53 protein-coding genes, 2 tRNA genes and 1 riboswitch (1 of these 56 cut by a window edge) are annotated in these 57,671 nt (G+C 44.7%); of the genes, 33 read left to right on the top strand and 22 right to left on the bottom strand.

Translation table 11 applies throughout. The annotated features are described in order from the left end of the window. Positions 1 to 103: 103 nt before the first annotated feature. Positions 104 to 1,303 carry an FprA family A-type flavoprotein gene (locus tag HMPREF0868_RS04895; RefSeq protein WP_012993598.1) on the top strand — a complete coding sequence of 400 codons (1,200 nt, stop codon included), beginning with the start codon at positions 104 to 106 and terminating at the stop codon, positions 1,301 to 1,303. Between the two features lie 271 nt (positions 1,304 to 1,574). Here HMPREF0868_RS04895 and HMPREF0868_RS04890 read toward each other — a convergent pair whose 3' ends face one another. The 10 genes from HMPREF0868_RS04890 to HMPREF0868_RS04845 all read right to left on the bottom strand — a co-directional run bounded on the left by HMPREF0868_RS04890 (position 1,575) and on the right by HMPREF0868_RS04845 (position 7,569). Then, positions 1,575 to 2,138 carry a DUF4364 family protein gene (locus HMPREF0868_RS04890; protein WP_012993597.1) on the bottom strand — a complete coding sequence of 188 codons (564 nt, stop codon included), beginning with the start codon at positions 2,136 to 2,138 and terminating at the stop codon, positions 1,575 to 1,577. A 93-nt stretch (positions 2,139 to 2,231) separates the two neighbouring features. Beyond that, on the bottom strand, positions 2,232 to 2,648 hold the full coding sequence (gene mscL, locus HMPREF0868_RS04885; protein ID WP_012993596.1) for a large-conductance mechanosensitive channel protein MscL: 417 nt from the start codon (positions 2,646 to 2,648) through the stop codon (positions 2,232 to 2,234). A 13-nt stretch (positions 2,649 to 2,661) separates the two neighbouring features. Then, positions 2,662 to 3,168, bottom strand: a complete 507-nt coding sequence (gene tadA / locus HMPREF0868_RS04880; protein WP_420805354.1) for a tRNA adenosine(34) deaminase TadA — start codon at positions 3,166 to 3,168, stop codon at positions 2,662 to 2,664. A 5-nt stretch (positions 3,169 to 3,173) separates the two neighbouring features. Beyond that, complete coding sequence (locus HMPREF0868_RS04875) at positions 3,174 to 3,617, bottom strand: DUF3842 family protein (protein ID WP_012993594.1); 444 nt, start codon at positions 3,615 to 3,617, stop codon at positions 3,174 to 3,176. Positions 3,618 to 3,734: 117 nt separating this feature from the next. Further along, the gene (locus tag HMPREF0868_RS04870; RefSeq protein WP_012993593.1) at positions 3,735 to 4,010 is read right to left on the bottom strand and encodes an HU family DNA-binding protein; all 276 of its coding nucleotides are present in this window, start codon (positions 4,008 to 4,010) and stop codon (positions 3,735 to 3,737) included. A 110-nt stretch (positions 4,011 to 4,120) separates the two neighbouring features. Next, positions 4,121 to 4,194 (bottom strand) — tRNA-Gly (locus HMPREF0868_RS04865). Positions 4,195 to 4,254: 60 nt separating this feature from the next. Further along, positions 4,255 to 5,652 (bottom strand): M18 family aminopeptidase, encoded by a 1,398-nt coding sequence (locus HMPREF0868_RS04860; protein WP_012993592.1) that lies wholly within the window; start codon positions 5,650 to 5,652, stop codon positions 4,255 to 4,257. Positions 5,653 to 5,781: 129 nt separating this feature from the next. Next, positions 5,782 to 6,261 carry a hypothetical protein gene (locus tag HMPREF0868_RS04855; RefSeq protein ID WP_012993591.1) on the bottom strand — a complete coding sequence of 160 codons (480 nt, stop codon included), beginning with the start codon at positions 6,259 to 6,261 and terminating at the stop codon, positions 5,782 to 5,784. 171 nt (positions 6,262 to 6,432) lie between these two features. After that, on the bottom strand, positions 6,433 to 7,275 hold the full coding sequence (gene mutM / locus HMPREF0868_RS04850) for a bifunctional DNA-formamidopyrimidine glycosylase/DNA-(apurinic or apyrimidinic site) lyase (protein ID WP_012993590.1): 843 nt from the start codon (positions 7,273 to 7,275) through the stop codon (positions 6,433 to 6,435). Positions 7,276 to 7,323: 48 nt separating this feature from the next. Continuing rightward, complete coding sequence (locus tag HMPREF0868_RS04845; RefSeq protein ID WP_034574250.1) at positions 7,324 to 7,569, bottom strand: helix-turn-helix domain-containing protein; 246 nt, start codon at positions 7,567 to 7,569, stop codon at positions 7,324 to 7,326. Positions 7,570 to 8,290: 721 nt separating this feature from the next. On the opposite strand from HMPREF0868_RS04845, the gene HMPREF0868_RS04840 reads away from it, so the two are divergent. From HMPREF0868_RS04840 to upp, 3 genes are all read left to right on the top strand, one after another. Further along, positions 8,291 to 9,583: a THUMP domain-containing class I SAM-dependent RNA methyltransferase gene (locus HMPREF0868_RS04840; protein ID WP_012993587.1), complete on the top strand. Its 1,293-nt coding sequence runs from the start codon at positions 8,291 to 8,293 to the stop codon at positions 9,581 to 9,583. Continuing rightward, complete coding sequence (locus HMPREF0868_RS04835) at positions 9,583 to 10,323, top strand: nucleotidyltransferase family protein (RefSeq protein ID WP_012993586.1); 741 nt, start codon at positions 9,583 to 9,585, stop codon at positions 10,321 to 10,323. The genes HMPREF0868_RS04840 and HMPREF0868_RS04835 overlap by 1 nt, the downstream gene beginning before the upstream one ends. A gap of 233 nt (positions 10,324 to 10,556) precedes the next feature. After that, the gene (upp, locus tag HMPREF0868_RS04830; protein ID WP_012993585.1) at positions 10,557 to 11,186 is read left to right on the top strand and encodes a uracil phosphoribosyltransferase; all 630 of its coding nucleotides are present in this window, start codon (positions 10,557 to 10,559) and stop codon (positions 11,184 to 11,186) included. Between the two features lie 152 nt (positions 11,187 to 11,338). On the opposite strand, the gene HMPREF0868_RS04825 is transcribed toward upp, so the two are convergent. Together HMPREF0868_RS04825 and HMPREF0868_RS04820 are read right to left on the bottom strand one after the other, a co-directional pair. Then, positions 11,339 to 12,826, bottom strand: coding sequence for a DUF6382 domain-containing protein (locus HMPREF0868_RS04825; RefSeq protein ID WP_012993584.1), 1,488 nt, complete (start codon positions 12,824 to 12,826; stop codon positions 11,339 to 11,341). 1 nt (position 12,827) lies between these two features. Continuing rightward, entirely contained in the window at positions 12,828 to 13,256 is a 429-nt protein-coding gene (locus HMPREF0868_RS04820) for a Flp1 family type IVb pilin (RefSeq protein WP_041705687.1), read from the bottom strand. A 314-nt stretch (positions 13,257 to 13,570) separates the two neighbouring features. Here HMPREF0868_RS04820 and HMPREF0868_RS04815 point away from each other — a divergent pair, with 314 nt between their 5' ends. The 5 genes from HMPREF0868_RS04815 to pyrE all read left to right on the top strand — a co-directional run bounded on the left by HMPREF0868_RS04815 (position 13,571) and on the right by pyrE (position 18,216). Further along, positions 13,571 to 14,896, top strand: coding sequence for a dihydroorotase (locus tag HMPREF0868_RS04815; protein WP_012993580.1), 1,326 nt, complete (start codon positions 13,571 to 13,573; stop codon positions 14,894 to 14,896). 42 nt (positions 14,897 to 14,938) lie between these two features. Next, positions 14,939 to 15,769 (top strand): dihydroorotate dehydrogenase electron transfer subunit, encoded by an 831-nt coding sequence (locus HMPREF0868_RS04810; protein WP_012993579.1) that lies wholly within the window; start codon positions 14,939 to 14,941, stop codon positions 15,767 to 15,769. Continuing rightward, positions 15,759 to 16,709: a dihydroorotate dehydrogenase gene (locus HMPREF0868_RS04805; RefSeq protein WP_012993578.1), complete on the top strand. Its 951-nt coding sequence runs from the start codon at positions 15,759 to 15,761 to the stop codon at positions 16,707 to 16,709. The genes HMPREF0868_RS04810 and HMPREF0868_RS04805 overlap by 11 nt, the downstream gene beginning before the upstream one ends. 62 nt (positions 16,710 to 16,771) lie before the next feature. Continuing rightward, positions 16,772 to 17,461, top strand: coding sequence for an orotidine-5'-phosphate decarboxylase (gene pyrF, locus HMPREF0868_RS04800; protein ID WP_012993577.1), 690 nt, complete (start codon positions 16,772 to 16,774; stop codon positions 17,459 to 17,461). A 122-nt stretch (positions 17,462 to 17,583) separates the two neighbouring features. After that, on the top strand, positions 17,584 to 18,216 hold the full coding sequence (gene pyrE, locus HMPREF0868_RS04795; protein ID WP_012993576.1) for an orotate phosphoribosyltransferase: 633 nt from the start codon (positions 17,584 to 17,586) through the stop codon (positions 18,214 to 18,216). A 109-nt stretch (positions 18,217 to 18,325) separates the two neighbouring features. On the opposite strand, the gene HMPREF0868_RS04790 is transcribed toward pyrE, so the two are convergent. The 4 genes from HMPREF0868_RS04790 to HMPREF0868_RS04775 all read right to left on the bottom strand — a co-directional run bounded on the left by HMPREF0868_RS04790 (position 18,326) and on the right by HMPREF0868_RS04775 (position 22,986). Next, positions 18,326 to 19,711 (bottom strand): MATE family efflux transporter, encoded by a 1,386-nt coding sequence (locus HMPREF0868_RS04790; RefSeq protein WP_012993575.1) that lies wholly within the window; start codon positions 19,709 to 19,711, stop codon positions 18,326 to 18,328. A 279-nt stretch (positions 19,712 to 19,990) separates the two neighbouring features. After that, positions 19,991 to 20,728, bottom strand: a complete 738-nt coding sequence (locus HMPREF0868_RS04785; RefSeq protein WP_012993574.1) for an IspD/TarI family cytidylyltransferase — start codon at positions 20,726 to 20,728, stop codon at positions 19,991 to 19,993. 12 nt (positions 20,729 to 20,740) lie between these two features. Next, on the bottom strand, positions 20,741 to 22,192 hold the full coding sequence (radA, locus tag HMPREF0868_RS04780) for a DNA repair protein RadA (protein ID WP_012993573.1): 1,452 nt from the start codon (positions 22,190 to 22,192) through the stop codon (positions 20,741 to 20,743). A gap of 38 nt (positions 22,193 to 22,230) precedes the next feature. Continuing rightward, positions 22,231 to 22,986 (bottom strand): exodeoxyribonuclease III, encoded by a 756-nt coding sequence (locus HMPREF0868_RS04775; protein WP_012993572.1) that lies wholly within the window; start codon positions 22,984 to 22,986, stop codon positions 22,231 to 22,233. A gap of 286 nt (positions 22,987 to 23,272) precedes the next feature. Between HMPREF0868_RS04775 and HMPREF0868_RS04770 the strand changes: the two genes are divergently transcribed. The 9 genes from HMPREF0868_RS04770 (at position 23,273) to HMPREF0868_RS04730 (ending at position 33,263) form a co-directional block, all read left to right on the top strand. After that, a complete protein-coding gene (locus tag HMPREF0868_RS04770; RefSeq protein ID WP_012993571.1) occupies positions 23,273 to 24,013 on the top strand; it encodes an RsmE family RNA methyltransferase in 741 nt (246 codons plus the stop codon). Between the two features lie 46 nt (positions 24,014 to 24,059). Next, positions 24,060 to 25,319: a histidine--tRNA ligase gene (gene hisS / locus HMPREF0868_RS04765; protein WP_012993570.1), complete on the top strand. Its 1,260-nt coding sequence runs from the start codon at positions 24,060 to 24,062 to the stop codon at positions 25,317 to 25,319. An 83-nt stretch (positions 25,320 to 25,402) separates the two neighbouring features. Further along, positions 25,403 to 27,199 carry an aspartate--tRNA ligase gene (aspS, locus tag HMPREF0868_RS04760; protein WP_012993569.1) on the top strand — a complete coding sequence of 599 codons (1,797 nt, stop codon included), beginning with the start codon at positions 25,403 to 25,405 and terminating at the stop codon, positions 27,197 to 27,199. After that, the gene (lepB, locus tag HMPREF0868_RS07960; protein WP_012993568.1) at positions 27,196 to 28,491 is read left to right on the top strand and encodes a signal peptidase I; all 1,296 of its coding nucleotides are present in this window, start codon (positions 27,196 to 27,198) and stop codon (positions 28,489 to 28,491) included. The genes aspS and lepB (HMPREF0868_RS07960) overlap by 4 nt, the downstream gene beginning before the upstream one ends. Positions 28,492 to 28,656: 165 nt before the next feature. Then, on the top strand, positions 28,657 to 29,301 hold the full coding sequence (gene lepB / locus HMPREF0868_RS04750; RefSeq protein ID WP_012993567.1) for a signal peptidase I: 645 nt from the start codon (positions 28,657 to 28,659) through the stop codon (positions 29,299 to 29,301). Next, positions 29,298 to 31,109 carry a translation elongation factor 4 gene (lepA, locus tag HMPREF0868_RS04745; RefSeq protein WP_012993566.1) on the top strand — a complete coding sequence of 604 codons (1,812 nt, stop codon included), beginning with the start codon at positions 29,298 to 29,300 and terminating at the stop codon, positions 31,107 to 31,109. The genes lepB (HMPREF0868_RS04750) and lepA overlap by 4 nt, the downstream gene beginning before the upstream one ends. Continuing rightward, a complete protein-coding gene (locus HMPREF0868_RS04740; protein WP_012993565.1) occupies positions 31,109 to 31,747 on the top strand; it encodes a class I SAM-dependent methyltransferase in 639 nt (212 codons plus the stop codon). The genes lepA and HMPREF0868_RS04740 overlap by 1 nt, the downstream gene beginning before the upstream one ends. Then, complete coding sequence (locus HMPREF0868_RS04735) at positions 31,740 to 32,627, top strand: P-loop NTPase (RefSeq protein ID WP_012993564.1); 888 nt, start codon at positions 31,740 to 31,742, stop codon at positions 32,625 to 32,627. Before HMPREF0868_RS04740 ends, HMPREF0868_RS04735 begins: the two co-directional genes overlap by 8 nt. Then, a complete protein-coding gene (locus tag HMPREF0868_RS04730; protein ID WP_012993563.1) occupies positions 32,628 to 33,263 on the top strand; it encodes a 2-C-methyl-D-erythritol 2,4-cyclodiphosphate synthase in 636 nt (211 codons plus the stop codon). 31 nt (positions 33,264 to 33,294) lie between these two features. Here the strand turns inward: HMPREF0868_RS04730 and HMPREF0868_RS04725 are convergent, their stop codons facing one another. The 3 genes from HMPREF0868_RS04725 to HMPREF0868_RS04715 form a co-directional block, all read right to left on the bottom strand. Next, positions 33,295 to 34,932, bottom strand: coding sequence for a hypothetical protein (locus HMPREF0868_RS04725; protein ID WP_012993562.1), 1,638 nt, complete (start codon positions 34,930 to 34,932; stop codon positions 33,295 to 33,297). A gap of 74 nt (positions 34,933 to 35,006) precedes the next feature. After that, a complete protein-coding gene (locus HMPREF0868_RS04720) occupies positions 35,007 to 36,164 on the bottom strand; it encodes a TadA family conjugal transfer-associated ATPase (RefSeq protein WP_012993561.1) in 1,158 nt (385 codons plus the stop codon). 23 nt (positions 36,165 to 36,187) lie between these two features. Beyond that, positions 36,188 to 37,327 carry a hypothetical protein gene (locus HMPREF0868_RS04715; RefSeq protein ID WP_012993560.1) on the bottom strand — a complete coding sequence of 380 codons (1,140 nt, stop codon included), beginning with the start codon at positions 37,325 to 37,327 and terminating at the stop codon, positions 36,188 to 36,190. 270 nt (positions 37,328 to 37,597) lie between these two features. Between HMPREF0868_RS04715 and thiS the strand changes: the two genes are divergently transcribed. From thiS to HMPREF0868_RS07955, 6 genes are all read left to right on the top strand, one after another. Continuing rightward, the gene (thiS, locus tag HMPREF0868_RS04710) at positions 37,598 to 37,792 is read left to right on the top strand and encodes a sulfur carrier protein ThiS (RefSeq protein ID WP_034574231.1); all 195 of its coding nucleotides are present in this window, start codon (positions 37,598 to 37,600) and stop codon (positions 37,790 to 37,792) included. After that, complete coding sequence (thiF, locus tag HMPREF0868_RS04705) at positions 37,761 to 38,378, top strand: sulfur carrier protein ThiS adenylyltransferase ThiF (protein ID WP_197028496.1); 618 nt, start codon at positions 37,761 to 37,763, stop codon at positions 38,376 to 38,378. Before thiS ends, thiF begins: the two co-directional genes overlap by 32 nt. Before the next feature lie 21 nt (positions 38,379 to 38,399). Further along, positions 38,400 to 39,161, top strand: coding sequence for a thiazole synthase (locus tag HMPREF0868_RS04700; protein ID WP_012993557.1), 762 nt, complete (start codon positions 38,400 to 38,402; stop codon positions 39,159 to 39,161). Between the two features lie 10 nt (positions 39,162 to 39,171). Then, positions 39,172 to 40,332: a 2-iminoacetate synthase ThiH gene (gene thiH, locus HMPREF0868_RS04695; RefSeq protein ID WP_012993556.1), complete on the top strand. Its 1,161-nt coding sequence runs from the start codon at positions 39,172 to 39,174 to the stop codon at positions 40,330 to 40,332. Between the two features lie 142 nt (positions 40,333 to 40,474). After that, positions 40,475 to 40,577: riboswitch (SAM riboswitch) on the top strand. Between the two features lie 53 nt (positions 40,578 to 40,630). Beyond that, a complete protein-coding gene (gene metK / locus HMPREF0868_RS04690) occupies positions 40,631 to 41,836 on the top strand; it encodes a methionine adenosyltransferase (RefSeq protein WP_012993555.1) in 1,206 nt (401 codons plus the stop codon). A 185-nt stretch (positions 41,837 to 42,021) separates the two neighbouring features. Beyond that, positions 42,022 to 42,882, top strand: a complete 861-nt coding sequence (locus HMPREF0868_RS07955) for a ComF family protein (RefSeq protein WP_012993554.1) — start codon at positions 42,022 to 42,024, stop codon at positions 42,880 to 42,882. A 48-nt stretch (positions 42,883 to 42,930) separates the two neighbouring features. Here HMPREF0868_RS07955 and pdxR read toward each other — a convergent pair whose 3' ends face one another. After that, the gene (pdxR, locus tag HMPREF0868_RS04680; protein WP_049779003.1) at positions 42,931 to 44,337 is read right to left on the bottom strand and encodes a MocR-like pyridoxine biosynthesis transcription factor PdxR; all 1,407 of its coding nucleotides are present in this window, start codon (positions 44,335 to 44,337) and stop codon (positions 42,931 to 42,933) included. 602 nt (positions 44,338 to 44,939) lie between these two features. On the opposite strand from pdxR, the gene cysS reads away from it, so the two are divergent. From cysS to HMPREF0868_RS04660, 4 genes are all read left to right on the top strand, one after another. Beyond that, positions 44,940 to 46,361, top strand: coding sequence for a cysteine--tRNA ligase (gene cysS, locus HMPREF0868_RS04675; protein WP_012993552.1), 1,422 nt, complete (start codon positions 44,940 to 44,942; stop codon positions 46,359 to 46,361). Next, positions 46,354 to 46,857 carry a Mini-ribonuclease 3 gene (locus tag HMPREF0868_RS04670; RefSeq protein WP_012993551.1) on the top strand — a complete coding sequence of 168 codons (504 nt, stop codon included), beginning with the start codon at positions 46,354 to 46,356 and terminating at the stop codon, positions 46,855 to 46,857. The genes cysS and HMPREF0868_RS04670 overlap by 8 nt, the downstream gene beginning before the upstream one ends. Next, positions 46,832 to 47,842: a 23S rRNA (guanosine(2251)-2'-O)-methyltransferase RlmB gene (gene rlmB, locus HMPREF0868_RS04665; protein WP_242821307.1), complete on the top strand. Its 1,011-nt coding sequence runs from the start codon at positions 46,832 to 46,834 to the stop codon at positions 47,840 to 47,842. Before HMPREF0868_RS04670 ends, rlmB begins: the two co-directional genes overlap by 26 nt. Before the next feature lie 160 nt (positions 47,843 to 48,002). Further along, a complete protein-coding gene (locus HMPREF0868_RS04660; protein ID WP_012993549.1) occupies positions 48,003 to 50,732 on the top strand; it encodes a leucine-rich repeat domain-containing protein in 2,730 nt (909 codons plus the stop codon). A gap of 227 nt (positions 50,733 to 50,959) precedes the next feature. On the opposite strand, the gene HMPREF0868_RS04655 is transcribed toward HMPREF0868_RS04660, so the two are convergent. Continuing rightward, a tRNA-Arg gene (locus HMPREF0868_RS04655) sits at positions 50,960 to 51,036 on the bottom strand. Between the two features lie 51 nt (positions 51,037 to 51,087). Next, a complete protein-coding gene (locus HMPREF0868_RS04650; RefSeq protein ID WP_012993548.1) occupies positions 51,088 to 52,416 on the bottom strand; it encodes a hypothetical protein in 1,329 nt (442 codons plus the stop codon). A gap of 161 nt (positions 52,417 to 52,577) precedes the next feature. Between HMPREF0868_RS04650 and HMPREF0868_RS04645 the strand changes: the two genes are divergently transcribed. The 5 genes from HMPREF0868_RS04645 to HMPREF0868_RS04625 all read left to right on the top strand — a co-directional run. Further along, positions 52,578 to 53,981 (top strand): AI-2E family transporter, encoded by a 1,404-nt coding sequence (locus HMPREF0868_RS04645; RefSeq protein WP_012993547.1) that lies wholly within the window; start codon positions 52,578 to 52,580, stop codon positions 53,979 to 53,981. A 370-nt stretch (positions 53,982 to 54,351) separates the two neighbouring features. Beyond that, positions 54,352 to 55,683: a 2-hydroxycarboxylate transporter family protein gene (locus tag HMPREF0868_RS04640; RefSeq protein WP_012993546.1), complete on the top strand. Its 1,332-nt coding sequence runs from the start codon at positions 54,352 to 54,354 to the stop codon at positions 55,681 to 55,683. Between the two features lie 187 nt (positions 55,684 to 55,870). Further along, the gene (locus HMPREF0868_RS04635; protein WP_012993545.1) at positions 55,871 to 57,055 is read left to right on the top strand and encodes an NAD(P)-dependent malic enzyme; all 1,185 of its coding nucleotides are present in this window, start codon (positions 55,871 to 55,873) and stop codon (positions 57,053 to 57,055) included. Between the two features lie 121 nt (positions 57,056 to 57,176). Next, positions 57,177 to 57,656, top strand: coding sequence for an NUDIX hydrolase (locus HMPREF0868_RS04630; protein WP_012993544.1), 480 nt, complete (start codon positions 57,177 to 57,179; stop codon positions 57,654 to 57,656). A gap of 3 nt (positions 57,657 to 57,659) precedes the next feature. Beyond that, positions 57,660 to 57,671: the start of a chromate transporter gene (locus HMPREF0868_RS04625; protein WP_012993543.1), read on the top strand. 573 nt of this gene lie beyond the right edge of the window; only the first 12 of its 585 coding nucleotides appear in the window; the start codon lies at positions 57,660 to 57,662; its stop codon lies beyond the right edge, outside the window.

The raw sequence follows: 57,671 nt of genomic DNA, 5'->3' as shown, positions 1-57,671 counted from the left end.
ACTTATTTGAACTCATTTGAACTTATTTGGACTCATTTAAGACTCGCGTAAGGCTTAGCCAAGGTGGTTTGACTGCAAATACAACAGGCGATAGGAGGAAAAAATGCCATTAGAAAAAATTACCGATAACGTATATTCGGTCGGTGCTCAACACTTTGATCGGGAATTGTTCGACGCATTAATGCCGTTGCACTATGGGACGACTTACAATTCGTATTTTATCCAAGGTACCAAGGCGAACGCACTAATCGATCCGGTCGAGCCGGAAAAAATTGCTGACTTGCTGAAAAATTTAGAGGATTTGCAAGTTAAAAAGATAGATTATATTATTAATTTGCACACTGAACAGGATCACTCCGGCGGAACGCCATTCATGTTGCAACGCTGGCCGGACGCACAGCTGGTGGGTACAGCCAAAGTCGCCGAATTGGCAGAGCTGCATTTGCATTTGCCCAAAGAAAAATATATGCTCGTTAAAGACAATGACAAGCTGGAATTAGGCGGTAAGACTTTGGTTTTCCGTAGCATCCCCTTTGCGCATTGGCCGGATAACACAACCGCATTTTTGGAAGAAGACAACATAATTTTCACTTCAGACCTGTTTGGTTCTCATTTGGCCTGTGGTTCAATGTATAACGACGATGTTAAACTGCAGATAAGAGCCGCCCGCGATTATTTTGCAGAAATAATGATGCCTTTTTCAACGCAATGTGCAAAATACACAAAATGGGTCAAAGAACTTAATCCTTCCATAATCGCCGCCGCCCACGGACCGCTGTGGCGCAATCCGTCCGACATTCTCGATAAATATGAAGAGTGGACAGGCGACAAAAGACAGCGTAAAACCGTCATTGGTTATGTTTCAATGCACTCTAGCACGCAAGAAATGATTCAACGTTTAATTCTGCGTTTGAAAGATCGCAACATGCCGTACACGCTCTACAACTTGGCGGCGCATCGCGACAGTATGTCGGTAGCTGTTGGTGAGATGGCCGGTGATCTAGTTGAAGCAGGGGGGCTTATCTTGGCGGCACCTACGGTGTTAGTCAATCCGCATCCGGCTTGTTTGTATGCGGCTGCTGTAGTCAATACCTTGAAGCCGAAAATAAAGGTTGCCGGGTTCATGAGTTCTTATGCTTGGGCAAGTAAAGCTGAACAATTTTTAACAACTGGCCTGAGTGCGATAAAAACAGAAACTTTGCCGGTGCTGATGGTTAAGGGCGCGCCAACCGAGAAGGATTTTGAGCGTGTCGATGAGTTTGCCAACGCTTTTGTGGATAAAATGGATGAGCTCTGCAAATAAAGCAGTTTCACAAAACATATGCTGCTTGGCGGTCGGAGCAACTGAACTCCCATTGCTGTTGTTGAGTAAATGCGAACAAACATAACCGCGTGGCATAGATGCACATAATTGCATAATTGAAAAATGGGCCTTATGAGCGAAATCCGTCTTGTAAGGCCTTATTTTGGCTCTTGGCCTTATTATGGCTTGTTGGCCTTATTATCCATGGAATATAGCTCTAAAGTATAATTTATCCAATCCAATACAGATCTTCACTCAGATATTCGCTGTATTACGGCTGTTTAGGATCGTCGTTTTTTCGATTAAACGGATCTACCAGATATCGGTACAATTCAGCCGTATTTTGCCGCCAACGTTTACCCAGATCCTCCGCTGCCTCACTTGTGGGCACAATTATACGATATTCAAAAGTCAGACGATTATTATCTAGTAACTGCAAGACTGCCCAATAGTCGCCGTAGCCGGAAGGCAAAACTTTCGCTGTCGCTTCTTCGAAAAACTGCCTAGAGTTAGAAAAATTAGCCAAAAATTTCAGCACCGGATCAGGCATGGTAGGATTAAGCGTATGCAAAAGTTCCTTCCCGGTCTCTGTCAGATCCCAGCGCAGTAACGGCTCGCCGTCAGCTGCGAGCAAAGATTCATTTTTGCGCAAAGAAAGTTGTGCCAATTTTTTTTCTTTCATTTCCTGTTTGATCTGTGAGTAGGTGAAATAATCCATATACATTGATGCGCAACAGGTATTGAGTAAATCGGCATCGGTCAATCCAGGTTTGGCCGCAATCAGGGCCAAAAAAACATAACGGGCTATTACTTCAGATTCAGCAAATTTAGACATAATTCTCCATTACAAAATATGGCAGCTGAACTTGCTTGCTTTTTAACTCTCCCAACATAGGTATTCGGGATTGGAGTGTGGTAAAGTAGGCGGTCAGCGCTTTTTTAATTCATCCAAAATAGCTGCCAACAGTTCATTGTCACTTGGCGTCGCAGGTTTGGCGTTTTCCGTAGCTTCTTGTTGATGTTCAAGAACTGATTTTGCTTTGTTATAGATTTTAAGAACTATGAATAAAACAAAGGCGACGATAATAAAATTTATTATGGCATTGATCAGATTGCCGTAAGTTATGGCTATTTCAGGCTTTGCACCTTCGGCTGAAGCCAAAACGGCTTTGAGATTGGCAAAGTCGATACCGGCTAGTATGAAACCGATAACCGGATTGATTATATCCTTGACCACTGAATTGATCACCGTGGTGAATGCGGCGCCGACGACAATACCGACGGCCATATCAATCACGCTGCCGCGCATTATAAAACTTTTGAATTCATTGATAAACTTTTTCATGCGGACTCTCCTTTCACCGTTTGCCTGATTTGGCTTGCCGCAAATTACGAAAAAAGTTGCTGAGAGCTGTGCTGCATTCGTCGGCCAGAATCGCACCAGTGTAGCCAACATGGTGATTAAGCCCGGGTAGATCGAAAATATTTCCGCAACTTACCACCGCCCCACCTTTAGGATCGGATGCACCGAAATAGACATGACGAATTCTAGCTTGCTGAATTGCTCCAGCACACATTATGCACGGCTCTAAAGTAACATAAATATCACACTCGGGCAACCGCCAGCTCTTAAGCTTGCGTTCGGCTTGCAATATGGCGGAAATCTCGGCATGGCCAGTGATCAGATTGCTGTTTTGACGTGAATTGCGCCCGTGGGCAACGATGCGTCCTTGATAAACAATTACTGCACCTATGGGGGCTTCGCCTTTACGCTCGGACAAGGCGGCCTGGTGAAGCGCTCGACGCATAAAATATTCCGGCGAGCGTGGGATGAGGGGAGAGGTAGAAAGATCTGTTGGCTGCAACCTACTCATGAATTTTGTAACATAAATTTGAAATCACTGACAAACATTTTTACACAGTCGGTAATGCGCTGCGGCAAAGGTAAATTGTCATCGGCGATACGTACCCGACACTTATTAATCGGAACGATATACTTAATTGCTTCTGAGGAGCCGATAGAGTTGGCCATGGCAGGAGAAAGCTCACCTAATAAAGAATTGGCGGATAAAATTCCGGCCGGACCTAAAATGTAGTCAGCTTTTTGAGCATTATAAATAATGGCGGATTCTCCGGTCGCGCCTAAGTCGGCACCGGACTTCAACATGTTTTGGGTAGCGGCCGAATTGGTCCCACATGCCAAAAGCGTGTATGAAAATTCTTCTGCCGGCAAATATATCCTTACTTGCTCAATTAATTCTTTGCCAAGTCCACCACCTTGGCCGTCTATGACTAATACTAACGGTATCCTCATAATTCCACCTTACAGACCATCTATGCTAATGTTAAATGATTATATATTATGAGATATTCTATATAAAAAATAAAAATATAGCTGCCTTAAATAAGACAGCTATAAGATGCATAAATTTTATTTGTTTACTTGTTCTTTTAAGCGCTTGCCTGGTTTAAAAGCAGGCGATTTGGATGCAGGAATCATAATTTCGGTTTTGGTTGCGGGATTGCGCCCTTTACGAGCAGCTCTTGCTCTTACTTCAAAGGTGCCGAAACCCGTAAGAATGACCTTGTCGCCCTTGATTAAGGCATCAGAGATTGTGTTTAGAACTGCGTCTAAGGCTTCCTCACTACTTTTCTTGGTTAAATTGGCGGCCTTAGCAATGGACGCAATTAAATCATTTCTCTTCATTCTGATTTTCCTCCTATGGAAATAATTTCGTGTTGTACTATACCTACTAACGATAAATGTGTCAAGACGAATGATCGGTTCTATTTTGCCTTACTAACGTACAAAAATAGTGGAGCGGGTAAGGGGAATCGAACCCCCACTCTCAGCTTGGGAAGCTGATGTTCTACCATTGAACTATACCCGCGCGAACACTACTATTATACCCGAGTTTCAGTATTCGTCAACACTGCAATCTGGCATACAGTCAAATTATGCCATTATTACTGTAAAAATTACGCAAAATTTTGATCAGTATGTAAGTGTCTGCTACACCACCGGTTTCACGCACCGAATGCATTCCCCAAATAGCATTGCCGATATCGACTGTTGGGCAGTGCAGATATGCGGTGCTGATCGGTCCGATAGTTGAGCCACCCGGACGATCGCTGTGATTGACAAAATATTGGAACGGTGCTTCAGCTTGACGACACAGTTCTTTGAATACGGCGGCTGATCCGGCATCGGTGGCGTAAGAAAGGTTGGCGGCCAATTTTATAACCGGTCCATGATTGATCCGTGGATGATTTACTGGATCGGCAACTTCAGGATAATGAGGATGCACTGCGTGAGCCTGATCGGCGGAAATTAGAAAAGAATTGTTTAGACAGTTTAAGAATCCTAGCCGATCGCCACCTGAGGCCAAAAATAAAGATTCGAGCATGTCGCGACAAAACATGGAAGCGGCTCCTTGGCGTGAGCGGCTTCCTACTTCCTCATTGTCTGAGGCAAAGGCGACACAAGTTGCCGTGGCGGAGGTTGACTTGATCAGCGAACTTACCGCTGCAAACGACATGGCAACATTGTCCAGACGCGGGCTACTGAGCAATTCGTGATTCAGACCAACGACGCAGGGAGGCTGAATGTCGTATACGTATAGGTCATAGTCTATGATATCCTCGCTTGGACATCCGAGCTTGGCGGCACAGATGGTTTCGATGAGCTTTAGTTTGTTAAGCTTATTTTGTTGCTTCGAGGCCGGGACATCGGCATCGGTGCCAGCGACATTACCAAAATTATTGACGGTACGTCCGAAATCTTCTACTGAATCGGCCAGAGCTATAACCGGCAGAAGCATCTTTTGTCGTATTATCGGTTCGCCTTCGTTTACTTTGCGATTCATGTGTATGGCTAAGTTAGGGAGTATTAGCAATGGGTCAACCAAGTCGATCAACTCATCACGCAATTTCCCATCCTTACGATAAACGATGCGCCCGGCCAAGGAAAGGGGGCGGTCGAACCAAGTGTTCAAAATGGGGCCGCCATACACTTCTGTATTTAGGAGCAGGCATCCCTCACGTTCTATGATCGGGTTAGGCTTAATTCGCAAAGTCGGTGAATCCGTGTGAGCACCGACAATTTTAAAACCATTTTCCAACGGTTTTTCTCCGATACGGAAGGCCATTAAAGCAGATTTGTTTTGGGTTATAAAGCCTCTCATGCCGGGTTCCATCTTCGTAATCCCGGTTGCCGTATAATCGTTAAATCCGGCAGCTTTGAGCATTTTGACCAGAGCTGCGGTGGAATGAAAGGCGGAATGGCTAGCGGCAAGTACTTTCATCAGTTCATCAAGCGAAAGTTTAGCTTCTTCGGTTAAATTTAACATTTTGCTACCTCACAATTTGGTTGATACAGATTTGTTTCAGCCGGTTTGTAGTATTTTAGCACAACGATTGTTCTCTTACTATTAGTAATTCACTATCACAAATCATATATTTGCAATTTTGTATAAATTTTATGCTCCGGGGTAGATGGTAAAGCTTAAACCTAGGCTGATTAGCCAAAAAGGCAGTAAAGGAATTTTGCTGCTTAGTGATAATGAATATGTAGGTTTCACGGTATGTTTGATCTTGGCCAAATAGATGTTTCGGCACAAGAATATTCCAGCTTTTCCTGTGATAAACAATATGACACCGATTAAGGCAGCCGCTAGCGTGAAATAGGTGCGCAACGTCCCGAAGATGATGCCGTTGCAAAGTAGTTGTTTGCTGTCTGCGCCACCCCAGCCATTTAAGCGATAAATAATGTAACCGACAATTAAATGAAGAGGGAAAAGGCTGAGTTGTTTAATGGCGACGGGAGAAAGAAAACATAGGGCAAGTGCGACCGTGCCGAGCAGGCCGTGCCAAATAAGCGGAACTCGGGAGGTTAACGCATCTTCCAAAGCGATCCTGTAAAGCAAGTACACTAATAATAAACAAAGAAAAACATCCATTGCCAGATATCCGTCCTCTCAACCGTGATTATCATCTTAGGTTGAGTTTAAACAGATGAGCAAGGGAGGGAACCGACAAGTTTCGTCAAAAAACGACAAATTTCGCCAGAACACGAAAATGTTCACCAAACGATGAGACTCCATACCAAACGGCCGACAAAGCAGCAGAGATTACATGGCTTGACACTGGGGGCAATACACGGTGCTGCGACCTGATATGCGCGTAGTTGCAAGAATACCGTTACACCGTGGACAAGCTTGCCCCGCCCGTCCGTAGACACATAATAGAGATTGAAATCCACCTCGTTTGCCGTCACCATCTCGGTAGTCACGAAAAGTCGTACCGTGGTTGGCGATCGATAATGAAAGTAGGCGTATAGTTTCGTTGACCACTTGTTCCCAAGCCGCTTCGGAGATACTTCCGACCGGTATACAGGGGTGCAGCCGGCAGGCGTATAGAATCTCGTCAGCATATATGTTCCCCAACCCGGCGATAACGGTTTGATCCAACAAAAAGGATTTGATTTTAGCGTGTGGATGTTTGCTGGCGGCTGTTAGCAGGTAAGCTGGAGTGAAGTCAGGGCTTAGCGGCTCGGCTCCTAGTGAATTATAACCGAATTTATAGCTTTTAAGCTCAGTGTCATTCAGCAGAATGAGCCTCCCAAAACGCCTAGGATCAGAATATCGCAGCTCTGCATGTGCAGGCAAACCTACGGAATGCGAAACAGCAAATATCACATGCGTATGCGGCAGACAGGGAGAAGCTAAATCTTCCGTATAAGTGAAACGCCCGGTCATCCGCAAATGCGCCACCAAATGCAGGTTACTGTCGAGAACGAAGTCCAAGTATTTGCCGCGTCGGTTAATGGCGGTCACTTTAACATCACGGCACGGCAGATCACCCGGATTGATCCAAACCTGTGGATGAAACGGTTGCTTCAACGTTAAATACTCATCCAACAAATGTGGCGCAAGACTGCGGCGGATATTTTCAACTTCCGGCAATTCAGGCATAAGTACCCCTCGCTTTTCAGATGATAGTGTTTTAAGAATATATTAAAACTACCATTCAAAGCAAGCTACTTCGTTATAATCGCACAAATAACCGAAGAGAGTGACCGGAGGCAAACCCATAACTTCGGCAATAACTATCAAAAGGTCGAGATCGATATGCACCTGGGCATTTTCGATGCGCGAATATACGGTTTTATTTAGATTTAGCAGTTCTGCCATCTGGGTTCGTGAGAGATTACGGGCAGTTCTGTAAACTTTCAAAAGATATGACAACTTGTTATAATTAATTCTCATAGCATTTACCTACTTAATAATTGTGCGTAATCTTTTAAAAAATCGGCCAGTGTGTAATTTACATGTTTACTATAAAGCTAAATGGAAAATAAATTGTTACGCTAATGTTAACTACGAAATACGTTTTTATTAGTGGTCAGGTTTTTGCTGCATATAATTAACTTTAAATTATGCAGATTATTTGATAATTTGCCTGGTTTGGTGGCTATCTGTTCCTTGGTTTTGGCTGCTGGCAAGGCTTTTGCGGCAATTTTTCTTCACCACAACTAAAGTAAGTTACCATGCTGTGCTGCCGGCAGTCAATTGCTCAACGGTTCACTGCCTACGAAAAATAGCAGCACCTGTCAAATCACTTTGGTGAACAGATGCAGTTCTGCAGAAGTACATTCGCCTTGCCCCTGGTAGCTGTTCTGACGAGGAGCTAGCAATTTTTGGGCATCTCCTCTGTTAAAACTAGGCAGAGGCTATTCGTTTTACTTGAATTTACGGTAATTGCGAGAAATTAATTTATGAAATCTTGACAAATTTTGGCTCTGATTTGACAATGGTAATACTTATTGCGCCTTGCCCTTGGACAGAAAGAAAAATTTGCCGTTAAGCCTGTGGGCTAATGTCGGCCTAGGTGGTAAGGTTGTGTGCGAAATCAGACAGACGAATGAGAATTATGATAAACTTTAGTCGAAATATTTTACAATATGCTTGGATGTGAGGGTAGCGATATATGTACATAGTTTTGCCGACTTTGCTTGGAGTGGAAGCTTTGGTGTCTGCTGAAATACAGAGATTAGGTTTTTCTCGCACCAACATTGAAGTAAGAGACGGCCAAGTTTTCCTTAAAGTTGCCGATGATTGGGCAGCCGTTTCACGCAGTGTGGCTGAATTAAATGTCAATATTGCTTGCGGCGAAAGGGTTGAAGTGGAAATTTTGCGCGCCGAAGTAACCACCTTTGACCAATTGTTTGAAACGGTCACCAATTATCCTTGGGAGAACATAATCGTGCCCGGGAGTGCTTTTACTGTTGCGGGTGGATATTCGCGTAAATCAAAATTGTTCGGCATCCCGGCTTGCCAAAGTATCATCAAAAAGGCGGTGATCTCGCGTGTACTGCGTGCTAACAATTTGCCGAAAGAAACAATTTTAAAAGAAGACCCGCAAATTCAAGACTTGCGCTTGCAATTTTCATTTATGGAAGATGAGTTCAGTTTGCGGTTCGATACGACTGGGGACGGTTTACATAAGCGCGGCTATAGAATAAAAGCGAATATGGCTCCTCTTAAGGAAACTTTGGCTGCCTCGTTGCTTGCTTTGACCCATTTCAAGCCTTTCGGTGATGAGTTGCTCTGGGATCCATTTTGCGGTTCTGGAACAATACTTATTGAAGCGGCGCGGCAAGCTGCTGGTATGGCCCCGGGCATGCGGCGCAATTTCAGCGGTGAGCGTTTGCGCTTTTTTGCGAAGGCTGATTTTGACCGTGCTCGGGCGGACGCTGAAAGCAAAGTGGACTTAACGCCGCCGGACACGCCGTTTTTTTACGGTACCGATATTGATCCGCAGGCGATACGAATTGCTAGAGCCAACGCCGAGCGGGCCGGAGTGGCTGATTTTATAAAGTTTGCGGCGGCAGATGCTCAAACTCAAAGTATCAGTGATTTGCAAGAAAAATTTGAACTGCCTTATGTTACTGCTGTTACTAATCCGCCTTATGGTGAACGGCTGCTTGACGCGGCAGCAGCGCATCGGTTATCGGAAGCCATCGGCAGGGTGTTCTTTACTGGTACGGGACTAAGGCCGCATACCAAGTTGTATCTCATAACTGCGGATGAGAATACGGAACAGGCAATAGGTTTTTTCGCCGATAAACAACGTAAACTTTACAACGGCATGATTCCTTGCCGCTACTACCAATTTTTCCGCAAAACATCTCGTCCTTATGCACCGCCAACCTCAAGGGCTGGCCGCAAATATAGTGACCAATTTAACAAAATAAATAAAAATAATCGAGGTAATAAATAATGAAGGTTATCATCTTGGCGGCTGGATATGCCACACGCCTTTATCCGTTGACTAAAAATTTACCTAAGGCTCTCCTGCCTGTCGGTGAAAAGACAATTTTAGATTTGCTTTTACAAAAAGTAGCGGAGATAAGTGACGTGTCGTCGGTAACTTTGGTTACCAACCACAAATTCGCCGCAGTTTTTGATGCCTATTTTCGCAAGCTAAAGAATGAATTTTTGCCGTGGCAAATAAAGGTTTTGGACGACGGTACTGGAGAAGAATCTATTCGCTTGGGTGCGTTGGGTGATTTAAAATTGGCTTTAAACCAACTCGGTTATGAGGAAGACGTTCTCGTGTTAGCAAGTGACAATTTGTTCGAGTTTTCTTTGCGGCAGGCGTATTTGACGTTTAAGCGCCTGAAAAAGGACATGGTAGTCGGTCAAAGCTTGGAAAACTGTGACGAGTTGAGCAGATTTGCTATTGCGGAAGTTGACGCCGGAGGAATTATTACTTCCCTTGAAGAAAAGCCGGCTAATCCTAAAAGTAATATTGTCGTTTATGCAACTTACTTCTATAAAGCGGAAACGTTACCTTTGCTGCTGCAATATGAATCGGAAGGAAACAACATGGATTCTCCGGGAAGATTTCCGGCTTGGCTTTATAAGCGTAAACCGATTTACTTGTATCGAATTGAGGGAAAATGTATCGATATAGGCACGGTAGAAAGCTATGCCGCGATCAAGGACACCTGGCAGTAATCAACCGGTTATCCACAAAAAGCATGGCTGATTTTGCTTTGTTCAGACGGTTATTCACATAGTTATCCTACTTATCCGCAAAAAATTGATTTGATTGAATAAATATTAGAGAAATATTACAAATGCTTTACATAAATGTGAGTTGGATTTGTCGGGACATGAATTGAGTTTGCATATCCCTGCTTCAATGTGCTAAACTTGAAAAAACTTTGTGTTCGGAATAAGGAGTTACTATGAATAAGGTTTTTGTTTTTGATCATCCGCTGATTCAACATAAGATATCACTTATGCGTGATAAGAATACTTCAACCAAAGAATTCAGAGAGTTGGTTTCGGAAGTGGCAATGCTAATGGCCTACGAGGTCACCCGTGACTTGCCGTTGAAAGAAGTTAAGGTGGAAACACCGATTGGGATGGCTACTACCAAGGTTCTTGCCGGTAAAAAAATGGCTTTGGTGCCGATTTTACGTGCCGGTTTAGGCATGGTAGAGGGTATGCTTCAGTTAGTGCCGAGCGCAAAGGTAGGGCACATTGGTTTGTATCGAGATCCGGCAACTTTGCAGCCGGTAGAATATTACTTCAAAATGCCGGAAGACATTACTGAGCGTGATGTCATTCTTTTGGATCCAATGCTGGCGACGGGTGGCTCGGCTTCAGCTGCGCTCAGTTTTCTTAAGCAACGTGGGATCACCAACATCCGTTTTGTATGCTTGATTGCTGCTCCGGAAGGTGTAGAGCGTTTGCATAAAGAACATCCGGATATACCCATATTCTGTGCGGCACTTGATAAAGGGCTTAACGATCATGCTTATATTATACCGGGCTTAGGTGATGCCGGCGATCGTTTGTTCGGAACAAAATAGATAAGATTAAATTATTTCAAATTTTTTACATGCGTATTCAAGGGACATCTTGTAGGTGTCCCTTTTTACTTGTGTGGGCCTCTTCAATTCTGCTGGCAAGGAAAAATCGTCGAATTTTTCGTTCGTGCTAGTTAGCATGGCAGTTATCTGCGCTAGCTGTTACAGCAAAAATAGTAAGCTGTGTTGTTAAGTCTTATGGTTGCGGTATTCGGCAAGGGACAGTCGGTATAGGGTTTTAGTTTTTTCCCATTCAGGGATACACTGTCACGAACTAGTGGTTCTATATAGTATGTTCCGGCATTATTCTTTATACGCGCCACGGAACGGGGGCGATGGCCGTGGTTAGGCAGGAGGCAGTCGGCTTTTATCGGGTCTGTGCCCAAAACAAAGTTATTCCTTAGAATGTATATTCTGTCGCTACGGCGTTCATTTGAACTCCCAGGTATGGAGCGTGAGATGAAAGCAGGGTTGTTCGGTACGGCAGCTTGTTTATCGATTATGGTCTCTGAGAAGAGCAACGAATTATCCACGGCTTTAACTGTTTCTTCTTTATCCGAAGGCATGGCAGAGAACTGCAAAAAGTTGGCGGTCGGCGGAGGCTGGCGGATCTCGGGTGCATTAGCTGCTCGGTCGGTATTGAACGAGGTCGAAGTTTTTCGATTTATAGGCTTTCTTTTAAAAAGTCCACGGCGGCTGAATACAAACAGTTTTAAATCTAGGCATAGTAGCACTAACCATTCAATGCTTATCGCGATAAATGAGGGTTTGCGGTGAGAATCAGGTAACCAAAACGGCAAGGTGAGGCATACCACTAAATAAACTGCTTGAATAAGTAAAGCCAAGTAGCGATTGCTGTTTCTGTTCCGAATATTTGTGCCGGTATTTTCTGCATAATTGTGGTCGCTGAAAGCGTCAAACCTACCTTTAGTTGAAGCTTGCCCTGCTTTTATATAGGCAGGTATAATAGTATTTCCGTTTAGAGGTGGGGACGCAGCTTGGTTTGACGGAGCGGCTGTATAAGTCTTGGCGACATCGTTGAAATAAGGTTGAGGTGTAGCCAAGTCCGATGGAGCGGTGGCAGTATAGGACAATTTATTTACACACTCGACTAAGCCGGCCATACTTTCAGCTGCGGCGTTGATTAGTTCAATTTTTTGATTCTCGTTCAGCTGCTGGTTTTGCTGCAAGAACAATTCAACCAAACCTAGCCGACCGCCTGTGGCTAAAGCGCAGGCGTGGCTATTATCGTTTTGTTCTTGCCATACCGGCAAGTAGATAAAGCCGGCTTCGCAAGCATCAAGTTTATCCGGCGGGAAAAATATTGAGTCCGGATCAAACAGTATGTTGTCGGCCACCAATTGACTGTTATCCACGGCTGCCCATAACTCACCGCAATGATTTATCAGGGTGACCATAAACCCGATGTCAAGTTTTTCAGTTCTACCAAGCTCGCTTAAGCTTATTTTATTACTTATTCGGCAGACTAAACTCATGTGTTCGGGTTCTATTTGGCAGGTAGGCAGGAGAAGTCCGTGCCAGTTCATGGAACTAAGAGCTTCATTTTGAAAGTCGCTGAAGCTTTCTCCTGCCGTCAAAACATAATTAAAATTGATTAGTCTGGTTGGCTTCAGTTCAGCCATTTTACCCTCCGATATTGCCGATTTGACTCAGAATGCTTTGATCGTCAAATACTTTGTGAAACAGGTTTTGCGCGAATTGGCGCAGTTGGGTGTTGAAAATTAGAGCTATCGCCATAAGTACGGCAATAATAATTACCACTTCAAGTGTCGCCGCGCCGTCTTTGTTTTCGGCCATGCATGTAATCCCTTCTCGGCATAAGAATAGTTTTTTCTTTAGGTAAGGGGGGAGAGTTATTCGCAATCTCAGCGGCAGATTTTTCCCGGCATTGCGCGAATATTCTGCTTTGATGTGGCTGCTTTTGGCTGTGGTCGTGACTGTGTTCGATAGTCCTTGTTTGGCTTTGGCATTCTCATTCGTAAGTCGATTCGGAAGGCTAGGCAGTGGTTTGGCTTGGGGTGAGGATATTGGTGATAAATTTTTATCCGGCATAGATTACCTCCTGTGAAATGATTTTTTTAATAGCTTTAGTCTAAGAGTTTTTGCCTTAAGCGTGATCGTCAATTTTCCTCAAAAAGCGACAACAAGCGACAAATAGAATACAAATAAAAAGGACACTTGACTCTTTATGATTTATCCGTTATCATCTTTCAAGATGTCGGAGGTGAAAATGTCCACATATTTTTGGATATCAACAGCACATTACAGAGCGACGGCGTGGTCGTTGTTTCGACGTCTGAAAAATGTTTTGCATATAGTACGATTGCTGCGGCGACCGTACTTTTTTTTAGCGAAAGGGGCAGAGAATGATAACTTGGTTGGAAAACGCGGTTGTTTGTACAAAGGAAAATGAACTGACTTCGGCGCAAGTTTTGATCGTTGATGATAAGATCGCAGCATTTTATGAAGGTTTGTCGACTGCTGAGGCTAAGGCCAAGCGGAAGGAGTTATCGGAAACTTATTCTGATTTGCATATTGTCCAAGCTAACGGCAAGCTGTTGAGCCTGGGATTTATCGATCCCCATGTTCATTTGCGTGATCCCGGTTTCACCTATAAAGAGGATTTGATCACCGGGACGGCAGCGGCTGCGGCGGGAGGTTATACGCGTGTTTTGGCCATGCCTAATGTAAATCCTGTTCCTAATTCGCCGGAGCTGATTCAAACCATGCGCCGTCGAGCCAAAGAGCAAGCAAAAATCAAGGTTGACTTTTACAGCCCCGTCACTGATGACGAAAAGGGTCTGAATTTGGTCGATTTCGCTGCTCAAATGAAAGCGGGAGCAGTGGCTTTCTCTGATGACGGCAAAGGAATGCAAAATCCGGCTTTGTGTCGTGAGGCTATGCGTAGATTGGTTGCCGTGGGCGGGCTTTTGGCGCAACATTGTGAAGAAAACAGTTTATTGAATAAGGGATATATCAATGACGGCGATTATGCACGTAAGCACGGCCATTGCGGTATTAGCGACAGTGTTGAGGAGGTTATGACGGCACGTGATCTGATTTTAGCTGCTGAAACCGGGTGCCGTTATCATCTTTGTCACATGAGTACGGCCAAATGTGCTGACTTGCTTAACTTAGCCAAGACGAAGTGGCAGGCGGATGTGAGCGCGGAAATTACCCCACACCACTTGTTGCTGAGTGATGATGACTTGCGCGAGGACGGAAATTTTAAAATGAATCCACCACTTCGTTCGGCAGCTGATGTCACTGCGATGGTTGAGGCAATTGACTCCGGTCTGGTGGAAATCATTGCTACCGATCATGCCCCCCATGCTTTGCAAGAAAAAAACGGTGGTTTGGCGACGGCGGCTTTCGGTATTACCGGCCTAGAAACTGCTTTCCCGCTTGTCTACACTGAATTGGTCAGGTCGGGGCGGCTAAAGCTGGCCACTGTATTGAAGTGTTTTACCGCGGGTCCGGCCAAGCGTTTCGGCTATGGCGATTACACTTTGGCAAGTGGTGCTACGGCGGATCTGGTTCTGGTAGATTTAAATGCCAAATGGACGATAAGGGCTGCCGATCAATTGTCAAAAGGGAAGAACACGCCATTTGACGGTCGTGAGGTGTATGGAAAAGTTACTGATCTTTGGTGTGACGGCAAGCAGATTCTCAGTAATGGAAAATTAAGCTGATTGGTCGGTGGTCGTTCGAAACTGTTGTTTAGGAGGGAGAAATTGACAGTTAATATGGGAGCAAATATAACGCCAAATATGGCAGGTAGTCTGGCACCAAAAGTAAAATCTTACCGAATTATTTCCAATCAAAGTATAGCGGAAAATGTTTTTATGCTTAGGCTTCACGCGCCTGACTTGGGTGAAACCTGCTCGCCGGGGACTTTCGTCGAAGTGCAGCTCAAGGATCGAAGCAAAATTTTGCGGCGGCCGATTTCTATCCATGACTGGGCGGTCGATGCGAAAGAGTTGCGCCTTATATATAAAGTTGTCGGGCATGGTACAAAAGATATGTCCGAATATCAGCAAGGTGAAATGCTTAATATTATTGGGCCATTGGGGCAAGGCTTTCCTTTGCCTGAGCCGGCTGAGACATCAGGTGAGAAAACTTGTTTGCTTGTCGGTGGGGGGCTGGGAATGCCGCCGCTCTATGAATTGGCCAAACAATTGTTCAGCCGCGGTCATCAAGTCATAGCATTGTTAGGTTTTCGCAGCCGCAACGATGTCTTCGGGGTAGAAATGCTGGAAAAATTTGGTAAGGTTGTCGTGACAACGGAAGATGGTAGTTGTGGGACGGCCGGGCGGGTTGATGTTAAATTGAAGGAACTGGGCGCGTTAGCCGATGTATATTATGCTTGTGGACCATTGCCGTTATTGGCCTGTGTAAATGCTGAATTGCCTGAATTGGTAGGTTATCTGTCTTTTGAGGCCGGTATGGCTTGTGGCATGGGAGCTTGTTACGGCTGTGCCATCGCTACGCGTCACGGCTTGCGCAGGGTGTGTAAAGACGGACCGGTTTTTCAGGCTGGGGAGGTTATTATCGGTGGAATTTGAAGTCGAAAACAAAAAAATGCCTGCGGCTGTGGATATGCGTGTCAGCTTGCCGGGGCTTAATTTAAAAAATCCCATTCTTACAGCTTCCGGTACGTTTGGTTTCGGTGAAGAATATGGCGAGTTGTATGATTTAAGTTGTTTAGGGACGATAACGACTAAAGCCGTTACACTTGAACCTCGGACGGGTAACGGGATGCCGCGGGTGACGGAAACTTATGGTGGTATGCTAAATGCCATCGGTTTAACGAATCCTGGGATAGCGGCGGTGAAACAAAAAATTGCCGCATTGAGAAAATATAATTTGCCTCTTTTGGTAAATATTGCCGGAAATTCTGAAAGCGAATATCTGCAAGTGGCAGCCGAGATGTCGGAATGCCCCGGAGTAGGTGCTTTGGAAGTGAACATATCTTGTCCTAATGTAAAGCAAGGCGGTATTACTTTTGGGCAAGATCCGGCCATGGTTGAACGATTGACGAGTAAAATAAAGACTGTGTCTAAATGTCCTGTTTACATGAAGCTTTCACCCAACGTAACTGATATTACCGTCCTAGCCAAGGCGGCTGAGGCAGGTGGTGCCGACGGTTTGTCCTTGATCAACACTTTGCTCGGCATGCGTCTTGACCTGAAAACTGGTAAACCTGTTTTAGCCAACGGTACCGGAGGTCTTTCTGGGCCAGCCATAAAACCGGTGGCTGTACGGATGATTTATCAAGTCTATCGTGCGGTGAAAATTCCCTTAATCGGTATGGGAGGGGTTATGACTGCGGAGGATGCTTTGGAAATGATGTATGCCGGGGCCGGAGCGGTTGCAGTTGGAACGGCCAATTTTGTCAATCCGTTTGTTTGTCCGGAAATAATTGCCGGTTTGGCTGAACTCTTACATCAGCACGGATTTGCTTCGGCAGCTGCCGCGGTAGGTTATGCTCATCAAACGAAATAGAATATATTGTTGTTAAATGTTAAATTAAATAAAAAAACGGCGGTTTTCACTAAGGAGGAAACATGAAAAAGGTTATTACGGCGTTGGATTTCCCTGATCAGGTAAGGGCAATGGAATTTTTACGGCAGTTTGACGAATCAATTTTTGTCAAAGTAGGGATGGAACTTTTTTACGCTGAGGGTCCGGACATCGTACGAAAAATTAAGCAAGCAGGTCACAAAGTATTTCTTGATTTGAAATTTCATGACATACCGAATACGGTGGCTGGAGCTGTGCGTTCTTGTGCGAAATTAGGTGCGGACATTATTAACGTTCATGCTGCCGGTGGTGTTACGATGATGCGCCGAGCGGTGGAAACATTACGAGATAGTGGCTCCACAGCAAAAATTATCGCTGTAACTCAACTTACTTCAATCAGTGAAAACGAATTGCGGCAAGAGTTGTGGATTGATCATGAGATGCAGGCTACAGTGCTTCATTACGCGGAACTTGCTCGAACAGCTGGACTGGACGGTGTTGTTTGTTCGGCTTGGGAAGTTGATCGCATTCATAAAGTCTTAGGGCGAGATTTCTTGACTGTAACTCCGGGGATAAGGCCGGCCACTGCGACTGCTGGTGATCAAAAGCGGGTGGTTACTCCGAAGCAGGCGGCGGAAATAGGCTCTGATTACATTGTGGTAGGTCGGCCGATAACGGCGGCCGCGGATCCTTTGGCAGCTTATCGGCAAATCGCAGCGGAATTTCATCAGTAAGGTGAATGAGTCTGCTGCCGAGCAAAATATTCGACGTCGGAAGCCTAGAGTTTAGTGATATATAAGTTTATAAGCTTGTAATTTTATAGATTTATAAGCTGTTTGAAAGGAAGATAATTAATATGCGTGAGATAGCTGAAATCCTTTTGAAAATTAAGGCGGTAACTTTGTCCCCTGATGCCCCGTTCACTTGGGCCTCAGGTATAAAATCGCCTATTTATTGTGATAATCGTTTGATTTTATCCTACCCCGAGGAAAGGGAAAAAGTTGAAAATGCCTTGTGTGACCTGATAAGAAGGGAATTTTCGGATGCGGGATGTCTGATGGGAACGGCTACGGCCGGTATTCCTCACGCTGCCATTTGTGGTTGGCAACTTGGTTTGCCCATGGGTTTTGTTCGCGCCAAAGCTAAAGATCACGGCAAGGAAAATGCGGTTGAAGGGGTTGTCCCGACCGGAATAAAAACCGTAGTAGTTGAAGATTTAGTCTCTACCGGCGGTTCGTCATTACAGGTAGTTGACACTTTGCGGTCTGTTGGCGCTGATGTGCAGGGAATGGTGGCAATTTTTACTTATGGTATGAAAAGAGCGGAAGAAGCGATGACAGTTGCTGACGTTAAGTTGTTTACTTTGACGGATTTGACGGAGCTTTTAAGTGTTGCGTTAGAGTCGGGTTACATAGATGCCAAACAACAGCGAAAGTTACTGGCTTTTAGGGAGAATCCGTCCGATCCAAGTTGGCAGAAAATGGATTGACGATATTGACGTGACGGAGCTGACGGCCGGCGGCTCGGGCGGCGATCTAGCGATGGTTGTCTGTGAGTGGCCGGCGGCTTGACGCAGGCGATTGGGCAGTTCTCGCCTGTCAGCGGCCGATCTGCGACAGCTTGTCCTGAATTACCGATTTCCAAGGCAGACATAGGATTAGAATTGCGCTGAAAATTATGCCGCATATAGTGTTAGAAAACAGGTTTCCCCAAAATATTGAATAAACACCCAAAGTTTTTTCGAAGGCTAGAATAAACAGATAACGGCAGAACCATATCCGCAAAACTCCACTGATCAAAGTCATTTTTGTGCGTCCCAAACCGATGAAAGCTCCGTTGGTTACCATGTAGATTCCGAAACCTATTATTGACCAGAGGTATATGCGTAAAGCACCGGCAGATATATCCACGATATCGGGATCATTACGAAACATGAGTACCAAATATGGTGACAAAGGTAAAAAAATGGCGATTAGAATCGCTGAAATAACGATACTGACCAGACAGCCAATAAAGTAAGATTTTTTTGCCTGCCGTGTGCGGTTGATGCCGATGTTCATACTTACAAGCGCGGTTATGGTTGAGCCAATTGACGAAGGCACGGTGAATGCCATCGCGCTGACATTGGAGGCTATTACCTGAGCATTCAGGGCAACTTTGCCAAAAGATGATACTTCCATATTGATTAAAGTGAAACCGAAGTACACCATCATATTGCTGAGCATAGAGGGAATAGCAAGTTTTACCAAAGATGTCAGAAAAACCTTGTCGGGTTTGATATTTTTGAACGTCAGTCTGGTTTCGGAATCGGCTATATACAAGTCGTACAACATCCAAGCATTGATGGTGAGATAAGAACCGAGCGAAGCCAAAACAGCTCCGAATTCGTTTAAATGGAGCCAGGAGAGAAAAATTCCGTTAAAGATCAATTTCAGAATGAACAAAAAGAGCATACGAATGAAGTTGGCTTCTGGCTGGCCGGTGGCACTTTTGATTGCGTTATAAATTGACGCAGTAAAAAGAAAGGGTAACACGAGGGAGTAAACACTCAAGTAATTGAATAAAGGAGCGGCAATTTCGTGATTAACCTGTGAGCGCAGAATGAAGGCGGCTAAGAGGGTGAACGGGGCGATACAACAGCCGAAAAGGAAGGAATAGAACATGGTTTGAGAGGCACAATGGCGAACTTTCGGGATGTCTCCTTGCCCAAAGATCTGTCCGAGAATTGCCAGGGCGGCGACGGAAAGGCCTTGAGATAAAGATGTTAGTATGTTAATGATCGGTACGGCAAATCCGACTGCGCCCGCAACTGCGACGGAAGATGTGTTGTTCAAATATAATCCGTCTGTAAGAGGTATTAATGATTGCACTACGGCCATCATCAAAGTCGGTAATGACAAATACATGATAGTTTTCAGCGTGTTGCCATACAGAATCATTTCTCGGCGTTCAGCTAAACTTTGGCGAAAAAAACCTAAGCGCATAAAATTCCCCCTGTGTAAAGAATTAGTCTACAGCTAAATATAAAAATAAACAAGATGGCCAGTATATTTTTTCAATTTTGCACAAAAATATATGATCAATATTATATCTGCATATACATGTGCAGCAACGTGTGTTACTGGCAGCGGTCCGGTGGACTTAGTGCTAACTTGTGTAGCATATGATTTGCTTGACTCGGTGTTAACTGATTAATAGTAGTTGTTAACCGAAGAACGGCAGCTTTGAACCAGTATTGAAGCTCATTAGGCTATTAGGCGGCTTCAGTTTTCCTGACTGGACGATGATCTAAGAAATTCTTTGGCCAATATTATGTCCAACGGGCTGGTTAGCTTAATATTTTTATAGTCCCCGGGAACGAATTGTACGGGAATGTTTAAGGCGTACATCAAGCTGATGTCGTCGGTGTACTTGGCTGTCCCTGTACTATTCATAAGTGTAGAGGCTGAATAAGCCCTGTAAATAAATGGCCAAGGAAAGGCTTGAGGGGTTTGCACGGCCCGCAAATTATCACGCGGCATGGCGGCCATGGCATGTCCGTTAACATCAACTTGGTGGATGCTGTCTGTAAGCGGTAGCGCTGGAGCAGTGACCAAACCTTTACTAACTGTGTCAATTATTGTGCTTAACAGTTGGTGACTCAGCAGGCAACGCGCCCCGTCGTGGATCAAAAGGAAGTCGGGTAGCGGATCGCTGTGACTTAAAAATTCGACTGCATTGTGGACCGAAGCGGTTCGGGTACTGCCGCCATTTATGCAGTTAGAGTTCAAACGCTGATCGCTGGCCGCGAGCCGATTTAAAATAGGCGCAAACAACTTGAAATCTTCAGCGGCGGCAACGACGTATACGCGGCTAAGTCTCGGTTCACTGAGCAGGCAACGCACACTTCTTTCCAAAACGCTTTGCCCGGCGAGGTTAAACAAAAGCTTGTTGTAACCTAGCCCCATGCGCTGCCCAGAACCGGCGGCCATAACAATTGCGATAAAATTATTTAGGTGCATAGATAGCCCTACCTATTTGAACAAAATATCGGCTGTTTGCCGTAAATTATCGACAAAAATCAATTCTACACGTGAGGGTTCTTTCAACTGCCGACAAGTAGAGTGGTTGCTGCTCGGCAAAATCATCTGCTTAATCCCAAGTCTATCTGCCTCGGCAATTTTGCCGGCAATTGAGTTTACCGGACGCAGTTCTCCAGTAAGGCCTATTTCGCCGCAAATAAGAGTATCCGGCGGCAACGGTAAATTCCGTTTGCTGGAGAGAAGGGCGGATACTACCGCCAAGTCGGTTCCAGTATCATTTACTTTCAGACCGCTTACGATATTTATGTAAACGTCGGAGGTATCAAATTTGGCTTGTAGAAACTTATCAGCCACGGCTAATAACATAGAAACCCGATTGCGGTCTAAATTGGATGTCATGCGCTGCGGGACGGAGTAATTGCAGGGAACAATCAAGGCCTGCAGTTCGATCAACAGCGGTCGAGTTCCTTCAGAAGTTACGGTTAAGGTCGTACCGGGTGTATTGAGCGGCCGTCCGGCTAGCATCATTTCTGACGGATTTTGAATTGCCGTGAGTCCGGTTGAATGCATGCTGAAAATCCCTAGCTCATTGGTTGCCCCGAAACGGTTTTTTACGGCCCGAATAAAGCGGAGGTCGCTTTGGGCATTTTGCTCAAAGTAAAGCACCGTGTCAACCATATGTTCCAAAATACGTGGCCCAGCCAGATTGCCATCTTTGGTCACATGACCGATAAGAACCATAGTTATATTAAGCATTTTGGCCAAGCGCATAAATCCGGCTGTACAGTCCCGCACTTGGCTGACTGAGCCTGGCACGGAAGCAATATCTTCAGCGTAAATAGTCTGAATTGAATCGATGATGACCAGAGATGGCTTGTGGGTTATTATGGCGGCGGCAATTTTGTCGAAAGAAGTCTCGGGCAGCAGTCGCAGTTCTTTGCGACTTACTTTAAGCCGCCGCGCCCGCAGTTTTATTTGTTCTGGTGATTCCTCACCGCAGACGTAAAGAATTATATTGTTCGTAGGAACTTCGGCGCAAATTTGTAAAAGCAAAGTTGACTTTCCAATACCAGGATCGCCACCTACCAAAACGATCGATCCGGGAACGAAGCCGCCGCCCAAAACACGATCAAACTCTGCCATCCCGGAAGAATAGCGGTCAACTTTTTTTGCTTCTATTTCAGCAAGTGTCAAAATTGTGCCCGTATCTGAGGCGGTTCGGCCGGTTTTTGTCGCATCGGCGAGGACTTGACTCTGCAACCAACCATTTTGGATCCCGGCGCCGATTCCGCCCCCTGCAGTTTTGCGATTGGTTGGCTTGCCGGTTATTTTAGTAGATTCAACTAAGGTATTCCACATCCCACAGGCCGGGCATTTGCCCAACCATCCCGGCGTTTCATAGCCGCATTCACTGCAAAAATAAAGCGATTTTTCTTTAGACATAGACACCTCGTATTGATAATCATTAATTATCTGCCGATTTATTTTAAAATCAGTTCGACCGGGCAATGGTCCGAACCGAAAATTTCTTGATGAATGGAGGCGGATTGCAAACGGTCGGTCAATTCGTTGCTAACTAGAAAATAGTCAATTCTCCATCCTGCATTACGTGAACGGGCGTTGAACCTGTAAGACCACCACGAATACTCTTCCGGCTTTTCAGGATAAAAATATCTAAAAGTATCAACAAATCCTGCATCGAGCAAAGTTTGAAATTCTGCGCGTTCTTCATCGGTAAAGCCGGGATTTTTGCGATTGGCAGCAGGATTTTTCAGATCGATTTCACGGTGGGCTACATTTAAGTCCCCGCATATGATAACCGGTTTAACTCGTCTTAGTTCCTGAAGATAGGTGAGAAAATCTCGTTCCCAGCTTTGTCGATAAACCAAGCGTTTAAGTCCGTCCTGGGAGTTCGGTGTGTAAACCGTACATAAGTAGTAGTCGGGAAATTCAGCGGTGATCAGGCGACCCTCTTGATCGTGATCCGGCATATTCATTCCATAGGTTACTCGCAGAGGTTCGATTTTGCTGAAAATAGCCGTGCCGGAATAGCCTTTTTTGCGGGCGTAATTCCAATACTGGCAGTATCCAGGTAAATCGAGATCTATTTGTCCGGCTTGTAATTTGCTTTCTTGGATACATATTATATCGGCAGAAAGATGTTGCATCGATTCTACGAATCCTTTTTCAACACAGGCGCGCAGACCGTTGACATTCCATGAAATTAATTTTGTCACATTAATTTGCCTTTCATTAAAATTAGCGCAATGTACGCTTGTGTCAAGTATAACAAGATCGCGACTCGCACTCAATAAATTGTCGAAGTTTGTCGGATTTTGTCGCGTTTTTCCGGCACTTATATTAAAATGTACTCCGTGACGGTTCTGAATGTTCTAAAGTATCGGTTGTCGTTGGTCGTTGGGTGTTCTGAATTGCGCTAACTGAGAGTGATTGTGATAAGCAATAATAAATGATCAATAATCAATCTGTAATGAATAATTTTTAAGAAAACTCGGGGGATGCATGAAGAAAGTAAGATTGGAAGTCGATTTGGATGAAGGATGGCAGCAAATCAGTTTGGATGCAGCGGCTCGGCATCATCTGTGTAATGTGCAACGTGCGCTATCGGGTGAAAAAGTTCTGCTTGTGGACAAGTCCGGCCGACGCTTTTTCAGTGAGTTAGGAAAAAATGGCTGCGTAAAACGAATGGGAGATTGTTTGGCGGATACTGAACCTCCGTACCGAGTCTATCTTATCCAAGGTATGCCTAAGGGTGACAAATGGGAATTTATTTTGCAAAAAGGCGTCGAACTTGGAGCAACCGATTTTTATCCGCTTAACTTGCAACGATCCATAGCAAGGGTCAAAAAAGAGGATTTGAGCAAAAAAGTGATACGTTGGAACAAAATAATCGCTGCTGCGGCCTTGCAGTCCGGCCGTACAGGATGTCCGATTATTCATCCAGTTACCGATCTGAAGGCTTGCGTTGCCGAGCTTGCGCTTTTGCCGAACACCTTGCGGGTGGTGGCTTGGGAAGAAGAGCGAAGTCTAAGTTTGGCCGATGCCATAAGTGATTATCGCAAACATTGTGGCATTCCTGAACATATCTGCATTGTAATAGGGCCGGAGGGAGGTTTGGCAGCCGATGAAATTGGTGTTCTTAAAGAAAGCGGCTTTCAGGTAGTCAGCTTAGGGCGACGTATCCTGAGAACTGAAACGGCCGGCATTATGGCTTTGGCTAATTTGACCTATGAATTTGAATGATAATAAAGTATAATTGTCAGATGAATGTTTATAAGGAGAGTTTTGTATGAAGTATTCTGCTCCACGGGGAACGAGGGATATTCTGCCTGACGAAATATATCGTTGGCAGTATGTTGAACGGGTATTTGCTGAGGTGTGCCGGCAATTCGCTTTTTCGGAAATTCGCATACCGACATTCGAAGCAACTGAGGTTTTTGCCCGCGGTGTCGGCGGTTCAACCGATATCGTGCGTAAAGAAATGTACACTTTTTTGGATAAAAGCGACCGCAGTATGACCTTAAGGCCGGAGGGAACGGCCGGTGTAGTGCGCAGTTTCATTGAACAGGGCATGAGTTCTTTGCCTTATCCGGTAAGGCTTTATTACAACTTGAACTTGTTCCGCTATGAAAGGGTGGCTAAAGGCCGCTATCGCGAGTTTCACCAATTGGGAGCCGAGGCTTTTGGGGCTGCCGGAGCGATGATGGACATTGAAATGATTGCGTTACTGCACAGTTTTTTCAAACGGCTGGGCTTGCATTCGACCGCTTTACATATCAACAGTATAGGAACACCTGCCTGCCGGTCAGAATATAACAAAGTTTTGCGCGAATATTTGCGTCCGTATGAGACGGAGCTTTGTGGTGATTGTTGCGAACGTCTGGCCAAAAATCCGTTGCGTGTTTTGGATTGCAAAGTGGATCATTGCCACGAAATAGCTCGCAATGCTCCGCGGCTTTTGGACTATCTCGATACGGAAAGTGCGGAACATTTCGCTGCATTAAAGGATGGCTTAACCGCTCTCGGCATACCGTTTGTGATTGATACGGATATTGTTCGCGGACTTGACTATTATACTAAAACTGTGTTTGAGTTTGTTTCGGAAAATGTAGGTACGCAGGGGACTATTTGTGGGGGCGGTCGCTATGACTGCCTGGTTGAAGAGATGGGTGGAACCGCGGTTCCGGCGGTCGGTTTTGCTTTGGGCGAAGAGCGGCTGCTCATGGAAATGGCAGCACAGCAATTGGACATTCCTCGACCGACACCGACAGATATATATGTCGCTCCTATGGGGGAAAACGCGCAGTGGAAAGCCATGTGCCTGATCAATCAATTGCGGGAAGGCGGCATTGTGGCCCAAACTGATTTGTGCGGACGGACTTTGAAAGCGCAGATGAAGTTTGCCGACAAAATCGGGGCGCGTTTCGTTTTAGTCTTGGGCGAAAATGAATTGACAAGCGGTTACGCTGAGCTTAAAAATATGCAAGACGGCAGCAAGACATCGATACATTGGGAAGATTTGCCGCATAATCTGAATTTACTGAGATGATTTGCCGCGTTCAGTCAATGAGCAAGATATTCCAGCAGAATATAACGAATAGACTTTGAAGATAAAATAAAGGAGTTGCATGTATGAACAATAAATCAATAGCTGATTTGCACCGCAGTTGCATGTGCGCGGAAGTCACGGACAATCAGGTAGGTGAACAGGTTACATTGATGGGTTGGTGTCATAAACAACGCGACCTTGGCGGCCTGATATTCATTACATTACGCGATCGCTCTGGCGAAATTCAAATCTGCGTCAACGAAAGTTCGCCGGAAGCTGCCCGCACGGCTGCAGCTAAGACGAGAAGCGAATATGTTTTGGCGGTTATCGGTAAAGTATCTCGCCGCAGTGCGCCTAATCCGCAAATGAAAACCGGCAATATCGAAATTTTGGCGGACGAAATTAGAATTTTAAGTGAAGCTGAGACGCCACCGTTTTACATTGAAGAAGGAATGCAGGCTAAGGATTCTTTGCGGCTGAAATATCGTTATTTGGATTTGCGTCGGCCCGACATGCAACGTACCTTGATTTTGCGCCACAACATCACCAACATCATTCATCGTTATTTCAATGAGCATGGATTCTTGGAAATAGAGACACCTATGCTTGGCCGCAGCACCCCGGAAGGTGCACGTGACTATTTGGTGCCTAGTCGAGTTTTCCCGGGACATTTTTTTGCTTTACCGCAGTCACCGCAGCTTTATAAGCAGCTTCTTATGGTTGCTGGTTATGACCGTTATGTTCAAATTGCCAGATGTTTCCGCGATGAAGATTTGCGAGCGGATCGTCAGCCGGAATTTACGCAAGTCGACTTGGAAATGTCTTTTGTCAATCCTATAGATGTTCAGACGGTGGTTGAGGGCCTGTTGGCAGAGATTTTTGCTGAAATAAAAGGGATAAAAATTGATCTTCCACTCCAACGTATGCCTTATGCTGAAGCAATGGAACGATTCGGATCCGATAAACCTGATCTGCGTTTTGCTATGGAAATCAATAATGTTTCTGATTGGGCAGCGAAACTTGATTTCGCGGTCTTCAAAAATGCTTTGGCTTTGCCCAAGGGACGAGTCGCTTGTATTCAGGTTCCCGGTGCTGCGAGCATGACTCGGAAACAAATCGACAGTTTAGGTGAGTTTGTCAAGACTTATCGGGCCAGCGGGTTGGCTTGGCTGGCTTTCGGCGCGGAAACCCGTGGCTCTTTCCTTAAGTTTGTAACGGATGTCGATATTGCTGAAATAAAGCAAAAATTATCTGTTAAGGATGGCGATCTTCTCCTCTTCGTGGCGGATAAATATCAGGTCGTTCAAGACTCTTTGGGTCAGTTACGCTGTGAAGTTGCTAAACGTTTGAATATGATTGATGAAAATCAATATAAACTTCTTTGGGTTACCGAATTTCCTTTGCTCGAATACAGTGAAGAGGAGCATCGTTATACGGCGATGCATCATCCGTTCACTTCACCTATGGAGGAGGATTTGCCTCTGCTCACATCCGATCCCGGAGCTGTGCGTGCTAAAGCCTATGACGTTGTTTTGAACGGAACTGAGCTTGGTGGCGGCAGTATTCGTATCCATGACCAGGATTTGCAAAAACAGATGTTTGGGTTGCTCGGATTTACAGAAGAACAGGCTTTCGCGAACTTCGGCTTCTTGCTAGAGGCTTTCCGTTATGGGGTGGCACCGCACGGCGGTTGTGCTTTGGGGCTGGATCGTCTGGTCATGAAACTGAGCGGAATTACTGATATCCGTGACGTAATTGCTTTCCCTAAAGTACAAACTTCCGCCGATTTGATGACTATGGCCCCTGGAACGGTCAGTGACAAGCAGCTGGCTGAACTTAAACTTAATTTGCAACCTGATATAGCCGAGGGAAATGAATGATGTTTTTCGGCAAGAAGATTAATCGATCTGACAACAGTAAGCCAGTGCGGCGACCTGCGGTAGATCAGCAACGGTTGGCTCATCTTACGGCTGATTTTGCTGCTGCTAAGGAGAACAAAGCGGCGAATCAGGTGGCTAACAGTTCTTCTGACGGAACCGTATCCGGAACGGCCGGGGATATTCGTCAGGCCATGTCGAACGATGTGCCAGCCTCTGCGGGGGCTGCCGGGAACTATGCCCCCAAGCCTGATTTGTCCAGAAATACAGTCCGTATTACGCCGGAAATGCTGCAATTAACTGCATCAATGACGGAGAGCGTGAACGGCGAGCAGACATCATTGGTTCCCAGCGTGGCGAATAAAGGGACGCTCAAAGAACCTAGTGTTGATTGTCGCAAGGAAAGCAAGCCGACGGCTAAATCGGGGTCACCGTTCAAGTTGCCAAAATTGTCCAAAATAAAAAAGGGAAACGGCCAATTTCTTGAATTGTCCAAGATTTCACCTGATGAAATGTTAAACCATCATGATGTCACCGCTGACCAGGCGAACGATTATTCAACTAAAGCCATTCATTCTTCAGCCAAAATTTTGCCGGAAAAGCTGTTGTTGGAATTAGGTGGCAAAAAATCAGCGCATCGCCGTGAAATGCTTAGACGACCTCACAGTGCGACTTTGACGGATAACATAAAACGTGTCAGTTGCCCATCTGATTTGGAGAATGCTTACAGCGTGTCTGCCATGAAAAGCGGCTGGCACCGCTATGCTAAATTAACGTTGAGTTGGCTAAAGACTTTATGTCTGGTTCTGGTAATCGCTTTTTTATTTAACAGCTACGTCTGCCGGAGAAATGCGATTAGCGGAGTTGCGATGCAACCGACTCTGGATGACGGCGAGCATGTCCTAGTTAATTTGCTAGCTGCCCATATTGGAGCGATCAGGCGTGGCGATATAATTATCCTTGACAGCGGTAATCTGTCTGAACATATTCAGGTTGGCGATTTGGTCAAGCGGGTTGTGGCGGTAGGTGGTGACACTGTTGAACTGAAAGATGAGGCTGTTTACGTTAACGGCGAAAAACTTGACGAGCCGTATCTGGCTTCGGGTACGGTGACGGAGCCGATAGATCTGCGCTTTAAGAAAGTTGTCTTGGATAAAAATCAATATTATGTTTTGGGAGATAATCGAAGTGCTAGCTTGGATAGTCGTTTCTTCGGCCCAATTCTTCGTTCGGATATCGTCGGCGAGTGTGTGCTTAGAACGGCACCGATGCACAAATTTGGACGTATAAGATAGTCAGTACGGCAACTACATGACTCGCCGCGGACCTGACGGAACTCGGAGAGCCTCGTATCGGTGATATAGCGGTTAAGCCAATAATATCTAGCCGGTATTTGCAACCAATAACCGATATGCCGATGAAACAAGCGGTCTTAATTTGAGATAGGAGACTATGTTGTTATGACAGATGAAAAATTTCTGAAAGAAGAGATGACAGAACCGATACCTGCAGCGGAACCGGCGCTCGACCGGGTTGAATCAACCGGTGGGTCGCAAGGAAACTCCAATGGCAAGCTTAAGAACGTACTGGAATGGGTAAAGTTTGTCTGTATCACGCTGGTGCTGTATTATTTCCTGTCACAGTTCGTTTTTCAGGTAAACATAGTGCAAGGTAGATCTATGTTCCCTACCTTGAAACCGCAGGACAGAGTGGTGGTAAATAAATTGCGGACTACGTTTAGTCGTCCTTATGACCGTGGAGACATTGTTACGATAAACGCTGCTAAACTTGACAATCCTGATATTGATAAAGACATAGTGAAACGTATCGTGGCTTTGCCTGGCGAAACAGTTGAAATTAAAGACGGCCAAGTTTTTGTGAATGATAAAAAATTGCCGGAAAAATATTTGCCTTCAGGTGTCGTGACCGAATTAATCGGCAGCTACAGCCGTGTTTTGCTAGGAAAGGACAGCTATTTCGTTTTGGGTGATAATCGAAGTCACAGCACAGATAGTAGAGTTTTTGGCGTTGTGCCGGCGAAAGCGATCATGGGATATTTAGCTTTCCGTATTTTTCCGTTCTACAGTTTGGGGAGGGTAAAATGAGTTCAGACAGGCAAAAGTTCATCCGCAATTTTTCAATAATTGCTCATATCGATCACGGTAAATCTACCTTGGCCGATCGGTTGATTGAACACACCGGCGTTTTGACGGAGCGGGAAATGCAAAGCCAGGTCTTGGACAACATGGATATAGAGCGGGAGCGTGGCATCACTATTAAGGCACAGGCTGTCAGAATGCTTTATATGGCTAAAGACGGTCATAATTATGAGCTTAATTTAATTGATACGCCGGGACATGTTGACTTCAATTATGAGGTTTCCCGCAGCCTGGCCGCTTGTGATGGAGCGGTATTGGTCGTTGATGCCGCCCAAGGCATTGAAGCGCAAACTTTAGCCAACGTCTATTTGGCATTGGATGCGGACTTGGAAATTTTGCCGGTCATAAATAAAATCGATCTTCCTTCAGCTCAACCGGAGGTCGTGCGGGGTGAAATTGAAGATGTCATCGGCTTGGATGCAAGTGAAGCACCTTGTATATCTGCTAAAGCGGATATAAACATTGATGATGTTCTGGAAAAAATTGTTAAACTTTTACCACCGCCGCACGGAAGTGAGGATGCTCCGTTGCGGGCGTTGATTTTTGACTCGAAATATGACAGTTATCGTGGGGTAATCGTCAATGTGCGAATCAAAGATGGTTGCGTCAAGGTCGGTGATGAAATTTTGATGATGAATACTGGCAAAAGTTTTGTCGTTACTGAGCTTGGCCACTTCAATCCTGGCGTGCTAGTGCCGGACGCGAAACTTTATGCCGGCGATGTCGGCTATTTGGTTGCTAGCATTAAAAACGTGAGGGATACGGCTGTAGGCGATACGGTTACTTTGAAAGCGAACCCGGCCTCTGAGCCTTTACCTGGTTATAAACACGTGCAGCAGATGGTATTTTGCGGCCTTTATCCGGCTGACAGTGCACGGTACAATGATTTGCGTGATGCTTTGGAAAAACTGCAGATAAATGACGCAGCACTTTCTTTCGAAGCTGAGACATCCAAAGCTCTGGGTTTCGGCTTCCGTTGCGGTTTTCTGGGCTTGTTGCATTATGAAATCATTCAGGAAAGGTTGGAGCGAGAGTTCCGTCTGGACTTGATTTCAACTGCTCCATCGGTTGAGTACAAGGTAATTACGACTGATGGTAAAACAATTAGGATGGATAATCCGACTAATATGCCTGACCTCAGCGAGATTGATCACATTGAAGAGCCTCTGGTTAATGCAACGATTATGTTGCCGAAAGAATATGTAGGCAATGTAATGGATTTGTGTCAAGAACGCCGCGGTATATATGAGAATATGAGTTATATTGATGACAGCCGGGTAAGTTTGCATTATGAGATGCCGCTGAATGAGATAATTTATGATTTCTTTGATGCGCTAAAATCTCGTACTCGCGGCTATGCTTCCTTGGATTATGAATTTAAAGAATATCGTAAATCTGATTTGGTTAAGCTGGATATAATGCTCAACGGTGAAGTGGTAGATGCGCTTTCATTTATCGTCCATGCAGATAAAGCTTATGCGCGAGGGCGGCGTATGACCGAAAAATTGAAAGAAAATATTCCGCGGCACATGTTTGAAATTCCTGTGCAAGCTTGTATTGGTGGTAAAATTATTGCCCGCGAAACTGTCAAGGCTTTCCGTAAAGATGTTTTGGCCAAGTGCTACGGCGGCGACATTTCACGTAAAAAGAAACTGTTGGAAAAACAGAAAGAGGGGAAGAAACGTATGCGCCAGGTGGGCAGTGTTGAGTTGCCACAAGAGGCATTTATGAGCGTATTGCGTTTAGACGAATAATGGCTCAATATTTTGATGCGCACCCTTCAGCATTGAGCGAGTTGCGCGAAGTTAATATTATGGTGGACGGGCGTGCCTATCGTTTATGGAGTGACAACGGTGTTTTTGCTAAACGTGGCTTAGATATCGGTACAAGCGTTTTTCTAGAATGTTTGCTCAAAAAAGCGGAGCTTCGTTCCGAGCTGGAATCAGTCAAGGGACGAGCACTCGATCTCGGCTGTGGTATCGGAATTATTGCCATAGTTTTGCAGGGATATTTACCGCAGCTGAAGTTTTCCGCTGTTGATATAAACGAGCGTGCCGTGAGTTTGGCGAAACGAAATGTTCAGGCATCCGGCTTAGATATTCCTGTACATGTATCGGACGGGTTCAGTGCATTGAAAGAGGAAGAGTTTTCGTTGATTGTGAGCAATCCACCAATTCGTATCGGTAAACAACCACTATACAGACTTATTGCTGATGCGTATGCGCACCTCGCGCCGTGCGGTTTGATGTTCCTTGTAGTCGGAAAAAAGCAGGGGGCTGAATCTTTACAAAAATATTGTGCTGAATTGGCCGGAGATTGTGATTCAGTCGGTCATGCCAGTGGTTTTAAGGTTTTGAGGCTTAGGAAAGCAGAGGAGGTAATTTATGGCTGATTGTTCTGGTTGCCCGTCGCATGACGGTTGTGCTTCGGCTAATGAAGGCGGTTGTTCAACAGTTCCGAACTTTTTAAGTATGACGAAAGGTAGCAGTGCCTTGGTTACAGTTGCTGTTGGTAGCGGCAAAGGCGGTGTAGGCAAATCAACGGTGACAGCATTGTTGGCGGTTATTTTGCAACAAGCTGGCTACAAGGTCGGTATTTTGGATGCCGACATAACTGGCCCGTCGATGGCACATACGTTCGGCTTGGAACACGGGGTGATGCAACGTGAGGATCAGGTGTTAATTCCGGCGCGGACATCCCTTGATATTCCCCTGATGTCCCTGAATTTATTGCTGCCCAATAAAGGTGACCCGGTGGTATGGAGAGGCCCGGTTATCGTTAATGTGATTAAACAATTTTGGAGTGAAGTAGAATGGGGCAAACTTGATGTCCTCTTGTTGGATATGCCTCCCGGCACTGGCGATATACCGCTGACAGTTTTTCAGTCCTTGCCGGTAGATCGGTTTTTACTGGTCAGTACACCGCAGGATTTGGTTCAGATGATTGTCAGTAAAGCGGCAAAAATGGCTGCCATGCTCAATGTGCCACTGCTGGGATTGGTAGAAAATATGTCTTCCGTCAAATGCCCTGATTGCGGGAAAGTCATGTATCCTTTCGGGCACGGTAAGACTGCCGCTGCCGCCGCTGCTGTTGGAACAGATTTCTTAGACGAAATGCCTATTGATCCGGCGTTAGCCGAGCTTATTGATGCCGGTAAAATTGAATATTTGCCACAAACGACTGATTTGCTGCAAAACTCTAAGGCCGCGATTGCTGCTTTAATCGACCGAAAAAAAGCTATTATTGCCAAAGCTGAAGCGGAGGAGAATTAGGTGGAACAGTCATTGTCCCGAGGCAGAGATAAGTCGGAACATTATATTTTCATCACCGGTTTGGGGCAGGATCACCATAGGTTTATTACGAAAGAGCCAGGACAAACTGGGTTTGATAACCGGGGTGAAACCAAGATGGGAGCTTGCCTCGATGCCAGATTCAGGGTGAAAACCGCAGATGGTGGGGCAAACAAATATGGTTTACGGTTGGCCGGTGTTGACATTGACTGTGATTGCCTAATCGAAGCTAACAGTGACGGTGATGTTGTAATTCACGCACTGATCAATGCCATATCAGGCTTAGGCTGTCCACCTTTTTTGGGCAAGCCGGCCGATGCTTTGTGCCGGGCTGGGATTAAAGACAGTCGAGTGTATTTGGCGGAGTCTTTAAGAATATTACAGGAAATTCATCCACGCTTGACTGTCGTTCATGCATCATTCAGTATTGAAGCTTTAAAGCCGAAACTATGGTTGCACATACCGGCGATGCGTTCATCTTTGGCAAAGCTGCTTAACCTGCCGATTACCTCAATAGGAATAACAGCTACGACCGGCGAAGGTTTGAGTGGTATGGGGAGAGGCGAGGGCATTGGAGTTACCTGCCTGCTGACAGCACAAGAGATCTGCCCATTTTAAGTCAACACTTTCCGCTTAACGAGGCCTGAAATCAGCTGAAACTGAATGTGGCAATAACCGGGGCGACCGTAAGGATTATTATTGATATCAGGTTTAACATCATTGGAATCAGTATTTTAAAAGTGCTTTTTTCACGATATTTTCGCATAGTATTGCGACTCAATTGCCAACAGGTGTTACATTGTACCGCCAATAGAGTTAAGGCTTGCCCATTTCCTTGTATAGCATATTGATTAATCAGGTTTAAAGCTGATTGTATTTCCGGTACATAACTGTGTTTGGCTAAATCAACCAAACCACGGCAATAATTTTCCCCACGGCGCATGTCGGCATTTATTTTCCGTAGAGCATTACCGAGCACATCGGTTTCACCGGCATAAAGGTTAATACTTATTTCCAAGGCACGATAAGGCACAAAACCGCTGTTCAATAGTGCGTTAATCAAGCCAGCGAAAAAAGGAAATTTATTGATCAGATCACAACGACACAGCTCGGCTTTTTGCTTGGGCTGTTGCATGAAAAGTAAAACCAGACCTATACCGCCGAACGGAAACAGCCACAGCCCGGTATTCATGCCGTATAAGAGCAAGCCTGTTATAGAACAGCCGATTAGAAAAATTGGTAGCAAGGTGGCACAAAAAAAGTCAACATAAGTTAAGTTGGAATTGTCGTTGGGCGGTGTCTGCTGCGTCGGCGGCAAACCACCCAATTTTACGCCATGGTTCGAGTAGGATTTCATGTCTGGCTTGGCGACCGGCGGTTGAGGCATGCCTATTTGCGCCAGATTGCTTTGCAAATTAAGTAAAACTGTTTGCGGCAAAAACTGCTTAAGCGATTGTCCTATACGTAAAAGAATTTTACTTTTACTGCAAGTGTTTATCGGGAAAAGCGGCCGACTAGATGGGATCACGTCACTCTGCCCTTGGGAAACAATATAAAAAGTCAGGGCAGAAGCTGTTACAGCGACAAATAAAGAAGCCAGTTTCATAACTCGGCCTAGGGTGGTAATGGAAGCCTGGGCATAATAGCTTCCGGCAGAAAATTGCAAAATGGCTGACATGATATAAGGCATTGCAGCCATAATGAAGGCTTCGACGGTTTGTTTGTTGCTGTCGGCAGTTATTTGAGCTTCCGTGTCGTTTAAATCGTTGACCATCGTGGTCGCAAATTTGCAGAGGTTATTCATATTGCCATTGTTTCTCAACTGTAGGGAAAATATTTTTAAAATTGGTTTGGCTTCACGGCAAACGCTTTGATTGCTCAGTTCGTCCAATACTTGAGCCGCCGGCAGGTGAGCAGCTAGCATTCCGGAGGCGTTGCATAATTGCTGCATTAAACGATTACGTGTTCCTGTTATGAGGACCAAATCGGCAATGGCCCCGGTAAAGGCGTTGGTAAAGGTCATTCCACCGGTCAGCTCAGCGGACATAATTTGTAAAAAATGTCCGAAAATAAGCCTATACAGTCTTGCCCGGCGAGAGGCCAAAAGCAGCTTTAAGCAGTGAACCGGTGGCCAAGTTAAGGGAAGCGTCAATAAAACATTTAAAATCAGATTGTCGGTGTACAGCCGGATTACCGGAAACATCAATATCAGCCCCAGTGCTCCAAGAAGAACTGTTTCTCGATATCGGCGGTATTTGTTTGCCAATTCATTTAAAATATTCCTCATATTTTATTTTCTCCTTTCCGGTAAGTATTTTTAGCAAAACAACTTTGTCAATTTCTCTCTAGCAAATTTTCTTGTCAAATCCCATCTGAAATATTTTTTAGGCAGTCATTAATTTCGTCGTAGATAAATACTGGACTTAGATTTACTGAATGCTCATCGCAGCCGATTACTCTATCGATGGACATGACCCGTCTGCGACCGTTACTGAGACGCTTGATATTAATCATGTATCTTATGCTTGTGACTAAATTTCGTAAAATTGCCTGATAAGGCAAGCGGGTGCAGCCGGAGATCATATTGGTTAGACGAATCAACATGTCGGCCGAACTGTTGCCGTGTCCTGTGCAAAGGGTGCCGGGATGCCCGGTGTTGGCAGCGTGAATTAACATGTAGGCTTCATCGCCACGCACTTCACCGACAATAATGCGATCAGGGCGCATGCGTAAGGCCGTTTTTATTAGGTCGGCTATGGTGACTGATCCTTGGCCTTCAACTGTACCGGGCCGAGCTTCCAATTTAACTAAATTAGGTTGATTGCGTAATTGAAGTTCTGCCGAGTCTTCAACCGTTATAATGCGTTCTTGAACAGGTATAAAAGTTGACAGTGCGTTAAGTAAGGTTGTTTTTCCAGCCGATGTACCGCCACAAATAAATATGCTTTCCTTAGCCTTTATGGCTTCAGCCAAAAATTCCATCGCTTGTTTGTTTAAACAGCCGGAAGCGACAATTTCATCAGGGGTTGGCAAAATACCGGTAAATTTGCGAATGGTCAAAACCGGTCCGTCCGGGGCAATAGGTGCTAAAACGGCATTGGCTCTTGAGCCGTCCTCCAACCTGAGGTCAGTGATCGGATGTCCTAAGCTCAGTTCCTTATTAGCCCGTGCAAATATACCGGTTATTACTTCTTCTAAATGCTGCTGCGAATTGAATTTGACCCCTGCCGGTTGTAATTTGCCGTGACGTTCAACAAAAACAGTATTTTTGCCATTGACCATTATTTCGGTTATAGAAGGATCATCCATCAGCGGCTGAAGCACGTCCAGGCCAACAATGGAGTTGAATATATAATTTATATATTCATTGCGCAAGCGCAAAGCAATATTTCCGGAAGATAGTTTGCGATCTATGGCGATAGCGATTTCTCTGCGTAAGGCTAGTTGGGTATCAGGTGAAAATGTAGTAAGTAAATTATGTTTAATTTCATTAATCAATGCTTGGTCAAGTTCAGCCATGTTATCCTCGCTTTCACCTGATTTTACAGGTCGAGTATCGGCAAGTGAGTTATTTTTGTTTTCAACTCTGGTGAAATTTCCATAATATCTTTCAGCTCGAGTTGCCATACGTGATTAAATGCCGGTATAGTTGGCGATATAATTTGAGTAGTCCCGGTGAGGTTCAGGCAAGCAACAGTTGAAGCCGGTGAAAGCCCGCACATATAAATTATTCCTACTGTAAAAGGTTCGCTTATTCGTACAAATTCTTTGAAGGCCACTATAAGTGAAGTGCATTCCTCCGTCTGAAGATTAATGAGGTCGTCATAACGACGAAAGGGCAAGAGTAATCTTACATTGGGCGTGAGCTCAATCTCACTTTGCTTGAACATTGAATTCACATCGCCGTTTTCAATGTTTATGGCTTTTATCAGTTCGCTAAGCGTCGGCTTGTCGTCGAAATCAGCTGATATATTTGTGGATGCCTCAACTGATGAAACGTTAACTTTTTCATCAGCTGTTGAATTTCCATTTAAATGATGTCCGTTAATTGTATTTAACCAAGGAAGTGGAAAAAGAAGTTGTGGACAAAACGGTAGAATCAGCAATTTCAGACCTAGCGTGGAATATTGAGCTACCAGCTTGTTGACGGCTGAAACTGCTTGGGTGTTATCACAGGGCGGGGCAAGCAAGCCGATCATCTTACCGACGGTATTTATGCGGTCGGGATGGTTTGCAGCTCGATTTAAAATAAATTCAGCGATCCTTTTTGGGGGAGTGTAGCGGCTGAAATCGGTACAGTAATAGGGATTTATTTCTTGCACAAGGTCAGTGGCTTCGCTGGCGTTGGCCGCGCATGTAAGATTGCTGTAACAGCCTGATCCGTTCGTATCCGATCCATCATTACATTTGGCGCAGGTGGAAAAACCGTCAGCGAGATTTTCGATAAAACCACCTGGCCTTTCTTTGTATAGCTTAAGAGTTTCGCAATGCTCAAGTGTCTCGGCCGGCAAGGCTGGGTTCGTTGCTGCTATCAGCAAATCGATATTCCTTGTTACCAGATCGTATACAAGCTTTTTTTGCTCATTAAATACGGAGAACTCTTCGCGAGGACATAAAAATGATAGCTTCCCAGCTAGGTTCAGCAGATACTTATAATCTTTATCAAAAATAGCAATTTTCATCGTGTAGCCAACCTTTTAGTTTTATGAACCCAATTTACAACCGTTCACTTGGTGGTATAGTCGACAAATTTCCTCAATTTTAGACAATGTCGCCGCCTGACAATGCTTTTGCGAGCTAAGCAACCAACAATAAATTGACGTAATTATATAAATTAAGCAGCTTGAAAAAATATTTTCTCTGTGCTAGACTCCAAAACAGAGTGCGAAAGCGCGAAGGGGTACACCACCACGGGTGTAGTTTCTTCGTGCTTTTTTGTTTTGGAGGTGAATATGAAAATAAATGGCCGAGAGATACATATTAATGGCGAAAAGAATTTGCTAGAAGTCCTTGTTGCGGCAGGATTTGCGCCAGAAAAAGTAGCTCTTGAAAAAAATAGTGCACTCGTGCGTCGGGCTGATTACGGCAAGACTTTAGTTGTCGACAGCGATGTGCTTGAAGTGTTTTCATTTACCGGTGGAGGCTGAGGTTAGACGCGAGGATGTTTTGTTGCGCCAAAGCGCAGCGATTAATGCAAAGATTGACGGCAGCGTGGTAGCCGTTTTGGGATGTGGTGGCCTCGGCAGTAATGCAGCGAATATACTTGCCCGTCTCGGTGTGACAAAGCTAATAATTTACGACTATGACGTGGTAGAAGCATCCAACTTGAATCGCCAAAATTACGGAATTGATGATATCGGTCGACCGAAAGTTGAAGTTACTAAAAAACGTTTGGAGAGCCAGCTGCCGGCGGTGAAGGTTTCGGCTCGTCATCAACTGGTTACTGCCGAGGAATTAGCGGCTGTTTATGAAGAAGCGGACATATTTGTTGAAGCTTTTGATTCCGTTGAGGCCAAAATGCTTGCTTATGATTTTTTTGCGGAGCGACAAAAGCCGTATATTTGCACTACCGGAGTTGCTGGTCCATATGGGGAGATCGGTCGGAAGGATTTCGGCAATATACATGTGGTCGGCGACTTTCAAGGCGAAGATCGTAAAGATTGCTATGCCCCGAAAGTTGTGGCGATTGCGGCCTTGGAATGTCAAATTGTTTTAGAATTATTGATGAAATAACAGGGAGATCGGAGGATTAGTATGGATAAATGGAGGTTAGGCAAAAAAGAATTCAGCTCACGGTTTATTTTGGGTTCGGGCAAATATGCGCCGGAGTTGATTGATGCGGCTGTGCGGTGTGCCGGAGCGGAAATGGTCACGGTAGCTTTGCGCCGGGCCAATACGGTTGATGTAAAAAATATTCTTGACTATGTTCCTAAGCAGGTTACTATTGTCCCCAACACCAGCGGGGCGAGGAATGCAGATGAGGCGGTCCGCATGGCCCGTTTGGCACGGGAATTGGGCTGCGGCGATTATGTTAAGATCGAAATTATGCGCGATTCAAAATATTTGCTACCTGACAATGCTGCAACATTAGTGGCTACTGAAGAGCTGGCCAAAGAAGGGTTCATTGTTTTGCCGTACATGTATCCGGACCTTAATTTTGCCCGTGATTTGCGTGATGCCGGAGCAGCAGCCATAATGCCCTTGGCCGCTCCGATTGGCAGTAATAAGGGCTTAGCCACAAAAGATTTTATTCAGATTTTGGTTGATGAAATTGATTTGCCGATAATTGTGGACGCAGGTATCGGGCGTCCATCTCAAGCCGCGGAAGCGATGGAAATGGGGGTGGCAGCAATTATGGCCAATACTGGTATTGCCACGGCCGGAGATATTACGCGCATGGCGGAAGCTTTTAAACTGGGAATTGAGGCTGGCCGTCTGGCCTATCTCGCGCAGCCTGGCAGAGTATTAGGGCGAGGAGCTGCTCCATCTTCACCGTTAAGGGATTTCTTTAATTAGAGGTGATAATATGCAAAACAAAACTGTGTTCGATTATTTGCCCGATATGGATGTCATATCTGAAGAAATTCCAAATGCTATAGCCGCAGGCTGGGAAAAACAAAAATTGCGAACAGTAACTGAGGCCGACATGAAGATGGTACTCGCCAAGGAAAGGCTGTCGCCGGATGATTACTTTATTTTGATCAGTCCTATAGCTGAGAAATTTATGCCGGAGATGGCAGCCAAAGCGGAGTCACTTCGCCGCCGTTATTTCGGCAATAATGTTTATGCTTTTTCTCCACTTTACATCGCCAATTACTGTGAAAACGGCTGCCGTTACTGTGGGTTTAATGCGCAAAGTTCGATCAAACGTTCAATGTTGACCACCGCGGAAATTGAGGCGGAGATGCAAGCACTTGCCGCGGAGGGAATAGAAGATGTATTGTTGCTTACCGGCGAGTCGGCGCGTTTTTCTTCGGTAGCCTATATCGAAACTGCTGTCGGAATAGCGCGCAAATATTTTAGAGTAGTAGGATTGGAAGTTTACCCGGCCAATGTGGCAGACTATCGCCGTTGGCAGATGGCTGGCGCGGACTTTGTGACGGCATTCCAAGAAACGTATGATCCAACAGTGTATGACTATTGTCATCCTTATGGACACAAGCGTAGCATTATATATCGTATGAATACGCAGGAACGGGCAATTATGGGCGGTATGCGAGGTGTTGGCTTTGGCGCTTTATTCGGGCTTAGCGACCCGTTGCACGATGCTTATGCCCTTGGGTTGCATGCCTATCTCATTCAACGAAAATATCCGCAGGTTGAGATTGCCATCTCTTTTCCCCGTATTCGTCCGACGCACGGTACAAGTGGTGTCGGTGATACCCACAAGATAGGTGAAAAGAAATTAATGCAATATATTCTAGCGATGCGCATATTTTTGCCGTTCGCGGCGATAACCGTTTCTACTCGGGAACGCAAAGAATTCCGCGATGCCGCCATGGCTTGGGGGGCAACAAAGATTTCCGCCTCGGTTGATACTGGGATAGGCAGGCGGTGCAATGCGCATGCCGAAGATGAAGGTGAAGAACAATTTGTTATTGCTGACACCAGAACTTTACATGAAATAGAAACCGATTTGGAGGAAAAAGGTTTGTATGTACTTAGGAATGACTACATCCGTTTATAAATAGCATACGTTTACAACTGATATATGACAGTGGACAACATAATTAATAAGTCTGCACGGCTTAATATCGTAGAAAATAACTTCAAAAAATGCAGGTTTATAGACAAATAAACGACTATGTGCTAGACTTAACCGAATTTAATCCTTATCAAGAGTGATGGAGGGACCCGGCCCAATGAAATCCGGCAACCGGCGTAAGCACGGTGCTAAATCCGGCAGGTAAAGTTTTACCTGGAAGATGAGTTTATATATCTCTTTCGGGTTCGACTCGAAAGAGATTTTTTTTGGAGGTTTTTCGATGAAAGAATATTTAAATGAACGCAGCAAGTATCTGTTTTCTTCAGAATCAGTGACTGAGGGGCATCCTGACAAAATATGCGATCAAATATCTGATGCTGTTTTGGATGCCATATTAGCCAAAGACAGCATGGCTAGAGTGGCTTGTGAAACGATGACCACCACGGGAATGGTAGTGGTGGCTGGCGAAATCTCTACCAATTGTTACGTCGACATACCTAAAATTGTTCGTAACACTGTCAGGAGAATCGGCTACACGCGCGGCAAATACGGATTTGATGCGGACAATTGCGCCGTTCTTACCGCGATCGACGAGCAGTCTGGCGATATAGCCATGGGTGTTAATTTGGCCGCTGAGCACAAGGACGGCTCAGACGAAGCAGTCATCAACGGTGCGGGAGATCAAGGCATGATGTTTGGCTACGCCTGCAGTGAAACAAAAGAGTACATGCCGTTGACTTTGGTTTTAGCCCATCATTTGTGCCAAAAATTGACTGAAGTTCGGCGTAACGGGGTCCTGCCTCTGATAAGACCGGACGGCAAGGCTCAAGTGACAGTAGAATATGACGGCAATAAGCCGATACACATAGATACCGTGGTTATTTCCACTCAACATGACGAAGACTACAAGTTGAGCGATTTGCGCAGGGACATTTTAGCAGAAGTCATTACTCCGGTTATGCAAACAGAACTGTTTGATGCAAAAACAAAGATATGGATTAATCCTACTGGACGTTTTGTTATCGGCGGCCCTCATGGTGATACCGGGGTAACCGGACGTAAAATTATTGTTGACACTTATGGCGGAGCGGCTGCTCACGGCGGCGGAGCTTTTTCCGGTAAGGATCCGACCAAAGTCGATCGCTCGGCTTCCTACATGGCGCGTTATGCCGCTAAAAATGTCGTTGCAGCTGGACTGGCGGAGCAGTGCCAGATTCAGGTTGCCTACGCAATCGGCGTGGCGCATCCGGTGTCGATAAATGTCGAAACTTTTGGTACGGGCAAGGTTGATTCAGAAGTTATTATTGATGCCATAAGAACGGTGTTTGATTTTACGCCGGACGGAATCATTCGTACGCTTGATTTGCGACGCCCGATTTATGAGCAGACAGCGGCTTACGGACATTTCGGCCGTGACGATTTGGATCTCCCTTGGGAAAGACTTGACAAGGTTGATGACTTGCAAAAATTTGTTAACCGAAAATAAAACGTCGGTTGATTTATTAATCTTCCTACGCAGATGTGCTAAAAATGTGGCGAAGATTTTAATATGAAAACAAATACCGTAACTCAGGTTGCGGTATTTTTTTCACTATAAAAGCAACTGGGCAAGTACAACTGGGCAAACATAACAGCAAGCACAACGGCCGGCAGACCGAATTAAACTAATAGATGAGAGGGGCGATTAAAAAAGATGAAGAAGGTGATTTTACGTTTAAGCTACCGAACAATATATTTTTCCCGCTGGTTTGCTTCGGCTGCGGTATAGGAATGGGCGTGCCCGGCCTGCTGCCCGGGTTTTGTCCTGAATGCGGTGATCGCTTGAAAGAATTTCTTGAACCGAAAAATGTCAGGTTACACTTGATTAAAAACTCTTCTACTGAGCCAGGTATGCCTGTTTTGAGTGTATTTCCCTATATAGACCCGATAGTAGGAATGATCAGAAGTCTTAAATTTGCCCAAGCCTATGAAAACGCCAATATCCTTGGAACCTACATGGCGGTAGTTTGGCGGCGACTAACTTCTGTAGGGGTATATGAAGGCATTTTTTACCGCCCTTATGGACAATTTTTTTATCACGGCCACGCAAATTTAACCGGCTTACAAGCCATATCGGGAAATATTGTCGAAAAACGGTTGCCGCTGCAACCGGACGGAGTGATAGCCGTGCCACTGCACCGTCGACGTCTTAGGCAACGCGGTTACAATCAGGCAGATCTAATAGCCTCTGCCCTGTGTCGTTTGCTCAACTACCCCAATATGGCCGGGATAATAGTTCGATCAAAATATACAAAGCCACAAACCGAAACCGCCGATCGACGCGAACGCCAGCTTAACGTTCAGGATGCATTTTCCTGTGTTTGCCGGGAAAAGGTAAAAGGCAAGTGCATTTTGGTTATAGATGACGTTTTGACCGGTGGATCAACGCTATTAAGTGTGGCCGCCTGTTTATATGCAGCGGGTGCTGCGACTGTTATCGGCATGGTCGCGGCTACCGACCATCCTCGTTTAAAAGATCTTTCTGAAACTTAGTTTGGCCTTGGTGTGATTTTGCTTGAGGACAACTTTGCCTTGATAAATTTATAAAATCACTTTTAAAATCTCCAATCCTGCAGTGAAGGAGGCGAGATTTAAACTGCGACAACTTAAAACGGCAACTTTAGGTGGAACTTTTACCGGTGCCAAAAGATAATCTGATAAAAAGTTCAGTTTCAGGCCGTGTTCTTCGCCATTCCGCTTAAGCTCAGTTTCATCTTTAGATGACTTCAACGGTAAGAGAAAATTTAATCCGGGAATATTACGAGGCAATTGGTTAAGATAATCAAATTCGCTCAAGCGAGGCAAGACAGTTTGATAAAATTGGCGGTATCGCCGGCGCAGCCGATTTACATGACGCTCAAAATAGCCGCCATCTATAAACGCTGCCAATGTATATTGCTCGAAACTAGTTACTGTGCAGCTATAATTACTGTACAAAAGATTGTATTTTTGAATAAGCGAAGAAGGCAGAACCATGTAACTTATACGTAATGACGGAGAGATTGTCTGCGAAAATGTATTAATATATATAGTTCTGTTGTTATAATCCATTTGCCTGAGAGCTGGTAAATGACTTTTATTGAACTGAAATTCTCGTTCATAGTCATCCTCTATCACATAGCGGTTACGGTCGGCTTGAAGCCACCCCAGGACGGCTTGTCGACGTCGCTCGCTCATTAAACAGCCGGTTGGAAATTGCCCTGACGGTGATATGTGTAAAACGTTTGCTTTGCTTAAAGCCAAATATTCCGGCAAAATTCCTTCGCCATCCAGCGGTATTGTGGTTGTAGTGACATTTTCTCCGGCATAAATATTGGCTAATCTGCGATAGCCGGGATTTTCTAAGGCGATAATTGAGTGTCTTCCTACCAATTTAACCGCGATACTGTATAGGTATTCGGTTCCAGCCCCGATAACGATATATTCAGGGTTTACGGTAACCCCTTGATTACGCAATAAATATTTGGCGATTGACTGCCTGAGGGTGAAAAGTCCGCTGTGGGGCAATCTCTCTAATAGACGGTAGTAATTTATGCTGATAATTTCTCGCATCAGTTTTGACCATGTGCTGAATGGAAAAGAATCGGTATGGGGGGTGTGATTGCTTAGATCTATATATGCGGAAGGGCAGCTCGGAACGAAATCGGGAGGAACGGGTGGGAAGTTGGGAGCATCGACGGGAAAATGGTTCGGCGTAATAATCTGGTTACTGAATTGCCGCGCCCTTTCTTCCGGTAACAAAACAAAGTAGCCACTGCGAGGGCGTGAAGTGATATACCCTTCGGCGATTAGTTGCTCATAAGCAGTCTGTACGGTAACTGTGCTGACATTATGAGTATCGGCCTGACAACGTTTTGAAGGCAGACGTTCACCGCCGCGCAAATTTCCTGAGACAATGGCGGTTTTGATTTCGTTATATAATTTTAGGTAAAGAGGTTCTTTAGGCATAAGCATCGTCAGTTAGGCAGTGTTACTGGCAAACTGTTCGTTTAAATCCATGAACTTATGCAGACGATTTCAGTCCGAATTTGTATCATTAGAACAGTTGTCGGCCGGCAAAGCAAATTACCACCTAAATTATAGCATTAAGTGGTTAAGATTACAGGTTATATTATCGTTTGGCCTCTGTGGTGGCTGCGCTTCTTCCGCAGATTGGGTATGATTTTGGATAGCGATGCGGGTATAGGTTCTGGCTTCACCAAGTCTTTCACCAAATCTTTCCCAAAATCTAGAATAAATTGGACGCGCATCTCGCCGCAATATCACCTTTTGTTTAACTTGCCAAATATGCTATAATTAAGATGCCTTAGATGTGTGACGGCTTTGTTATTTGAACCTTCATGACTTAAACGGGAGTTCGGGTCATTGCGGAATACGTCCATACCTTCAACGTTAGGGAGGACCAAGACCGCTGCAGGACACCCACCTGGCAATATGCTGGGTGTCAATGCGAGGTCGCCACCTTCTCGGGCGATTTTTAAATAGTTGATCTTTAAAAGACTAAATTTAGGATAGATACTATACAATTATTTAATTTGTGGGAGAAAGCAATGCAATTATTTGACTCTTTAACTAATCAGAAACGTGAGTTTATTCCGCTTGAACCGGGTAAAGTTAAAATGTACAGTTGCGGCCCGACTGTTTATAATTATTTTCACCTCGGTAACGCCCGGCCGTTTGTGGTATTTGATTTGTTGCGCCGATATTTGGAATACCGTGGTTACAAAGTTACTTTTGTCCAAAATTTCACCGATATAGATGACAAAATGATCAGACGTGCCAATGAGGAAGGCGTTACCCTACGAGAGTTGGCGGATAAATACATTGCCGAATATTTTAAAGATGCTGACGGTTTGGGCATCAAGCGGGCCACTATTCAGCCTCGGGCAACAGAGTCAATTGATGCGATAATAGAACAGGTCGGTAAATTGGTTGCTGGCGGCCATGCTTACGTAAGTACGGACGGAGTATATTTTTCGACAAGGTCTTTCCCAGATTATGGTAAATTATCCCATTTCCATTTGGATGAGCTGGAAGCGGGAGCCAGTGAGCGGGTCAATACGGGCGAAAACAAACATGACCCGGCAGATTTTGCTGTCTGGAAGTTTAAGAAACCAGGTGAACCGGCTTGGCCTTCACCTTGGGGCGAGGGCCGTCCCGGCTGGCACATTGAGTGCTCATCCATGATTAACCGATATTTGGGGCCGACCATAGATATTCATAGCGGGGGGAAAGATTTGATTTTCCCGCATCATGAAAATGAAATCGCTCAAAGTGAGTGCGCAACCGGTAAACAGCTCGCCCACTATTGGCTTCACAATGGTTTTATCAATGTCAATAATGAAAAAATGAGCAAATCCTTGGGTAATTTCTTCACGGTCAGAGATGTGGTAAAGCATTTTCCTTATGATGTTATAAGGTTTTTCTTGCTGACAGGTCACTATCGCAGTCCAATTAATTTCAGTGATGAATTGTTGCAGGCGGCACAGACTGGTTTGACAAGATTACGCAATTGCTATAGCGCGGTGCAGTTTAAACTTAAGAGCAAGGCCGAATCGGCAGAATCAGCTGATAAAGCCGCTGCTGCTGCCGAGTCTGTTCGTAAGTCAATTGACACGGCTCGAGCTGCTTTTATTGCAGCTATGGACGATGATCTTAACACGCCGGATGCTTTGGCGGCCATTTTTTCGTGGGTGCGGGAGGTCAACACTTTGATTACGTCTTCGCCGTCGGCGGCGGACTGTCAGGCCGTCCTCGACTTCTTTGATGAATTGGGTGATGTCTTGGGTTTACGTTGGCAGTGCGAAGAGGCGATTCCAACAGAAATTTTAGCTTTAGTGGAAGCACGGACCCAAGCTAAAAAGGCTAAAAATTTCACGCTAGCCGATGAATTGCGTAAGCAGATAACTGAAGCTGGATATACTTTGATGGATACGCCCCAGGGGCCGCGTATCGAGAAACAACATGCATGATCCTGTGTTGGAATCAACGTCATTGCAACAGTTGGGGAAAACCCAACAATTGCAGCAAACACTGGAGATGCAGCAGATAAGGCAGTTGCCGGTATCGACGCTGGCCTATATCGGAGATGCGTATTACGAACTTTGGGTGCGGCGGCGTTTGCTTTCATTTATTGTTGCGAAATCAGGTGATTTGCATCACTTAACTGTGAAGCTGGTCAATGCGACATTTCAGGCTGCTTTGGTGCGCCAGTGGCAGAAGGAAGATATACTTGATTTAGATGAAGAGGCGATTTTCTTGCGCGGCCGCAACGGCAATCCCGGTGCAATGGCCAAACACGCTGATCCGGTTGACTATCGGTTGGCAACTGGTTTGGAAACTTTAGTCGGTTACCTATATCTTTCAAACAAGCTTGGCCGACTCAATACGCTGCTGCAACCTGAAATAGACCGAGCTATTTTACAAATGAAGGTAAATAAATATGGAAATACGAAACTTCAACCATAAAAACTCAGGCGATCGTGACTTTGATTCAGCGAGTGGACGCAGATCAAGTGATAGGCGCCGTATGAACCGAGGAAACCAACAGAACCTGCAGAAAAGGGAGTTATTAGGTACCTCAAACGAAGGGCATGATGGCCTGAGGCGGACAAAGACCGCTAAAAGATATGACAACTCATTAAAAGTTGCAAGAGAACGGGAAAACACAGGCGGACATGCCGATACTGAAAAAATTGCCACCCGTGAAGATCGGCTAGAAGGAAGGAACCCAGTTATTGAAGCTCTTAGAGCCGGCCGCCAAATAGATAAAATTTGGGTTCAGGCAATGGGTGATGGCCGGCGTCCGGAGCCTACTTTGGCCGGAATAGTGAATATGGCAATATCTTCCGGGGCCGTTGTCAACCAAGTCCCTCGTTCGGTACTAGATAATATGTCACAGACAGGGGCGCATCAAGGCGTTATTGCGCAGGCTGCCGTTATCCCCTACGTTGACATTGATGAAATTTTGGCAGTTGCTGCCGCCAAACAGGAAGATCCGTTTATAATAATTGCCGATGAAATTCAAGACTCTTACAATCTTGGCGCAATTTTACGGACAGCTGAATCAGCCGGAGTCCATGGAGTTGTTTTTCCTAAACACCGTCAAGTGACTTTGGACGCGGTTACGGCAAAGGCTTCCGCCGGAGCGGTTAATCATGTGCCTTGCGCGCGAGTCAACAATTTGGTGCAAACTATGAACTATCTTAAGGGCAAAGGGGTTTGGATTGCCGGCTTGAACATGGATGGTGAGTCTATTTTCGACAACAAAAAAATGACCGGGCCGATTGCTCTGGTCGTTGGAAACGAAGGCAAGGGAATAAGCCGCTTGGTAGCCGATAATTGCGATTTTACGGTAAGCATCCCGATGCAGGGTGTGCTTAACAGCTTGAATGCTGCAGTAGCTACCGGAATCGCAGTCTTTGAAACTTTAAGATTGCGGCAGCGGCAATAACAAGTATATTCAATTAAATGAATTGCCATAAAACAACTAAATTTATTCAAAATGCGAAATAAAGTTAGCCGCGGTTGATTTTTCTCTATGATGAGCATATACTGCATAAAGTTATTTTTAGCTTTGCCAAAAGCAGTAAATGTGAATAGGGGGAATTAAAGTGAAAAAGATAAGGGAGCTGACCGCTCTGTTGACGGCCAGCCTTATGTTCTGTTTCAGCGTGGGCGGATTGCCTAGAACAATCAGTGCTGAAGAAGACGAATGGAAGAGCAGTGACTTTGTCATTGAAAATGGTGTTTTGTACGGCTTTTCACCCGCCGGCGTGACCAAATTGAAGGATAATCCACAAGTTACTTTGCCTAGCGAAGACGAGCAACATCAGCCGGTTACCAAAATCGCTTCATTTGCTTTTACACCTAATAAAAGCGCTGATATTGATAATTACATGTTGCGCTGGAAAAAGTCTACCGATCAAGGCTTTGGCTTGGACGAGTACGGTGTAAAAATTGAGAAAAAAGGTGCAGACTTTAACGCCAGCATGCTTCAGGGCGTAAAAATTCCGGAAGGATATACTGAAGTTGGGCAGGATGCTTTTCGCGAAAATTCTGCTTTAACGGAACTGAAACTGCCGAACTCCCTTCAGTGGATCAAAATATATGCTTTTGGGCATACCAAACTGGGAAATTTAACATTGGGAACTGGGCTGACCAAAATTGACGATTTGGCTTTTTTTGATGCACAAGTGAAGGGTGATTTAGAATTTCCCGCCGGCTTTACCTCTTTGGGCGAGCGAGCTTTTAAGAATAATCAATTGACAAACATTGTTTTTAAAGGGAACAAGCTGACAGAAATAAAAGATTGCACCTTTCAAGATAACAGCTTGACGCAGCTTAACTTCCCAACATCAATCAAGAAGATTGCCCCGGATGCATTCAATGGCAACATAGGTGTTGAAGAATATGGCGATAAAGTCGTTATTCGGACGACAAGTCCTGCCCAGAAAATATCGGATGGCGAAAATTTTTATTGCAATCCTAAGGACGACAAAAAGATAGTTTTGCCGGAATTAGACGTATCAAAATGGGTAAAAGGTGATTTTGTCATTGAACACGGGGTGATTAAGGGCTTTAGCAAACAAGGGCTACGCAAAATAAAGCGCAACAAGGACGTGAAACTACCTGATGCAGATGCTTCAGGCGCGGCAGTTACTGAAATTGCCGATAATGCTTTCCGCAACATTGACATGGCTAATGAAAGTTACCGCAAGTTTGATATTGCCAGTGTTACTTTGCCTAAAAGTTTAGTTAGAATCGGTAAATATGCTTTTCAATGCAATAATCTAACTACTATCGATTTTCAGGACTGCGAACATTTGACGGAAATAGATGCCGGAGCCTTCATGGACAATCAGATAGCGGATGACTTTTTGTCATTCCCGGATAGCTTAAAAAAAATCGGAGCGGCAGCCTTTCATCTTAATTCCATCAAAGGCGTAATTTTGACCTTGCCTAATTTGCAATCAATCGGAACTTCCGCCTTCCGCAAAAATAATATTTCAACCCTGATGTTTTCAGCTGATAATCTTGCCGAAATAGGCGAAATGGCTTTTGCAGAGAACAATCTGTCTGACGAACTTGACTTAAGTCAGCTGCCGGCACTCAAAAAAATCGGCGTACAAACTTTCCGCAACAACAAAATTACTTCTGTTCAGTTGCCGCCTAATTTGGAAAAAATTGAAGCGCAAGCCTTCTACAACAATGATATTAAGCAAATTACTCTGCCTGACAGTGTTACCTCAATCACGTTCAATGCGTTCAGTAATGATGTTGCCGGTAAGCCTAAAACGGTAATTATTGCTAACAATCCTAAGAATATTGATAAACTGCCAGCCGGCGATGGCTTCGTTGTCAATCCGTATAAGAAGATGGATGACATCGACAAGGCTGCGATAAAAAAGGCTTTGGCGGCGGTTAAGGCTTTGCCGATGGATAAGCTGCGTTCTACAACGCAAAAACAGTTTTCTGATATTTTGAATGATGGTGAAAAAATACTTAAGAATAGTGATTTAAGTAAGTCTGAAGCTCTTAAGTTTGTCGCCGATACCAATTTTTTCTTGGGCCGGACAAGTCTGGATGAAGCTATCGCGGTGGGGCAAGCGGCAGAAAAAAATGTCGTAGGTGCCGATGCGATTGACTTGAAAAACTTGCATGCCAAGCTGGAAAAGGCAGCTGAAACTTATAACAATGCAGCCGTAGCTCCGGCGAAAGTTGATCGCCTTATCACGGAGTTGAAAAACTGGACTTCTTTAGTGAAAAAAGAGGGGCCCTTGGCCGAGGCGAAGATGATTCAAGTATATGATAAGTTTTCTTCTCCTTTGGACATTCCGCCATACATAATCGCCTTGCAGGTTTATGTCGATAAATCAGGGAAAATTTTGTTCGTTTCCGATCAATCTTATCGGGTCGGCGAGGGACAGAAGAATGAGTTCGGTGCTCCGATTGAAAATGTCGATGAGGATAATCAGGGTTATCATGAGTTGGCGTTGCCAACCTTGGCTCAATATGAAGGACGGAATATTGATGAAATAATTAACGGCAAATTCACTGATTTGGTAAAGGGTTACGGCGATGCTGAACGATACCATGTTAAGGGCATGTTTGATTTGGTCGTAAAGGCTTGCCGTGAAGCCAAGGCGGCTTTGGCGGCTGATCAAAATCATAGTGGTGGTTCGCACTACTTTTCCCCGGTACTGCCTTTGCTCAAAGGTTCGTATGCAGACGGGAAGGCTGTAGGCAACTGGTGTTCTGCCGTGTGCGTGAGCCGAAAGGCCATGAGCAAAGACAAACTGAAGGATGATGTACCGGCTACTGCGGCAGCTGTTTGCAACTGAAGCAGAGTTGTAGGTTAATATAAGGTTATTAGCCAAATAAAGTTGATATAGCCTGATACTGGTTAGAAAGATTAGAGGCAAGCTTAATTCAAGCTTGCCTTTCGTTTATTCAGGCGACCTTGAGCTACTCAAACTCAAGTGATTTTGCTACGGCTAACGCTTGTATTTGAACGCTGGTGGCTTGATTAAGAGAAAGCACAAAAAAAAGCACCGAATATTCGGTGCTTTGGCGCGCCCAGCAGAGATCGAATCCACAACCTTCTGATCCGTAGTCAGACGCTCTATCCAGTTGAGCTATGGGCGCATCAACAACATAATGCATTCTATCACAGTCATCCTGATTTTGTCAATGGTTTTAACCTTTTGCCAATATTATTTCTTTAACTTTGTCGTAACTGTCGAAAAGGAAAGTGATATTGCCTTCCGGAAAAGACAGTTTATAGTCGTTTCTTACGATAAACGGAAAACGTTTTACGATATCTGCACGGTCCGCTCCAATGCCGATATTCTGCGCGGTAGTAAACGCGGCCGCTTTTACTGAAATTCCGCTGATATGCCCGGAAAAATTATGACTGGCGCGATCATATTTGCCGGCAATCTTTATTTGAAGATCTTTAAATTTCAAATAAATCTCGCCTTCATTTCCGTTGATCTTAACCGGGTAAAAGAAGGCTTCGCTCCATGGACCAAACATACGTAAAATTGTGAAATTATCGATCGGCTGATCTAGCGCGGCGACCGGCACATTTTGCCGTAAAATTGTAAATGTCAAAGCTGTTTCCTTGGTAGGTATTATATCGAATATTTTGTATTTACCTTCTTTAGTCAAATGCGCTTGAACATAACGATTGACCGTTTTTCGTGATGAAGCTCCCTCGGTTAATTCTTCTGAATATAGCAGGGAGGCTGGGACGGTCTGTTCGACTTCTACCAAGTCACCGCGCAATGCGCTCAGCGTGTAATTGTCATTTAGGTGAACACTGCCGGTTTGCTGCGCCCCATAGAAGGCCAGAACTTGTTTGACTTTTGAGCTGATCAAATCTTTGTCATCACCCGGATCACTGAGTATGGACTCCAATGAGGCGGTTGACTTGTCTTTTATAGCACTAAAATATAGTTTAGTGTAAGAATATATACGATAGGAATCGGCGATCCACTCCTGCGAAAAGGTTGCCTGACCGTTGCTATTTGTCGGAATGATCATAGGAAAACGCTTGAACGAGTTGCGAGCTGATTCGTCCAACTCTAACCAATAATATTTTGCTGTTCTGGCGAGTCTGGCATATTTTTTGCTGCGAGCAATCTGAGATTGATAAACAGATCTTTCCAGCCTGGTCATAGGGGTGAAAGAACGAATTCTACGTGCGAAATTATCAGTGAATATTTGGATGTATTGCTGCAATTCTAGTTGTGATGGCTTGGTGTTTTCGTAAGCTGGCAGGGCAGCATAAAAATCCGATGACACTTTGCCAGCATCAACAGCTTTAATGAACTCTTGTACAAACTGATTGTTATTGGCTTTGGAAGTATCAATATCAGCCGTTCTCCCTGGTAGCGAGCCTGAAATAATCGGCGGCGTAAGCTTAACCAATGGTACATTGGCATTTTGCTTAAAAAAATACAGCAAAAGGCTGCCGAGTACACAGATTACAATCACAACTATTATAATGTCTTTTTTTCGCATTGCCATCACCTTTCATTTTTTAGTGTAACATAGTTTAAAGTGCCAGACCATAAATTTTCATTTCCAAATTTTTACCGATATGTTATGCTTACTAAGTGCCAAATAATTTCAATTTTTTCACCTGCGTGTAAGGCCGATTAATTTTGGCGTTGGGGGATATCATGAACATAAGCAGAATTACTTTCCGACGTTTACTGGTTCTTATTAGTTTTTCGATACTTTTTTACGTATGTGTTCAAAACATAGGTTCGGTAGTCGATTTCCTACGAAAAGTGATAATAATTGTACGTCCGGTAGCCTTGGGCTTGATTTTAGCCTTTATTCTTAATGTCCCGATGAAAGCGGCGGAGAAATATTTGTTTGAAAAACCGTTGTGTTTACATGATACAACCAAGCCTCGTCTGATGAAACTGGCTGCTGTTCTGAAGCGGCCTTTATGCCTTTTGCTTGCTCTTTGCTTGGTTTTCGCCATGATGGCAGTTGTAGCATTATTTGTCATTCCAGTCGTTGCTGAAACGATAAGCGAATTGATATCGGGTATACCTGCTTTTGCCAAACGATTAGAATTTAAGGTGAATGAACTTGCGACCAATAACCCTCGCATTGTTGAAACGCTTGAAACTTTACAAATCGATTGGAGGGAACTAACCGAACAAGCCGTCGGACTTATGCGAACTCAGGCCGCAGGGTTGTTGAAGCATATTTTATCGGCCGGTTCAGACCTGGTCTCTGGTTTGACAACATTCCTTGTTGCTTTGGTTCTCGCTATTTATATCCTGAGTTCTAAGGAAAATTTGCAGCGCCAAATGCTGAAATTGTTGCGAGCTTTGGCTTCTGATAAACGCTATGACTCAATTTTAAGTGTGTTTAAACTTGCAAATGCTACTTTTTCCGCCTATGTCAGCGGTCAATTCTTAGAGGCGTGTTTACTTGGATTAGCTACATATATTGGAATGACTATACTAAAACTGCCGTTTTCTGGCTTGATCGGAGTTGTTGTCACGATTTTCGCCATGATTCCGATTGTCGGATCATTTATTTCGGTTGCGGTTGGTACGCTTTTAACTGTAATTGAAGATCCTGGGAAAGCACTTATATTCTTTATCTTTTTTATTGTTCTGCAGCAAATAGAGGGCAACTTTATCTATCCACATGTTGTAGGCAAATCCGTCAAGCTATCAGGTCTCTGGGTACTTGTAGCGATCAGTATCGGCGGAAGTTTGGGCGGTATCGCGGGGATTTTGGTAAGTATACCGACCTTTTCTGTCCTTTACAGCTTGATAGGTCAGTGGGTAAACAGATGTCTGTTGCGCAAAGAAATGAACGGATTGCCGATGCGTTGGTTTGACCGTACGATGAATTTCTTTGCAGACGTTTCTCAAGAAATGGACAAGCCTATCACTGATGGAGTGGGAACTAAGCAGGATAATATTGCTACTACAAGTAACGATACTGGTGTGAAAAACCATGCCGCCACCACTCAGGATGATCGCGGAAAAGATGGAACAAGTTTGAGTGTCACGTCAAATACCGGCACCAATTCAACTAAATCAAAGAACAAGTGATAAGTGTAGAGGACAAGGCTTTTTGCTCAGCTATGCTGGCTATTCAGTTCAATGGCTATTTGTATTAAAGTAATTTTTGTTGCTGCGCTATAAATAAAACCTATGCTTGCGATAAATAAATAGCATACAAACATTCTTTGCCTGAAAAAATGATATTTGAAATAATCAAATATAGCACAATATATCATTGTTACTCTGATTCCTTGTGCGAAACATACATAAAAGTTTGGAATAAGTCCTCTTTGCTATTGCAGTTATACAAAATTAAGGTTAGCATATGAGTATACATTTTTTGTTGTTTATAAATTAGTGCTTATGGGGAGGAGCTATACAAATAGCAGAGATGTAAATACGCGTTAGGAGTACATGTATGAAAGACTTAAAATTGGCCGGATTAAGGCTACCGATTTATATTGTTGTCTTTGTCGTCTTGCTCATTGCTATATTTATGGGCGTTTTGCCGAAAAATATGATCGGTGCTTTCCTTTTTCTCGTTGTTGTCGGTGAACTACTTAACATTATAGGTAACCATTGTCCGATTATTAAAACTTATTTTGGCGGTGGCCCGATCGTTGTTATATTTGGTGGTGCAGCATTGGTTTACTTCAAACTTTTGCCCAAAGAAGTGATACAAATGGTCGATTCATTTATGAAAGATTCCATTAAGATCACCCTTGAAGCCGGCGGCAAAATGAAAATAGCTACTTCTGGTTTTCTGGATTTTTATATTGCGGCTTTAATTACCGGTTCAATCCTCGGTATGAATCGTAAATTGTTAATCAAAGCGGCAATCCGTTATTTGCCAACTATTATTGCTGGTGTTGTTGTCTCCCTTGGTCTTGTAGCTTTAATCGGACCGCTTGTCGGCATAACAACCGGGCAGGCAGTTGCTTATGTAGGTATCCCGATCATGGGCGGCGGTATGGGCGCCGGTGCGGTTCCGATATCACAGGTGTTTGAAAAAGCGTTGGGTATTCCATCAGATGAAATACTGTCAAAATTGGTTCCTGCCGTTGCGCTTGGTAATGCCATGGCGATTGTAGCCGGCGGCTTGCTGAACAAGCTCGGCAAAGTTAAACCGAGTTTGACCGGTAATGGCCAGATGATGGCCAGAGGAACTTTTGAAATTCCTGATGATTCCGCCTATAATCCGACTGTCAAGGATTACACAGCCGGTATTATCATGGCAACTATGTTCTTCTCGCTCGGTTCGATAATAGCTTTCCTTCTGAAAAAGGTTGGCGTGAATATTCATCCGTATGCTTGGATGATTTTGTCAGTTGCTCTTGCTAAAGTTTTGAATATTATCCCCGCCGAAGTGGAGAGAGCTTGCTCGGCATGGTATAAATTTGTGGCTGGTGCCTGGACTGCTGCTTTAATGCTGGGCATTGGAATGTCTTATACAAATTTGGGGCAGATTATAAAGGCTTTCACGCCGCAGTACGTGATTCTTTGCGCCGTCGTTGTGATCGGAGCAATTATCGGCACTGGCTTCATGGGTCGCTTGCTTGGGTTTAACTTCGTTGAAGCAGCAATTACCGCCGGACTTTGCATGGCAAACATGGGTGGTACCGGTGATGTCGCTGTGTTGACAGCTTCCAATCGTATGGAGTTGATGCCGTTTGCGCAAATCTCATCTCGTTTGGGAGGGGCATTCATAATTTTCTTGGCGTCAGTTTTAGTGCCGATATTCTTCGGGTAACAAATGCCTGCTGCAGGGAGGTTTAGAACTCTAATTGATTCGATTTTTAGCCATACCTCTCCGTAGGTTAAACGGTACCGTGATGTGCCGAGATTGTAACATTATTTAAAGTATATAGTCTTAAAAGATCATAAATTTTATGACAGCATCGCATACATATTGTGGTGCAGAAAAGGAGTTTAATATTATGGCAAACGTTTTTGAAAGAGCATTGGAATTGCATGCAAAATTGGCTGGTAAGATTTCTACCGAGTTAAAGGGACCTCTGGAGACCAAGGACGACCTGTCTCTGATGTATTCTCCCGGTGTTGCGGAGCCTTGCCGCGCCATACATAAAAATGTTGAAGATGCCTACAAATATACATGGAAAGGCAATACAGTAGCCGTTGTTTCGAACGGTACGGCTGTGCTAGGCTTGGGTGATATCGGAGCTGCTGCAGGCCTGCCGGTAATGGAAGGAAAGTGCTGCCTGTTCAAACGGTTCGGCGGTATCAATGCTGTGCCGCTAGTTATTGACACCAAGGATACCGAAGAAGTGATCAACTTTGTTAAAATGGTTGCCCCTACATTCGGTGGAATCAATCTGGAAGATATTGCTGCGCCTGCCTGCATTGAAATTGAACGCCGACTTAAAGCGGAACTCAATATTCCAGTTTTCCATGATGACCAACACGGTACGGCAATTGTTGTAACGGCCGCTTTGATTAATGCATTGAAGTTGGTAAACAAAAAAGCCGAGGACTGTGTAGCCGTTATTTCCGGTGTGGGCGCGGCCGGTTCATCCATTATCCATATGATTCAGAGCTTGGGTGTGAAAAATGTCTACGGTTTCAATAGCCGCGGCCTTTTAAATCGTAAGCACAAGGATACTTACACCAATAAACTTTATGTTGAGCTGAGCCAAATTACCAATAATGATGCGGAAGATTTGACTTTGGAAGAGGCTATGGCCAAGGCCGATATTTTCATCGGTGTCAGTGTACCGAATAAAGTGACTAAAGCGATGGTTAAGAGCATGAAACGTGATCCAATCGTATTTGCTATGGCCAATCCTGATCCGGAAATCACTTATGATGATGCGAGGGCGGCCGGCGCACGGGTTGTCGGTACCGGACGTTCGGATTATCCTAACCAAGTTAATAACGTACTGGCTTTCCCAGGCTTGTTCAAAGGAGCTTTGGCTGTTAGAGCTACCGAAATCAATGAAGAGATGAAGTTTGCCGCCGCTGAGGCTATTGCAGCCTTGGTCGCGCCGGAAGAACTTAGTGAAGAATATGTCATTCCGTCACCGTTTGATCCACGGGTGGCTGATGCAGTAGCTAAACAGGTTTCCGACAAAGCGAAGCAAATGAATGTTATTCGCAAAGCTTGATTGCCAGTTGTGGGCAATAAATATTCCTGATTATTACATCATCCCGATCGATTTTCGGTCGGGATTTTGTTATTATCAGATATAACGATTACGATTTAAGAAAGCTATTAAGGAAGATAATATGGATTACGCAAATTTGACAACTTTGGCATATCTTTTTAAAGATGATAAATGCCTAATGTTACATCGCATAAAGAAAAATATCGATGTCAACGCCGGCAAATGGATTGGAGTTGGCGGCCATTTTAAGCTTGGCGAAATGCCCGAGGAATGCCTGCGACGTGAAGTTAAGGAAGAAACTGGGCTGGAATTGCAAAGTTGGGAATGGCATGGAGTGATCACATTCAATTCGAAGGGATGGCCTGACGAATACATATTTTTATACTCATCGAAATCGTTTACTGGCGAGCTTAAAGCATGCGATGAGGGTGAATTGGCTTGGATTCCCCAAAAGGATTTGCTGAAACTTAATTTATGGCCAGGCGATCGTATCTTTTTAAAACTTATGCTTGCCAAGCACAGCCCGTTTTCGCTGAAGTTGAGCTATGAAGGTGATGATTTGATTGAAGCGCGGCTCAACGGAGAATTGATTGAATTATAATATATGGTAAAGAAA

Source organism: Mageeibacillus indolicus UPII9-5 (assembly GCF_000025225.2).
Classification (GTDB): domain Bacteria; phylum Bacillota; class Clostridia; order Saccharofermentanales; family Fastidiosipilaceae; genus Mageeibacillus; species Mageeibacillus indolicus.
This window is presented reverse-complemented; position numbering and strand designations above follow the sequence as displayed.

What these genes read in the sequence shown, in the direction of transcription:
- HMPREF0868_RS04895 (WP_012993598.1), top strand. Translation starts at nt 104, where the DNA reads ATGCCATTAGAAAAAATTACCGATAACGTATATTCGGTCGGTGCTCAA.
- HMPREF0868_RS04890 (WP_012993597.1), bottom strand. Translation starts at nt 2,138, where the DNA reads ATGTCTAAATTTGCTGAATCTGAAGTAATAGCCCGTTATGTTTTTTTG.
- mscL (WP_012993596.1), bottom strand. Translation starts at nt 2,648, where the DNA reads ATGAAAAAGTTTATCAATGAATTCAAAAGTTTTATAATGCGCGGCAGC.
- HMPREF0868_RS04875 (WP_012993594.1), bottom strand. Translation starts at nt 3,617, where the DNA reads ATGAGGATACCGTTAGTATTAGTCATAGACGGCCAAGGTGGTGGACTT.
- HMPREF0868_RS04870 (WP_012993593.1), bottom strand. Translation starts at nt 4,010, where the DNA reads ATGAAGAGAAATGATTTAATTGCGTCCATTGCTAAGGCCGCCAATTTA.
- HMPREF0868_RS04860 (WP_012993592.1), bottom strand. Translation starts at nt 5,652, where the DNA reads ATGTTAAATTTAACCGAAGAAGCTAAACTTTCGCTTGATGAACTGATG.
- HMPREF0868_RS04855 (WP_012993591.1), bottom strand. Translation starts at nt 6,261, where the DNA reads ATGGATGTTTTTCTTTGTTTATTATTAGTGTACTTGCTTTACAGGATC.
- mutM (WP_012993590.1), bottom strand. Translation starts at nt 7,275, where the DNA reads ATGCCTGAATTGCCGGAAGTTGAAAATATCCGCCGCAGTCTTGCGCCA.
- HMPREF0868_RS04845 (WP_034574250.1), bottom strand. Translation starts at nt 7,569, where the DNA reads ATGAGAATTAATTATAACAAGTTGTCATATCTTTTGAAAGTTTACAGA.
- HMPREF0868_RS04840 (WP_012993587.1), top strand. Translation starts at nt 8,291, where the DNA reads ATGTACATAGTTTTGCCGACTTTGCTTGGAGTGGAAGCTTTGGTGTCT.
- HMPREF0868_RS04835 (WP_012993586.1), top strand. Translation starts at nt 9,583, where the DNA reads ATGAAGGTTATCATCTTGGCGGCTGGATATGCCACACGCCTTTATCCG.
- upp (WP_012993585.1), top strand. Translation starts at nt 10,557, where the DNA reads ATGAATAAGGTTTTTGTTTTTGATCATCCGCTGATTCAACATAAGATA.
- HMPREF0868_RS04825 (WP_012993584.1), bottom strand. Translation starts at nt 12,826, where the DNA reads ATGGCTGAACTGAAGCCAACCAGACTAATCAATTTTAATTATGTTTTG.
- HMPREF0868_RS04820 (WP_041705687.1), bottom strand. Translation starts at nt 13,256, where the DNA reads ATGCCGGATAAAAATTTATCACCAATATCCTCACCCCAAGCCAAACCA.
- HMPREF0868_RS04815 (WP_012993580.1), top strand. Translation starts at nt 13,571, where the DNA reads ATGATAACTTGGTTGGAAAACGCGGTTGTTTGTACAAAGGAAAATGAA.
- pyrF (WP_012993577.1), top strand. Translation starts at nt 16,772, where the DNA reads ATGAAAAAGGTTATTACGGCGTTGGATTTCCCTGATCAGGTAAGGGCA.
- pyrE (WP_012993576.1), top strand. Translation starts at nt 17,584, where the DNA reads ATGCGTGAGATAGCTGAAATCCTTTTGAAAATTAAGGCGGTAACTTTG.
- HMPREF0868_RS04790 (WP_012993575.1), bottom strand. Translation starts at nt 19,711, where the DNA reads ATGCGCTTAGGTTTTTTTCGCCAAAGTTTAGCTGAACGCCGAGAAATG.
- HMPREF0868_RS04785 (WP_012993574.1), bottom strand. Translation starts at nt 20,728, where the DNA reads ATGCACCTAAATAATTTTATCGCAATTGTTATGGCCGCCGGTTCTGGG.
- radA (WP_012993573.1), bottom strand. Translation starts at nt 22,192, where the DNA reads ATGTCTAAAGAAAAATCGCTTTATTTTTGCAGTGAATGCGGCTATGAA.
- HMPREF0868_RS04770 (WP_012993571.1), top strand. Translation starts at nt 23,273, where the DNA reads ATGAAGAAAGTAAGATTGGAAGTCGATTTGGATGAAGGATGGCAGCAA.
- hisS (WP_012993570.1), top strand. Translation starts at nt 24,060, where the DNA reads ATGAAGTATTCTGCTCCACGGGGAACGAGGGATATTCTGCCTGACGAA.
- aspS (WP_012993569.1), top strand. Translation starts at nt 25,403, where the DNA reads ATGAACAATAAATCAATAGCTGATTTGCACCGCAGTTGCATGTGCGCG.
- lepB (WP_012993568.1), top strand. Translation starts at nt 27,196, where the DNA reads ATGATGTTTTTCGGCAAGAAGATTAATCGATCTGACAACAGTAAGCCA.
- lepB (WP_012993567.1), top strand. Translation starts at nt 28,657, where the DNA reads ATGACAGATGAAAAATTTCTGAAAGAAGAGATGACAGAACCGATACCT.
- lepA (WP_012993566.1), top strand. Translation starts at nt 29,298, where the DNA reads ATGAGTTCAGACAGGCAAAAGTTCATCCGCAATTTTTCAATAATTGCT.
- HMPREF0868_RS04740 (WP_012993565.1), top strand. Translation starts at nt 31,109, where the DNA reads ATGGCTCAATATTTTGATGCGCACCCTTCAGCATTGAGCGAGTTGCGC.
- HMPREF0868_RS04735 (WP_012993564.1), top strand. Translation starts at nt 31,740, where the DNA reads ATGGCTGATTGTTCTGGTTGCCCGTCGCATGACGGTTGTGCTTCGGCT.
- HMPREF0868_RS04725 (WP_012993562.1), bottom strand. Translation starts at nt 34,932, where the DNA reads ATGAGGAATATTTTAAATGAATTGGCAAACAAATACCGCCGATATCGA.
- HMPREF0868_RS04720 (WP_012993561.1), bottom strand. Translation starts at nt 36,164, where the DNA reads ATGGCTGAACTTGACCAAGCATTGATTAATGAAATTAAACATAATTTA.
- HMPREF0868_RS04715 (WP_012993560.1), bottom strand. Translation starts at nt 37,327, where the DNA reads ATGAAAATTGCTATTTTTGATAAAGATTATAAGTATCTGCTGAACCTA.
- thiS (WP_034574231.1), top strand. Translation starts at nt 37,598, where the DNA reads ATGAAAATAAATGGCCGAGAGATACATATTAATGGCGAAAAGAATTTG.
- HMPREF0868_RS04700 (WP_012993557.1), top strand. Translation starts at nt 38,400, where the DNA reads ATGGATAAATGGAGGTTAGGCAAAAAAGAATTCAGCTCACGGTTTATT.
- thiH (WP_012993556.1), top strand. Translation starts at nt 39,172, where the DNA reads ATGCAAAACAAAACTGTGTTCGATTATTTGCCCGATATGGATGTCATA.
- metK (WP_012993555.1), top strand. Translation starts at nt 40,631, where the DNA reads ATGAAAGAATATTTAAATGAACGCAGCAAGTATCTGTTTTCTTCAGAA.
- HMPREF0868_RS07955 (WP_012993554.1), top strand. Translation starts at nt 42,022, where the DNA reads ATGAGAGGGGCGATTAAAAAAGATGAAGAAGGTGATTTTACGTTTAAG.
- pdxR (WP_049779003.1), bottom strand. Translation starts at nt 44,337, where the DNA reads ATGCCTAAAGAACCTCTTTACCTAAAATTATATAACGAAATCAAAACC.
- cysS (WP_012993552.1), top strand. Translation starts at nt 44,940, where the DNA reads ATGCAATTATTTGACTCTTTAACTAATCAGAAACGTGAGTTTATTCCG.
- HMPREF0868_RS04670 (WP_012993551.1), top strand. Translation starts at nt 46,354, where the DNA reads ATGCATGATCCTGTGTTGGAATCAACGTCATTGCAACAGTTGGGGAAA.
- rlmB (WP_242821307.1), top strand. Translation starts at nt 46,832, where the DNA reads ATGGAAATACGAAACTTCAACCATAAAAACTCAGGCGATCGTGACTTT.
- HMPREF0868_RS04650 (WP_012993548.1), bottom strand. Translation starts at nt 52,416, where the DNA reads ATGCGAAAAAAAGACATTATAATAGTTGTGATTGTAATCTGTGTACTC.
- HMPREF0868_RS04645 (WP_012993547.1), top strand. Translation starts at nt 52,578, where the DNA reads ATGAACATAAGCAGAATTACTTTCCGACGTTTACTGGTTCTTATTAGT.
- HMPREF0868_RS04640 (WP_012993546.1), top strand. Translation starts at nt 54,352, where the DNA reads ATGAAAGACTTAAAATTGGCCGGATTAAGGCTACCGATTTATATTGTT.
- HMPREF0868_RS04635 (WP_012993545.1), top strand. Translation starts at nt 55,871, where the DNA reads ATGGCAAACGTTTTTGAAAGAGCATTGGAATTGCATGCAAAATTGGCT.
- HMPREF0868_RS04630 (WP_012993544.1), top strand. Translation starts at nt 57,177, where the DNA reads ATGGATTACGCAAATTTGACAACTTTGGCATATCTTTTTAAAGATGAT.